This is a genomic window from Micromonospora sp. PRAS1 (assembly GCF_059553435.1).
This window is the reverse complement of the sequence record NZ_JCANNB010000043.1, coordinates 1-52,963: the sequence shown is the minus strand read 5'-3', so window position 1 is coordinate 52,963 and position 52,963 is coordinate 1. Positions and strand designations below refer to the sequence as shown.

Annotated in this window: 46 protein-coding genes and 2 pseudogenes; 18 read left to right on the top strand and 30 right to left on the bottom strand. The window is 70.9% G+C overall.

Annotation, left to right across the window (positions count from 1 at the left end):
• Positions 1 to 51: 51 nt before the first annotated feature.
• The 9 genes from AC507J_RS28205 to AC507J_RS28165 form a co-directional block, all read right to left on the bottom strand.
• Positions 52 to 1,551 carry an FGGY-family carbohydrate kinase gene (locus AC507J_RS28205; RefSeq protein ID WP_496292823.1) on the bottom strand — a complete coding sequence of 500 codons (1,500 nt, stop codon included), beginning with the start codon at positions 1,549 to 1,551 and terminating at the stop codon, positions 52 to 54.
• Positions 1,552 to 3,186 (bottom strand): fucose isomerase, encoded by a 1,635-nt coding sequence (locus AC507J_RS28200; protein ID WP_496292821.1) that lies wholly within the window; start codon positions 3,184 to 3,186, stop codon positions 1,552 to 1,554.
• On the bottom strand, positions 3,179 to 3,607 hold the full coding sequence (locus AC507J_RS28195; RefSeq protein WP_496292819.1) for a dihydrodipicolinate synthase family protein: 429 nt from the start codon (positions 3,605 to 3,607) through the stop codon (positions 3,179 to 3,181). Before AC507J_RS28195 ends, AC507J_RS28200 begins: the two co-directional genes overlap by 8 nt.
• Positions 3,604 to 4,620, bottom strand: coding sequence for an exo-alpha-sialidase (locus AC507J_RS28190; protein WP_496292817.1), 1,017 nt, complete (start codon positions 4,618 to 4,620; stop codon positions 3,604 to 3,606). The genes AC507J_RS28195 and AC507J_RS28190 overlap by 4 nt, the downstream gene beginning before the upstream one ends.
• A 67-nt stretch (positions 4,621 to 4,687) precedes the next feature.
• Positions 4,688 to 5,371: a GntR family transcriptional regulator gene (locus AC507J_RS28185; RefSeq protein WP_496292815.1), complete on the bottom strand. Its 684-nt coding sequence runs from the start codon at positions 5,369 to 5,371 to the stop codon at positions 4,688 to 4,690.
• Positions 5,372 to 5,680: 309 nt separating this feature from the next.
• Positions 5,681 to 6,391 carry an ABC transporter permease gene (locus AC507J_RS28180; protein ID WP_496292813.1) on the bottom strand — a complete coding sequence of 237 codons (711 nt, stop codon included), beginning with the start codon at positions 6,389 to 6,391 and terminating at the stop codon, positions 5,681 to 5,683.
• On the bottom strand, positions 6,391 to 7,344 hold the full coding sequence (locus AC507J_RS28175) for an ABC transporter ATP-binding protein (RefSeq protein WP_496292811.1): 954 nt from the start codon (positions 7,342 to 7,344) through the stop codon (positions 6,391 to 6,393). Before AC507J_RS28175 ends, AC507J_RS28180 begins: the two co-directional genes overlap by 1 nt.
• On the bottom strand, positions 7,341 to 8,222 hold the full coding sequence (locus AC507J_RS28170) for an ABC transporter permease (RefSeq protein ID WP_496292809.1): 882 nt from the start codon (positions 8,220 to 8,222) through the stop codon (positions 7,341 to 7,343). The genes AC507J_RS28175 and AC507J_RS28170 overlap by 4 nt, the downstream gene beginning before the upstream one ends.
• Entirely contained in the window at positions 8,215 to 9,129 is a 915-nt protein-coding gene (locus AC507J_RS28165; RefSeq protein ID WP_496292807.1) for an ABC transporter ATP-binding protein, read from the bottom strand. Before AC507J_RS28165 ends, AC507J_RS28170 begins: the two co-directional genes overlap by 8 nt.
• Positions 9,130 to 9,274: 145 nt before the next feature.
• Here AC507J_RS28165 and AC507J_RS28160 point away from each other — a divergent pair, with 145 nt between their 5' ends.
• The 3 genes from AC507J_RS28160 (at position 9,275) to galT (ending at position 12,631) form a co-directional block, all read left to right on the top strand.
• Entirely contained in the window at positions 9,275 to 9,841 is a 567-nt protein-coding gene (locus tag AC507J_RS28160; protein WP_496292805.1) for a DM13 domain-containing protein, read from the top strand.
• Positions 9,842 to 9,981: 140 nt separating this feature from the next.
• Entirely contained in the window at positions 9,982 to 11,511 is a 1,530-nt protein-coding gene (cysC, locus tag AC507J_RS28155; protein ID WP_496292803.1) for an adenylyl-sulfate kinase, read from the top strand.
• Positions 11,512 to 11,554: 43 nt separating this feature from the next.
• Positions 11,555 to 12,631 carry a galactose-1-phosphate uridylyltransferase gene (gene galT, locus AC507J_RS28150; protein ID WP_496292801.1) on the top strand — a complete coding sequence of 359 codons (1,077 nt, stop codon included), beginning with the start codon at positions 11,555 to 11,557 and terminating at the stop codon, positions 12,629 to 12,631.
• A gap of 303 nt (positions 12,632 to 12,934) precedes the next feature.
• On the opposite strand, the gene AC507J_RS28145 is transcribed toward galT, so the two are convergent.
• Positions 12,935 to 14,152 carry an NADP-dependent isocitrate dehydrogenase gene (locus AC507J_RS28145; RefSeq protein WP_496292799.1) on the bottom strand — a complete coding sequence of 406 codons (1,218 nt, stop codon included), beginning with the start codon at positions 14,150 to 14,152 and terminating at the stop codon, positions 12,935 to 12,937.
• 165 nt (positions 14,153 to 14,317) lie between these two features.
• A complete protein-coding gene (locus tag AC507J_RS28140) occupies positions 14,318 to 14,716 on the bottom strand; it encodes a VOC family protein (RefSeq protein ID WP_496292797.1) in 399 nt (132 codons plus the stop codon).
• Positions 14,717 to 14,802: 86 nt separating this feature from the next.
• On the opposite strand from AC507J_RS28140, the gene AC507J_RS28135 reads away from it, so the two are divergent.
• Positions 14,803 to 15,579: a TetR/AcrR family transcriptional regulator gene (locus tag AC507J_RS28135; RefSeq protein ID WP_496292795.1), complete on the top strand. Its 777-nt coding sequence runs from the start codon at positions 14,803 to 14,805 to the stop codon at positions 15,577 to 15,579.
• Between the two features lie 74 nt (positions 15,580 to 15,653).
• Here the strand turns inward: AC507J_RS28135 and mdh are convergent, their stop codons facing one another.
• A complete protein-coding gene (mdh, locus tag AC507J_RS28130; protein ID WP_496292793.1) occupies positions 15,654 to 16,604 on the bottom strand; it encodes a malate dehydrogenase in 951 nt (316 codons plus the stop codon).
• 86 nt (positions 16,605 to 16,690) lie between these two features.
• The gene (locus tag AC507J_RS28125; RefSeq protein ID WP_496292791.1) at positions 16,691 to 17,548 is read right to left on the bottom strand and encodes a bifunctional methylenetetrahydrofolate dehydrogenase/methenyltetrahydrofolate cyclohydrolase; all 858 of its coding nucleotides are present in this window, start codon (positions 17,546 to 17,548) and stop codon (positions 16,691 to 16,693) included.
• Between the two features lie 424 nt (positions 17,549 to 17,972).
• On the opposite strand from AC507J_RS28125, the gene AC507J_RS28120 reads away from it, so the two are divergent.
• The 5 genes from AC507J_RS28120 to AC507J_RS28100 all read left to right on the top strand — a co-directional run bounded on the left by AC507J_RS28120 (position 17,973) and on the right by AC507J_RS28100 (position 23,833).
• Positions 17,973 to 19,577, top strand: a complete 1,605-nt coding sequence (locus AC507J_RS28120) for a peptide ABC transporter substrate-binding protein (protein ID WP_496292789.1) — start codon at positions 17,973 to 17,975, stop codon at positions 19,575 to 19,577.
• A gap of 81 nt (positions 19,578 to 19,658) precedes the next feature.
• The gene (locus AC507J_RS28115; RefSeq protein WP_496292787.1) at positions 19,659 to 20,597 is read left to right on the top strand and encodes an ABC transporter permease; all 939 of its coding nucleotides are present in this window, start codon (positions 19,659 to 19,661) and stop codon (positions 20,595 to 20,597) included.
• Positions 20,598 to 20,720: 123 nt separating this feature from the next.
• A complete protein-coding gene (locus tag AC507J_RS28110) occupies positions 20,721 to 21,677 on the top strand; it encodes an ABC transporter permease (RefSeq protein WP_496292785.1) in 957 nt (318 codons plus the stop codon).
• Between the two features lie 112 nt (positions 21,678 to 21,789).
• Positions 21,790 to 22,827, top strand: a complete 1,038-nt coding sequence (locus tag AC507J_RS28105) for an ABC transporter ATP-binding protein (protein ID WP_496292783.1) — start codon at positions 21,790 to 21,792, stop codon at positions 22,825 to 22,827.
• Positions 22,811 to 23,833, top strand: a complete 1,023-nt coding sequence (locus tag AC507J_RS28100) for an ABC transporter ATP-binding protein (RefSeq protein WP_496292781.1) — start codon at positions 22,811 to 22,813, stop codon at positions 23,831 to 23,833. Before AC507J_RS28105 ends, AC507J_RS28100 begins: the two co-directional genes overlap by 17 nt.
• 57 nt (positions 23,834 to 23,890) lie before the next feature.
• On the opposite strand, the gene purH is transcribed toward AC507J_RS28100, so the two are convergent.
• Positions 23,891 to 25,462: a bifunctional phosphoribosylaminoimidazolecarboxamide formyltransferase/IMP cyclohydrolase gene (gene purH, locus AC507J_RS28095; RefSeq protein WP_496292829.1), complete on the bottom strand. Its 1,572-nt coding sequence runs from the start codon at positions 25,460 to 25,462 to the stop codon at positions 23,891 to 23,893.
• A gap of 3 nt (positions 25,463 to 25,465) precedes the next feature.
• Positions 25,466 to 26,071, bottom strand: a pseudogene (gene purN, locus AC507J_RS28090) (phosphoribosylglycinamide formyltransferase); the annotation flags it as partial.
• Between the two features lie 162 nt (positions 26,072 to 26,233).
• Between purN and AC507J_RS28085 the strand changes: the two are divergent.
• Together AC507J_RS28085 and AC507J_RS28080 are read left to right on the top strand one after the other, a co-directional pair.
• Positions 26,234 to 26,530: a CD225/dispanin family protein gene (locus tag AC507J_RS28085; RefSeq protein WP_496292779.1), complete on the top strand. Its 297-nt coding sequence runs from the start codon at positions 26,234 to 26,236 to the stop codon at positions 26,528 to 26,530.
• Positions 26,531 to 26,535: 5 nt separating this feature from the next.
• On the top strand, positions 26,536 to 27,231 hold the full coding sequence (locus AC507J_RS28080) for a DUF4190 domain-containing protein (RefSeq protein ID WP_496292777.1): 696 nt from the start codon (positions 26,536 to 26,538) through the stop codon (positions 27,229 to 27,231).
• Between the two features lie 177 nt (positions 27,232 to 27,408).
• Here the strand turns inward: AC507J_RS28080 and AC507J_RS28075 are convergent, their stop codons facing one another.
• On the bottom strand, positions 27,409 to 28,101 hold the full coding sequence (locus AC507J_RS28075; RefSeq protein WP_496292775.1) for a TetR/AcrR family transcriptional regulator: 693 nt from the start codon (positions 28,099 to 28,101) through the stop codon (positions 27,409 to 27,411).
• A gap of 87 nt (positions 28,102 to 28,188) precedes the next feature.
• Entirely contained in the window at positions 28,189 to 29,472 is a 1,284-nt protein-coding gene (locus AC507J_RS28070; RefSeq protein ID WP_496292773.1) for a cell division protein PerM, read from the bottom strand.
• Between the two features lie 158 nt (positions 29,473 to 29,630).
• On the opposite strand from AC507J_RS28070, the gene AC507J_RS28065 reads away from it, so the two are divergent.
• The gene (locus tag AC507J_RS28065; protein ID WP_496292771.1) at positions 29,631 to 29,891 is read left to right on the top strand and encodes a DUF4190 domain-containing protein; all 261 of its coding nucleotides are present in this window, start codon (positions 29,631 to 29,633) and stop codon (positions 29,889 to 29,891) included.
• 43 nt (positions 29,892 to 29,934) lie between these two features.
• Here AC507J_RS28065 and sucD read toward each other — a convergent pair whose 3' ends face one another.
• The 3 genes from sucD to icmB form a co-directional block, all read right to left on the bottom strand.
• Positions 29,935 to 30,822 (bottom strand): succinate--CoA ligase subunit alpha, encoded by an 888-nt coding sequence (gene sucD, locus AC507J_RS28060; RefSeq protein ID WP_496292769.1) that lies wholly within the window; start codon positions 30,820 to 30,822, stop codon positions 29,935 to 29,937.
• A gap of 4 nt (positions 30,823 to 30,826) precedes the next feature.
• A complete protein-coding gene (gene sucC, locus AC507J_RS28055; protein ID WP_496292767.1) occupies positions 30,827 to 32,005 on the bottom strand; it encodes an ADP-forming succinate--CoA ligase subunit beta in 1,179 nt (392 codons plus the stop codon).
• Positions 32,006 to 32,516: 511 nt separating this feature from the next.
• Complete coding sequence (gene icmB, locus AC507J_RS28050) at positions 32,517 to 32,921, bottom strand: coenzyme B12-dependent isobutyryl CoA mutase small subunit (protein ID WP_111214750.1); 405 nt, start codon at positions 32,919 to 32,921, stop codon at positions 32,517 to 32,519.
• Positions 32,922 to 33,347: 426 nt separating this feature from the next.
• Between icmB and AC507J_RS28045 the strand changes: the two genes are divergently transcribed.
• Together AC507J_RS28045 and AC507J_RS28040 are read left to right on the top strand one after the other, a co-directional pair.
• Positions 33,348 to 34,061 carry a M23 family metallopeptidase gene (locus AC507J_RS28045; RefSeq protein WP_496292764.1) on the top strand — a complete coding sequence of 238 codons (714 nt, stop codon included), beginning with the start codon at positions 33,348 to 33,350 and terminating at the stop codon, positions 34,059 to 34,061.
• A gap of 274 nt (positions 34,062 to 34,335) precedes the next feature.
• Positions 34,336 to 35,124, top strand: coding sequence for a M23 family metallopeptidase (locus tag AC507J_RS28040; RefSeq protein WP_496292762.1), 789 nt, complete (start codon positions 34,336 to 34,338; stop codon positions 35,122 to 35,124).
• Positions 35,125 to 35,136: 12 nt separating this feature from the next.
• Here AC507J_RS28040 and pcrA read toward each other — a convergent pair whose 3' ends face one another.
• Positions 35,137 to 37,524 (bottom strand): DNA helicase PcrA, encoded by a 2,388-nt coding sequence (gene pcrA, locus AC507J_RS28035; protein ID WP_496292760.1) that lies wholly within the window; start codon positions 37,522 to 37,524, stop codon positions 35,137 to 35,139.
• 317 nt (positions 37,525 to 37,841) lie between these two features.
• Between pcrA and AC507J_RS28030 the strand changes: the two genes are divergently transcribed.
• On the top strand, positions 37,842 to 38,210 hold the full coding sequence (locus tag AC507J_RS28030) for a chorismate mutase (protein WP_496292758.1): 369 nt from the start codon (positions 37,842 to 37,844) through the stop codon (positions 38,208 to 38,210).
• Positions 38,211 to 38,512: 302 nt separating this feature from the next.
• Here AC507J_RS28030 and AC507J_RS28025 read toward each other — a convergent pair whose 3' ends face one another.
• The 7 genes from AC507J_RS28025 to AC507J_RS27995 form a co-directional block, all read right to left on the bottom strand.
• Positions 38,513 to 39,523 carry an ABC transporter ATP-binding protein gene (locus AC507J_RS28025; protein WP_496292756.1) on the bottom strand — a complete coding sequence of 337 codons (1,011 nt, stop codon included), beginning with the start codon at positions 39,521 to 39,523 and terminating at the stop codon, positions 38,513 to 38,515.
• Positions 39,516 to 40,553 (bottom strand): ABC transporter ATP-binding protein, encoded by a 1,038-nt coding sequence (locus tag AC507J_RS28020; protein WP_496292754.1) that lies wholly within the window; start codon positions 40,551 to 40,553, stop codon positions 39,516 to 39,518. The genes AC507J_RS28025 and AC507J_RS28020 overlap by 8 nt, the downstream gene beginning before the upstream one ends.
• Before the next feature lie 20 nt (positions 40,554 to 40,573).
• Positions 40,574 to 41,515 (bottom strand): ABC transporter permease, encoded by a 942-nt coding sequence (locus AC507J_RS28015; RefSeq protein WP_496292752.1) that lies wholly within the window; start codon positions 41,513 to 41,515, stop codon positions 40,574 to 40,576.
• Positions 41,516 to 41,655: 140 nt separating this feature from the next.
• Positions 41,656 to 42,666, bottom strand: coding sequence for an ABC transporter permease (locus AC507J_RS28010; protein ID WP_496292751.1), 1,011 nt, complete (start codon positions 42,664 to 42,666; stop codon positions 41,656 to 41,658).
• 100 nt (positions 42,667 to 42,766) lie between these two features.
• Entirely contained in the window at positions 42,767 to 44,401 is a 1,635-nt protein-coding gene (locus tag AC507J_RS28005; protein ID WP_496292749.1) for a peptide ABC transporter substrate-binding protein, read from the bottom strand.
• Between the two features lie 359 nt (positions 44,402 to 44,760).
• The gene (locus tag AC507J_RS28000; protein WP_496292747.1) at positions 44,761 to 45,447 is read right to left on the bottom strand and encodes a response regulator; all 687 of its coding nucleotides are present in this window, start codon (positions 45,445 to 45,447) and stop codon (positions 44,761 to 44,763) included.
• The gene (locus AC507J_RS27995; RefSeq protein ID WP_496292827.1) at positions 45,447 to 46,712 is read right to left on the bottom strand and encodes a PspC domain-containing protein; all 1,266 of its coding nucleotides are present in this window, start codon (positions 46,710 to 46,712) and stop codon (positions 45,447 to 45,449) included. The genes AC507J_RS28000 and AC507J_RS27995 overlap by 1 nt, the downstream gene beginning before the upstream one ends.
• Before the next feature lie 161 nt (positions 46,713 to 46,873).
• On the opposite strand from AC507J_RS27995, the gene AC507J_RS27990 reads away from it, so the two are divergent.
• The 3 genes and pseudogenes from AC507J_RS27990 to AC507J_RS27980 all read left to right on the top strand — a co-directional run bounded on the left by AC507J_RS27990 (position 46,874) and on the right by AC507J_RS27980 (position 50,539).
• The gene (locus AC507J_RS27990) at positions 46,874 to 48,574 is read left to right on the top strand and encodes a PspC domain-containing protein (protein WP_496292745.1); all 1,701 of its coding nucleotides are present in this window, start codon (positions 46,874 to 46,876) and stop codon (positions 48,572 to 48,574) included.
• A pseudogene (locus AC507J_RS27985) lies at positions 48,571 to 48,804 on the top strand (hypothetical protein); the annotation flags it as partial. The gene AC507J_RS27990 and the pseudogene AC507J_RS27985, both read left to right, overlap by 4 nt.
• Positions 48,805 to 49,291: 487 nt before the next feature.
• A complete protein-coding gene (locus tag AC507J_RS27980) occupies positions 49,292 to 50,539 on the top strand; it encodes a phosphatidylserine decarboxylase (protein ID WP_496292743.1) in 1,248 nt (415 codons plus the stop codon).
• 111 nt (positions 50,540 to 50,650) lie between these two features.
• On the opposite strand, the gene AC507J_RS27975 is transcribed toward AC507J_RS27980, so the two are convergent.
• Both AC507J_RS27975 and AC507J_RS27970 read right to left on the bottom strand, forming a co-directional pair.
• Positions 50,651 to 51,598 carry a CDP-alcohol phosphatidyltransferase family protein gene (locus tag AC507J_RS27975; RefSeq protein WP_496292825.1) on the bottom strand — a complete coding sequence of 316 codons (948 nt, stop codon included), beginning with the start codon at positions 51,596 to 51,598 and terminating at the stop codon, positions 50,651 to 50,653.
• Positions 51,599 to 51,961: 363 nt separating this feature from the next.
• Entirely contained in the window at positions 51,962 to 52,870 is a 909-nt protein-coding gene (locus tag AC507J_RS27970; RefSeq protein ID WP_496292741.1) for an NUDIX domain-containing protein, read from the bottom strand.
• Positions 52,871 to 52,963: the final 93 nt, after the last annotated feature.

Sequence of the window (52,963 nt, the reverse complement as noted above, 5' to 3'; positions counted from 1 at the left end):
GTGAAAGGAAGGGCACCTTATTAACGCCTGGTGTAGAGGAGGGGCCCCCTATTAACCACCCGAGCCCTCTTGCAGCCTGGCGAGGGTGTGCAGCTGGGGGCGGGTGTTGCGGTAGAGGTCGGCGTAGCCGGTGTAGAGGGTGTCGTAGGTGGCCGCCACCGAGGGGTCGGGGCGGACGATCCGGCCGGGACGGGTCCAGTCGGTCTCCGGGGCGGTCAGGCCGGCGCCGATCGCGGCCAGCAGGGCGTCGCCGTAGCTCGCCCCGATGGTCACCTCCGGCACCTCCTGTTCCCGGCCGGTGACGTCGCTGACGATCCGCGTCCAGAGTCCGCCCTGGGTGCCGCCGCCCACCGCGACCAGCCGGCGTACCGGGTTCTCCGGGGTGTCCAGCAGTTCCAGGATCTGCCGGATGCCGTAGGCGATCCCCTCGTAGCCGGCCCGGAACAGGTGCCCCCGACCATGCCGCAGGGTCAGTCCGGCGATCACCCCCCGGGCGTGCGGATCGAAGATCGGGGTACGTTCCCCGGCGAAGTACGGCAGCAGCAGCAGTCCGTCCGAGCCGGCAGGTACGCCGGCCGCCTCCTCGACCAGGGTCTCGAAGGGCACGTCACCCACGAGTTCCCGCAGCCAACTGGTGAGGCTGCCGGAGGTGGCCATCCCGGCGGCGAGACAGTACGTGTCGGGCGCCACCCCGACGGTGTTCCACAGCTGCGGGTGCCGGGCGACGGTCTGGAGCTGCTGGACGAAGAACATGGTGGAGCCGTACATGAGCATCAGGTCACCTGGGCGGCGGACGCCGACGCTCACCGCCTCGGCCCAGGCGTCCACGGTGCCGGCGCAGACCGGGGTGCCGGCGGGCAGACCGGTGGCCTCGGCCGCCGCCGGGGTCACCGTGCCGACGATCTCCGCCGACCAGGCCAGCCGGGGCGCGGGCAGCTCGCCCATGAGCTCGTCATACCAGGGCTGGTGCCACCGCTGGGCCGCGATGTCGTAGAGCGGCACCGACTGGCTGGCGGTGTGGTGGTCGAGGACGTACTCCCCGGTCAGCTTCCGCACCACGTACGAGCTGGAGTTGTACCAGTGGGTGGCGCGGGCCCAGACCTGCGGCTCGTGCCGGCGTACCCAGAGCGCCTTGGGACCGACCGCCTGGGTGGTGATCGGGCTCGCCGCCCGCGCCAGCACCGCGTCCGCGCCGTACCGGTCGGTCAGCTCGGCGATCTCGGCGGTGGCCCGCATGTCGATGCCGTAGAGGATCGCCGGCCGGACCGGGTTGTCCTGCTCGTCGCAGAGCACCAGACAGGGGCCGACGCCGCTGACGCAGACCGCCGCGACTGCCGCGCCCTGTGCGGCGGCGGTCAGCTCAGCGGCGATGGAGACGACGTCGCCCCACCAGACGGCCTCGGCGTCGACCTCCGCCCAGCCGGGCCGGGGCAGCGACATCGACCGGGGACGGGGACGTACGGCGGTGGCCAGCACCCGCCCACCGGCGTCGGTGAGCACGCCCTTGCTGCTCCCCGTTCCCAGGTCGATGCCGATCAGCAGCGGCGCCATCTACAGGTTCACCTCTCCGCAGAGGTGCACCGCCAGGCCCAGCTCGGCGAACATGGCCGCCTTGGCGGCGAGCGCCTTGTCGGCGGTGGCGGCGTCCGGGGCGTACACCACGTTCAGGTGGTTGGCCTTGTGCCGGGCCATCAGCTGATCACGGTCGACGCCGTGCAGGACCGCGTGCATGATCGGCCACTGCGGGGTGGTGGCGTCGAGCCGGCGCTGGGTCTCCTCGGCGGGCAGCTCGACGGCGGTGCCCCGGCCCAGGTCGACGTGGAGGATCCCGTCGGCGATGAAGACCCGGGACCAGACGATCTCGCCCGGCTTGGAGACCCCGCTGAGGGTGCCGCCGCCGAGCGGGAAGTACATCGGCGGCTGCCGCATGCTCCAGCTCTTGTCGTACCCGCCGTTGTGCGAGGCGGGGACCGAGCCGGAGATCTCCATGACCCAGACGAACTGTCCGTCGTACGCCTCACCCCAGCGGATGTCGTGCAGGGTGGTCGCCGGGTCCAGCCCCATCGCGGTCCAGATCCGGTTGGTGACCAGGGAGTCCACGGCCACCCCCTCGTCGACCTCGTTGAAGTGCGGCAGCGGCGCACCGGCGTAGAGTTCCCGGGTGCCGTCGCGGCTGGTCACCGGTGGGCGGGAGACGTTGTTGAGCAGCCCCTCGACCAGGTCGCTGGCGGGTACGACGTCCTTGAGGCCCTGCTGGTACTGGATGCCCACCGCGTCCAGGCCGAAGTCGTCGGCGATGCGCAGCGCGGCGACGTACATCTTGAACTGGCTGTGCAGCTGGGCGTCGGTCAGCTCGGTCGCCTCGTCGGTGCCGGTGTGGAAGGTCAGCCCGGCCGCGTCCAGCCACTCCCGGACGGCCTGCGCCTCGGCGTCGGTGACCTTCGCCATCTCGGCGACCAGGGCGCTCTGCGACAGCCGCTCCTTGTAGATGCCGAGCGGGTTGAGCAGTTCGTCGTCGATTATGGCGTTGTACATGCCCATGCAGCCCTCGTCGAAGACGCCGATGATGGCCTTGTCCCGCTTGAGCTGTGCGGCCAGCGCCTGACCGAGGCGTACCTCGGCGCTGTCCGGCAGCGCCGGCAGGTCCCGTACGTGGCTCTGGTCGTGCTCCAGCTTGCCGGTCTCCAGCCAGGTCCGCAGCCGGGACACCGCCCACTCGTCGGTGAACTTCTCGCTCCACAGGATGGAGTGCGCCACCCCCGCCTTGGTCAGGCTGGCGGTCAGCCCGAGCAGGCCGACCAGGCCGGGGAACTCGCCACTCCAGTTCGCCACCACCAGGATCGGCCCCCGGTGGGTACGCAGCCCGGCCAGCACGTGGTGGCTGTACTGCCAGACCGCCTCGGCCACGATCAGCGGCGCATCCGGCGGGATCGACTTGAACACCTCGATGCCCTGTCGCTGGCTGGCGATGAAGCCGTGCCCGGCGGCCTCGTCGACCGGGTGGGCCCGGTGGACCCGGTGGCCCAGGGCGGCGACCGCCCGCTCCAGATCGGCCTCGAACTGCCGCTGCACCGGCCAGCAGGTGACGTTGGCGCTGGGCCGCAGGTCGCCGCTGGCGACGGTCCAGACCACCCCGGGCTCGGCCTGGGGCTGCTGGGTCAACTCGGGAAAGGCGTAGTTACTCACACTGGGCTCCTTCAGGACAGCAGGTCGGCGACGGCGGTTTCGAGGGTGTGGCGCTCCTCGGTCGAGATCGGGTCGAGTGCCAGGCCGGTCGCGGCGAGTCGAGCCAGCAGTCCCGGCGGGACGGGGGCCGCGCCCCGGTCGACGGCGGCGCGGGTGAGGCGTACCGCCTGATGGGTGCTGGCGTGTGCCAGTAGGTGCGGTCGGGGCCGAAGGCCTCGGCGGCGGCGGTGCTGACGGCCAGCCGCTCGTCGTCGGTGAGGGTGGTGAACTCGCCGGTCGTGCCGGTCACGAACACTCCGTCGAAGGAGTACCGGGCGAGCTGGTCGTACGCCGTCCGGGTGGCCGCCAGGTCGACCGCGCCGTCGGGGGCGAACAGGGTCGGTACGGCGCTGATCAGGTTGGCGGCGGGATGGGCCGTCATGACATGTGCTCCGAGGGGTCGAGCAGAGCGAGCACGATGCCGCGCCGCTGCCAGGTGTAGGTGACCGCGAGCCGCTCTCCGACGGGGACCAGGCACGGGTAGGAGAACTCGTTGGCCCCGGTGGTCCGCACCCCGGAGTCGGCGGGCCGGTAACCCTCGTCCACCGGATCGCCGAGGGACTCCGCCAGAATCCGCCAGTGCACGAAGCTCTCCCCCTCGTCGGTGGAGGTGGAGACGACCAGGGGTGCCCGGCTCGCCCAGTCCCCGGCAGTGGGGTTGTGGGCCAGGTAGACGGTGTCGCCGAGACGGGCGACGGCGATTCCTGAGTTGTTGTTCGGCACGGTCGACAACGAACCGGGCGTCCAGGTCTCGCCGTCGTCCGCGCTGGTCGCGGCGACCAGCCGGCCGGCGGTGCTGCGGGCCAGCAGCCGTACCTCGCCGTCCGGGGTCTGCCAGAGTGCGGGCTGGATCGCGCCGGCTCCGCGGAACGTGTCGTGGTCGAGGGCGAGGTCCGGGGTACGCCGCCAGGTGTGCCCGTCGTCGTCGCTGAGGTCGACGAAGCAGTCCCACCGGGGCTGCTCTCCCCAGGTCTCGGTGGAGGCGCCGGCGAGCAGCCGGCCGGAGCGCAACCGCAGCGGCGGGAGGCGTACCGGTCCGCGTCCGCCCGGCTCCCCCACCCGGCTCGGGGTCGACCAGGTGCAGCCACCGTCGACCGAGGTCACCTGGTGGGTCACCCAGGCCGAGATGGTCGCGCCGACCTTGAACCAGCAGACCAGCTGCCCGTTGGTACGCCGATGCAGCACCGGGTTCCAGCAGGGGGCGAGGTCAGCACTGACCGCCACCGGCGTCGTCCACCTGTCGTCGGCCCCGATGCTCAGCCAGATCCGGGAGTTGGCCGCCCCCTCGTGGTCACCGGCGAACCAGGCGACCACGAAGGAGTCGTCGACCGGGCAGACAGTGCTGCCGTGGCACTGGCCGGGGACGTCGCGGACGACGAAGTGTCTCGCCGTCACCGGCTCGCTCCGGCGGGTACCGGTGGGCCGGTCGGGCTGTCGCCTCGTCGGAGGACCGTCGACCCGCTCAATCGTCGGTCTCTCTCTGGGTGGGGGTCGGGGGAACCGCGGCACGCAGCCGCGAACAGGTCGTCTGGAGGTGTCGGTGCAGCTCGGCCTTGACCTCTGCGACCCGGCCGGCGGTGATCAGCTCGGCGAGGTCGTGGTGTTCCCGCGCCGAGGGCGCTAGATCGGCCAACTGCTTGCCGGAGGCGTGCAGCAGACCCTCGATGGTGGGACGGAACTGGTTCCACAGGACGCTGAGTCGGGTCATCCCGGCGCTCTCGAAGAACGCGCTGTGGAATTGGATGTCCGCCGTGGTGAAGGCGGACGGATCGCGGTCGGTCACGGCCGCGTCCATGTCGATCAGGGCCGTACGCAACTGGCGGGCGAGGACCTCCCGCCGGACGCCGATGGCCCGCTCGACCGCCAGCAGCTCGAACGACTCCCGGAGCGCCATCAGCTCCTCGATGTCGGCATCGCTTAGCGAGCGGGTGGCCGCGTTCCGGCCGGCGCCGGTGACCAGTCCCTCCGCCCGCAGGATGCGGATGGCGTCGCGTACCGGACCCCGGCTGACCTTGAAGGAATCAGCCAGCTCCTCCTCGACGAGCCGGGTCCCCGAGGGTACGTCGCCCACGATGATGCGGCGGCGCAGCTCGTTGGCCAGCTTCTCGCCGAGGGACTCCACCCTGATCGGCCTGACGTCCAACACGTTGCCCTCCCGATAACTGTTAACAGTTAACACTTGACTCGTCCGCTGGTCAACGGGGATGACGAACGAGTTTCTCGCTATTTCGTACCGGCGTTTTGCCTGGTCGATCCCGTAGCCGCGCGGAGGCATGCCTCAGCCAACCACGGATACATCGGGGTCGACGAAACGAGACCGGCGCACCGGGTCAACGAAGCGAGACCGGCAGATGTCTGCCGGTCTCGCTTCGACCGCCGAGCCGACTCGGCGTGGAGTGTTAAGCGGGGGCCCTTCCTATACGCGAGGCGTTAACAGGGGGCCCTTCCTTGCACCTCAGCTGGTTTCGCCGGTGACGGAGAAGGAGCGGAGCCGGTTGATCGCGAGCCCGGTGAAGCCGATGCTGACCAGCACGGTCATCACCACCGCAAGCGGTACGGAGACCGTCGTGCTGAGCAGGTCCGTCGCGGCGAGCCGGTCGGCCAGGGCGATCACGTAGTGCTGGATGGAGAGCACCCGGGTGCCGGTGACCACGCTGCTGAGCAGCCCCTCCCAGATCAGCACGTAGACCAGGCCGAGCAGCACCGGTCGCCGGGTGAGCAGGCTGACCGCCACGAAGAGCGTCGAGTACGCCAGCGCACCGACCGACGCGGCGACGGCCAGCGCCATTCCGAGGCGGACCGACTCGGCCAGCAGGCCGGCGACGAAGAGCGGCACCGCGACGGTGGCCGCGGTGACCCCTACCGCCACCGCCAGCTTCGGCAGCACGATCTGCCAGCGCGGCAGCGGGGTGGTGAGCACGTGCACCACCGTGCCGTCGTCGATCTCGGCACCGAGCACGCCGGTGCCGACGATAAGCGCGACCACCGGCAGCACCACGGCCAGCCCGAGGCCGACCAGCACCGGCGGGCCCCACTCGCTGGCCGCCACACCCAACCCCTGGGCGAGCACGGCCAGCGCGACCACCAGCGCGGGCAGCGGCAGCAGCAACAGGAACCGGCGACGACCGAGCAGCCCGCGTGCGGTGATCCAGGCGACAGTGGACATCAGGCCTCCACCAGGTAGGAGAAGACGCTCTCCAGGGATTCGTCCTCGGGAATCAACTGCCGCACCCGTACGCCACGGGCCAGGGCGACCTTCGGCAGTATCCGGGTGAAGGCGCCGTAGTCGCCGGCCCGTACGGTCAGGCCCTCGCGGCCCAGTTCGACGCCGGTCACCGAGGGCTCGGCCATCAGGGCGACGGCCAGCGCCCGATCGTCGGTGGAGCGGATGGCGAAGACGTGCGGCCGGTTGGTCATCAACCGGCGGATGGTCCGGAAGTCGCCGGAGGCGGCGAGCCGACCGGCGACCATCACCTGCACGGTGCCCGAGACCTGCTCGACCTCTTCCAGGATGTGCGAGCTGAACAGGATGGTGCGACCGGCGTCGCCGAGCGAGTGCAGCAGCTCCATCATGTGCAGGCGCTGGCGCGGGTCCATGCCGTTGAACGGCTCGTCCAGCAGCAGCACCTGCGGATCGTGCACCAGCGCCGCCGCCACCCGGGCCCGCTGCCGCATGCCCTTGGAGTAGGTGCCGATCCGGCGATCCTGCGCGCCCTCCATCTCGACCAGGGCAATCGCCCGGCGGGCCGCCTCGGCCGGGTCCGGCAGCTTGTGCAGTTTCGCGGTGGCCACCACGAACTCGTACGCGGTGAGGAAGCTGTGCACCGCTTCCCGCTCGCTGACCAGCCCGAGCTGGCGGTAGACCACGGGGTTGCGCCAGGTGGGCACAGCGTCCAGGGTGACCGTGCCCCGCGACGGGGCGAGGAACCCGGCCATCATGTGCAGCAGGGTGGTCTTGCCCGCACCGTTCGGGCCGAGCAGCCCGGTGACCCCGGGGCCGAGGCTCATGCTCACGTCGTTGACCGCGACCACGTTGCCGTACCAGCGGGAGACCCCGACCAGGTCGAGGGTGCTGGTGCTGGCGGTGGTCGGCGGGGCGGGATTGCTGATCGTGGTCATCGTGCGGCCACCTTCTCGTAGCGGGCCAGCAGCAGGGCGACACAGCCGGTCACCAGCGCGACGGCGGCCAGCGCGTACACCGGGCCGAAGGAGCCGAGGTCGGTGCCGAGGTCGTTCGGGTCGGTGATCAGCTGGTCGCGCATGGCCCAGACGCCGATCCCCTGCACCAGGGTGGAGGGCGAGGCGAGACCGGCCAGCTGGTTCGCGGTCTGCGACGGCAGGATCATCAGCGTGCCGACGATCGGTGTGGTCATCAGGAAGACCGCGACGATCCCGCCGGCGGCGAAGGCCCGCTTGCCGGTCAGCGCGGCGACCAGCAGGCCGACCGAGGCGAAGACCACCGCCCAGAGCCCGGCGTAGAGCAGCCCGGGCAGCAGGTCGAGCAGCTCGTCCCAGACCGCGCGCATCCCGTCGGAGGTGAACGCGGCGCCGATGAACATCACCAGCTGCGGCGCGCCGAGCAGCAGCCAGAGCCCGGTGACCAGGGCGAGCAGTTTGGCCAGCGGGTAGTCGGCGCGCGGCAGCGGCCGGGAGAAGTACAGCGGAAGCACCCCGCTGCGCAGGTCGCGGGAGACCAGTTCGGGCGCGGCCACCGCGACGAAGAAGATGACCAGCCAGCTCATCGCGTCCGCGAACTGGACGTACGTCATCACCTGTTCGCCGATCTGGCTGCTGATCGCGGCCAACGCGGCGGCCACCACCAGCACAATGCCGGCCACCAGCCAGGGGAAGATCTTCGCCTTGGCGCTGCGGCCCAGCCCGAAGACGGTCCGTACGCCGTGCAGGTAGAGCGCGCCGAAGACCTGCCGGCGGCCGAGCCGCGGACCGGTGTAGCGCTGGTAACCGATGTCGTGGATGACGCCCGTCGGCTCAGGCATGGCTGCTCTCCCTGCGGGCGAAGAGTTCGGCGACCCGGTGCCGGCGCTGGTCGAGCCGGTGCAACGGCAGGTCCAGCTCGGCCACCGCGCCGAGGATCAGGTCGTACGTGCCCTGGTCGGCCAGCGGGACGAGGAGCTGGCGCCCCTCCCGGCTCACCGGCAGGTCGAGCGCGGCCAACCGGGCGGCCAGCGTCTCGGTGCCCTCGCTGACCTCGACGGCGAGCACGTCGGTGGCGGAGGTCATCGCGGCGATGTGGTCGGCGCGCAGCAGCCGTCCACCTTCGATCGCGACCAGGGTGTCGCAGATCCGCTCGACCTCGCCGAGCAGGTGCGAGCAGACCAGCACGGAGATGCCGAACTCGGTGCCGATCCGGTGCACCAGGGCGAGCATGGCGTCCCGGCCGGCCGGGTCGAGACCGTTCGTGGGCTCGTCGAGCAGCAGCAGGTCGGGGTCGTGCACCAGCGCCTGGGCGAGCTTGACCCGCTGCTTCATGCCGGTGGAGTAGCCACCGACCGGGCGGTGGCGCTCCTCGTGCAGGCCCACGTGGCGCAGCGCCTCGGAGGCCCGTTCCCGGGCGACCGTACGCGGCAGGCCACTCATTCGGCCGAGGTGGGTGACCAGCTCGGCGGCGGACAGGTCGGGCGGCAGGCAGTCGTGCTCGGGCATGTAACCGACCCGGGCGCGGACCTCCGCCGCGTCGGTTGTCGGGTCGAGGCCCAGCACCTGCATCCGGCCGGCGGTCGGGGTCAGCAGGCCCAGCAGCAGCTTGATCAGCGTCGACTTGCCGGCACCGTTGGCGCCGACCAGGCCGACGACGCCCGGCTCGACCGCGACGGTCAGCTCCGACAGCGCGGTGACCCCGCCGCCGTAGACCTTCGTCAACGACTCGGTTGCGATCAGTGTCACGTCGACAGCCTAGAGAGGAGCGACAATGCCGCGGCCCTGGGAACGGCCTGGCGTTTCCCTGATTCTTCGCTGTTGGCAACCCCTAGGGATTTGGTGGCCGCTCGGGGGCTGACTGGCACGGCGCTGCCGGGAGACACTGACGGACATGATCACCCGCCTGCTCCGTACTCCGGTGACCTGGATCGCGGTGGCCGTACTGGCCGCCGGATCGGCGTTCGGCCTGTACTGGTTCCAGCCGTGGAAACTGTTCACCAACTCCGAGGTGGCTGAGCAGTTGACCGTAGTCGCGACGCCGACCGGTCCGGACGCGTCCGCCGAGCCGAGCACGTCCACCGAGCCGACGCCGGCCGCCACCGGGCCCACCCTGGTCGGCTCCGGCGACTTCATCAGCCACGAACACGAGACGTCGGGCAGCGCCCGCATCGTCCGCACCACGGACGGGCGGCACCGGCTGGAACTGGTCGGGCTGGACACCTCCAACGGTCCGGATCTGCGGGTCTGGCTCACCGACCAGCCGGTGCTGCCCGGCAAGGCCGGGTGGCATGTGTTCGACGACGGCCGCTGGGTCGAGTTGGGCCGGCTCAAGGGCAACCGCGGCGATCAGGGGTACGACATTCCCCCCGATCTCGACCTGGCCGATCTGACAAGCGTCTCCATCTGGTGCAAGCGGTTCGCGGTCTCCTTCGGTGCGGCTCCGCTGGACCGGGCCTGAGCCGGACCGACCCTGGCCGGGTCGGGCCGCAGCCTTCTCGGGCCGCAGCCGGGCGAAGCGGGCCACCAGAGTAGTGGTGCTCTCGACCGATTGGCGGAGGGCTGCGAAACTGTGTGCCGGTCGGCGGAGTTGGGGGTTCGATGAGCAACGGGTGGGTCCTGCCCGACGAGGTGCTTCGGGACGCACCGGCGTACACGCCGCGTCCGGGCGAGCTCGCGGATCTGGAGCTGTTGCTGACCGGTGCGTACGCGCCGCTGACCGGGTTCATGACCCGGGCCGACCTGGTCTCGGTCAGCCGGCGTGGCCGGTTGGTCGACGGCGCGCCCTGGCCGGTCGCGGTGACCCTCCAGGTGCCCGTCGCGCTGCTCGCACAGCTCGACCTCACCGACCCGGAACGCCGCACGATCGTGCTCACCGACGGCGAGGGCGCGCCGGTCGCCGCGCTGGAGGTGGCCGACGCCTGGCAGGTGCGCGACGGGGTGGCGGGGGTCGGCGGCGCGGTCCGCCGGCTCGGCGACGGTGGACACGGCCCGTTCCAGCGGTTACGGCGTACGCCCGAGGAGCTGCGCGCACTGCTGCCGCCGGGCCGGGTGCTCGGGGTGATCGCCGACCGGCCGTTGCACCGGCCGCAGCTGGCCCAGATCGCGCACGCCGTGCGTACCCTCAGCGCGCATCTGCTGGTGATGATTCCGGTCGGTGAGGACGGCACCGGCGGGCTGCCACCGGAGGCGCTTGTGCGCAGTGTCTTCGCCGCCCGCGACCGGATGCCACCGGCGACCCTGGTCGCCGTGCAGTTGGCCCGCCGCCCGGACGAGATCAGCGACGCGCTGCTGCGGGCCCGGGTCTCCGCCGCGTACGGCGTCACCCACCTGCTCTCCACCGGCGAGATGCTCTCCGGGGCCGGGTTGCGGGTGTTGGTGCCGCGCGAGCTGGCCTACGACAACCGGGACGGCCAGTGGCGCTGGCGCGAGGACATCCCGCCACGCAACCGGCGGCTCGCCCTGACCCAGCAGGAGATCGAGGACCACCTCGACCGGGGGTTCCCGCTGCCCGAGTGGCACACCCCACCCGCAGTGGCGAAGGAGTTGAGCCGGGCTCGGCCGCCCCGGCGGCACCGGGGTCTGGTGGTCTTCCTGACCGGCCTCTCCGGCTCGGGCAAGTCGACAATCGCCCGTGGCCTCGCCGACTCCCTGCGCGAGCAGGGCGAGCGCACGATCACCCTGCTCGACGGCGACGTGGTACGTCGCGAGCTGACCGCGGGGCTGGGATTCAGCAAGGCGGACCGGGACACCAACGTGCGGCGGATCGGCTGGGTGGCCGCCGAGATCGCCCGCCACCGGGGGATCGCGATCTGCTGTCCGATCGCGCCGTACGCCCAGGCCCGGGCGGCGGCTCGGGCGATGGCCGTCGCGGCCGGCGCGGGCTTCCTGCTTGTGCACGTCGCCACGCCGCTGGCGGTCTGCGAGCAGCGCGACCGCAAGGGCCTGTACGCGCGGGCGCGCGCCGGCCTGCTCACCGGGATGACCGGCATCGACGACCCGTACGAGGAACCCACCGACGCCGAGTTGGTGCTGGACACCACCGATCTCGGCGTGGACGAGGCGGTCCAGGTGGTGCTGCACCACCTCAACGAGACCGGGTGGGTCGAGCCGCGCCTGCCGTCCATGTGACCAGGGGTTTCGGCGAGCTGATGGTGGAGAGCGGGGAGCGGCGATGAAGCGTACCGAGATCAGGTTGGCCGACGGCCGCGAGCTGATCTACTTCGACGAGCGCGACGACGCCGTCCGGGATCAGCCGGACCGCCGCGAGCTGCCTCCTCCCCCGCCCGCCTCCCAGCTGCGCTACGACCCGCTCACCGACGAGTGGGTCGCGCTCGCCGTGCACCGGCAGACCCGGACCTTCCTACCCCCCGCCGACCAGTGCCCGCTCTGTCCCTCCACGGCGGACCGGTTCAGCGAGATCCCGGCACCGGAGTACGCCGTCGTGGTCTTCGAGAACCGGTTTCCCGCCCTGAGTGGCCGGGTGGTCGAGGAGCCGGCCGAGATCACCCCGTTCACCCCGGTCCGGCCGGGCCGGGGGCGCTGTGAGGTGGTCGCCTTCACCGACGACCACCAGGCCTCCTTCGCCGACCTGCCGCCGAGCCGGGTACGCACCGTGCTCGACGCGCTCGCCGACCGGACCATGGTGTTGAGCGAGCTGGCCGAGGTCGAGCAGGTCTTCTGCTTCGAGAACCGGGGCGTGGAGATAGGCGTGACCCTGCACCACCCGCACGGGCAGATCTACGCGTACCCGTTCCTGCCGCCGCGTACCCGGTCGCTGCTGGCCGCGGCCCGCCGGCACGCCGAGCGCACCGGCGGGCGCAACCTCTACGCCGACGTGCTCGCCGCCGAGCGGGCAGCCGGCGAGCGGGTGGTGGCGGCGAACGAGCACTGGACGGCGTACGTTCCGGCAGCCGCCCGGTGGCCGTTCGAGGTGCAGATCGCGCCGCACCGGCCGGTGCCGGACATCCCGGCGCTCAGCGACGCCGAACGGGACGCCTTCGGCCCGCTCTACCTGGATCTGCTGCGCCGCTTCGACGGACTGTTCGGCATCCCCATGCCGTACATCGCCGCCTGGCACCAGGCGCCGGTACGCGTCGACCGCGAACTGGGCCATCTGCACCTGCAACTGTTCAGCATCCGGCGGGCGGCGGACAAACTGAAGTATCTGGCCGGGTCGGAGTCCGCGATGGGCGTCTTCATCAACGACGTCGCGCCGGAGCGGGCCGCCGAACTGCTCCGCGCGGTCTGACCGCCGGCCGCTGGGCCGGGCCCGGGGCCTGGACGCAGGGCGCGGGGGGCCCGGGACAGGGCCCCCCGCAGGGAAGGGACGGCTGGCTGTGCACGACAGCCGGGAAGGCTGGCTGCTCGGCGTTGCTGCCGGGCGGCGGTCACGGTCAACCTTCCGGGACGGGACTGGCATCTCGTCCAGCCAGTACAACGAGGTGCGCGGGCCCGGGTGACGCGCCCTCGACGAATGCGGGTGACCTGGCGTACCGGAAGCGTCGAGCCCGCCGGCACGCGGTGCCGACGGGCTCGAAGGGGTGCTGGTGGCTCAGGCGGCCAGGCGGCGCGCCAGGTTCTCGTCGAGCGTGTTCATGAACTCGTCGGTGGTCTGCCACGGCGCGTCCCGCGAGATCAGCAGCGCCAGGTCCTTGGTCATCTGGCCGCTCTCGACGGTGTCGACGATGACCTGCTCCAGCGTGGTGGCGAACTCGGTGACCGCCGGGGTGCCGTCCAGCTTGCCCCGGTGGGCCAGGCCCCGGGTCCAGGCGTAGATCGAGGCGATCGGGTTGGTCGAGGTCTTCTCGCCCTTCTGCCACTGCCGGTAGTGCCGGGTGACGGTGCCGTGCGCGGCCTCGGCCTCGACGGTGCGCCCGTCGGGCGAGAGCAGGACCGAGGTCATCAGGCCGAGCGAGCCGAAGCCCTGGGCGACGGTGTCGGACTGCACGTCACCGTCGTAGTTCTTGCACGCCCAGACGTAGCCGCCCTCCCACTTGAGCGCGGCGGCGACCATGTCGTCGATGAGCCGGTGCTCGTAGGTGAGGCCGGCGGCGTCGAACTCCGCCTTGAACTCGTTCTCGAACACCTCGGCGAAGATGTCCTTGAACCGGCCGTCGTACGCCTTGAGGATGGTGTTCTTGGTCGACATGTAGACCGGGTAGCCACGGTCCAGGCCGTAGCGGAACGACGCCCGGGCGAAGTCCCGGATCGAGTCGTCGTAGTTGTACATGCCCATCGCGATGCCGCCGCCGGGGAACTTGGCGATCTCCATCTCGACCGGCTCGGAACCGTCGGCCGGGGTGTAGGTGATGGTCACCGTGCCCGGCCCGGGCACCACGAAGTCGGTGGCCCGGTACTGGTCGCCGTGGGCGTGCCGGCCGATGATGATCGGCTTGGTCCAGCCCGGGACGAGCCGCGGCACGTTCGACATGATGATCGGCTCACGGAAGACGACGCCGCCGAGGATGTTGCGGATGGTGCCGTTCGGCGACCGCCACATCTTCTTGAGGCCGAACTCCTCCACCCGGGCCTCGTCCGGGGTGATGGTGGCGCACTTGACGCCGACGCCGTGCTCGGAGATGGCGTTGGCGGCGTCAACGGTGACCTGGTCGTCGGTGGCGTCGCGGTGCTGGATCGAGAGGTCGTAGTAGTGCAGGTCGACGTCGAGGTAGGGCAGGATCAACTGCTCCCGGATCTGCTTCCAGATGATCCGGGTCATCTCGTCGCCGTCGAGCTCCACGACCGGGTTGTTTACCTTGATCTTCGCCATCGGCCGGCGCTCCTCTCGGGGGACACGTGCTCAAGCAGTACGAGCGTACTGGATCGGCCCCGACCGGGAACGCCTCGGCCACCGGTTCGCCGACGAGCGGGCGCCGGACGCACCGGCCGGGCCCGGCGGGACTTACCCCGCCAGGCCCGGCGCATGCGCGGGAAATCAGCTGGCCTGCTCCGGGTCGTGCACCCACTGCACCAGCTGGAGGATCACCCCGTTGGGGTCGGTGACCTGGAAGAACCGCTCTCCCCAGGGCTCGGTCTGGATCGGCGTGGTGATCGGCACGCCGGCCGCCTGGATGGTGGCGTACTCGGCGTCGATGTCGTCCACCACGAAGGCCACCAGCACCCCCTCGGCCCGCTGGTTCTTCAGGCTCTCCGGCTGGAGGCTGGCCAGCCCGGTGCGCAGGAAGACCAGGCTGAAACCGACCCCGTCCCGGGTCAGCGAGACGAACCCGTCGGCCGACATCTCCTCCCGGAAGCCGAAGTGCTGCTTGACGAACTCGGCCGAGGCCGAGACGTCCTGGACGTTTAGCGAGATGGCGGATCCGGTGATCTGCACGAGCCCTCCCCCGGAGAGTGGAAAAATTTACTTCGTACATTGTACATTGTACTGCGTACGATGATTTGGCCTGCGAAGATCGGGTGGTGTCCAACCACCGCACCGGAGGCGGAGATCCCGCCCACACCCTGCGCCTGCTCTGGCGGCAGCCGGACGAGGGCCCGCGCCGCGGCCCACGTCAGGGCCGCTCCCTGGACGACATCGTGACCGCCGCCATCGCGCTGGCGGACGCCGAGGGGTTGGACGCGGTGACCATGCGGGCGCTCGCCCAGGCCGTCGGCGTGGCACCGATGACCCTCTACACGTACGTGCCGGGCAAGGCCGAACTGCTCGACCTGATGCTGGACGCGGTCTACGCCGCGATGCCCAGGCCGGACCGTTCCGGCGATCCGTGGCGGGTACGGGTGGCGGCGCTCGCCCGGGACAATCGGGACCTCTTCGCCGCCCACCCCTGGGCGGCCGAGGTCGGCACCGGTCGGCCACCGCTGGGGCCGGGCCTGATGGCCAAGTACGAGCACGAACTGCGCGCCTTCGACGGCACCGGCCTGGACGACGTGACCCGGGACGCCGCGCTCACCTACGTCCTCGACTTCGTCCGCGCCGCGGCCCGGTCGGCGGCGGATGCGCGCGCCGCGCAGGGCGACAGCGCCTGGACCGACGAGCAGTGGTGGGCGGCGAACGAGCCCCTGCTGGCCCAGGTCCTCGATGAGCGGCGGTATCCGACCGCCGTCCGGGTCGGTGCCGCGGCGGGAGCGGCCCAGAACGCCGCCTACCACCCCGATCGGGCGTACGAGTTCGGCCTGGCCCGCGTCCTGGACGGCCTGGCCGCCCTGATCGACGCCGCCGGCCAGCCCTCCCCCTAGATGATCAAGAGGGTTGCGTCCCGGATCGGCTTCACCGGGACGCAACCCTCTTGGTCAACTCAGTGCGTTGCGGCTCACATGCTGGTGATGTCGGCCTGCTTGGCGCGGACGGCCTCGGCGGCCTCCTTCAGGGCGGCCAGCTCGTCGGCGTCCAGGTCGGTCTCGACGACCCGGCGGACGCCCTCGCGGCCGATCTCGGCCTCGACGCCCAGGTAGACGCCGGAGATGCCGTACTCGCCGTCGACCCAGGCGCAGACCGGCATGACCTCGCCGGAGTCCTCCACCACGGCCTTGGCCATCCGGGCGGCGGCGGCCGACGGGGCGTAGTAGGCCGAGCCCGTCTTGAGCAGCGCCACCACCTCGGCACCGCCGTTACGGGTCCGGACCACCAGCTCCTCGATCTGCTCGGCCGGCATCACGTCGCGCAGCGGCTTGCCGTCGACGGTGCTCTTCGAGGGCACCGGGACCATGGTGTCGCCGTGCGAACCCAGGGTCAGCGTCTTCACCGACTTCACCGCCACGCCAAGCGCCTCGGCCACGAAGTTGGTGAACCGGGCGGTGTCCAGCATGCCGGCCTGGCCGAGCACCCGGTTGCGCGGGAACTGGGTGGCGATCTGGGCCAGCGCGGTCATCTCGTCCAGCGGGTTGGAGACCACGATGACGACCGCGTTCGGGGCGTACTTCGCGACGTTCTCGGCAACCTGCCGGACGATCTTGGCGTTGGTCTCCAGCAGGTCCATCCGGCTCATGCCCGGCTTGCGGGGCAGGCCGGCGGTGATGACCACCACGTCCGAGCCCTCGATGGCCTCGTAGCCCTCGCCGTTCGGACCGGTGGTGACGCCGACCACCTTGGTCTCGAAGCCCTCCACCGGGCGCGACTGGTTGAGGTCGAGCGCGATGCCCGCGGGCTTGCCCTCGATGATGTCGGTGATCACGACGGTGTCGAAGACGTCGTACTCGGCCAGGCGCTGCACGGTGGTGGAGCCGTAGAAGCCGGCGCCGACGACAGTGACCTTCTTACCCATGGTCGTCCCACTCCCTGATACCAGTCGGTTTTCCGGACGGTATCAGCCATCCTGGCACCAAACAGGCCAGGGGCGGATGGCCTTGCTTACATCTCCGCGCGTTCGACGACGTTGGTGAGAAGCATGGCGCGGGTCATCGGGCCGACACCGCCGGGCATCGGCACCAGCTTGCCGGCCACCTCGGCGACCTCCGGGTCCACGTCGCCGGTGTAGCGGCCCTTGCCGTCCGGGCCGATCACCCGGGTGATGCCGACGTCGACCACCACCGCGCCCGGGTTGATCATGTCGGCGGTGAGCAGGCCGGGCACACCGGCGGCGACGATGACGATGTCGGCGGCGCGGGTGTGCGCGGCGAGGTCGAGGGTGCCGGTGTGGCACAGGGTCACCGTGGCGTTCTCGCTGCGCCGGGTGAGCAGCAGCCCGAGCGGACGCCCGACCGTGTTGCCCCGGCCGACCACCGCGACGTTGGCTCCGCGCAGCGGCACGTCATGCCGGCGCAGCAGCTCCACGATGCCGCGCGGGGTGCACGGCAGCGGCCCGTCGTAGCCCAGCACCAGCCGGCCCAGGTTGACCGGGTGCAGGCCGTCGGCGTCCTTGTCCGGGTCGATCAGCTCCAGCACCCGCTGCGTGTCCAGGTGGGCCGGCAGGGGCAGCTGGACGATGTAGCCGTGGCACGCCGGATCGGCGTTCAGCTCGGCGATGGTCTCGTCGACCTGCTCCTGCGTAGCGTCGGCCGGCAGCTCCCGGCGGATCGAGGCGATGCCCACCTCGGCGCAGTCGCGGTGCTTGCCGTTTACGTACGCCTGCGAGCCGGGATCCGACCCGACCAGCACCGTACCCAGCCCCGGCACGGTGCCCCGTTCCGCCAGCGCCTTGACCCGCGTCCGCAGCTCGTCCTTGATCTCCGCCGCGGTCGCCTTGCCGTCCAGAAGCGTCGCCGTCACGCCTCAGATCGTCTCACGGCCGGCTCCGCCGACCACGCCGGCCGGCAACCTCGACCAGGACACTACTTTCCGTGACGTGTCCTTCTTCACTTTGAGTAACACTATGCGGAGTTCCGCCTCGACGGGTCCGGACGCCCGGACACGAACACCCGCAATCCGACGACCGTGGCGCTTCGGCGCGAAGTGCCACACGCCACCCGGACAGGCCTCCGACCCGACCAAGTCTTCGCACGCCAGACCGTTGTTCTCAAGCGCGGCATAGCACGGTGGCGGATGACCGACAACTACGGGGTGCCCGTTCTGTTACCCGTTCGCAACCGCTACGTTGCCGACTCGCGGTGCACGACCTACCGTTGCCCGTCGTTGCACAGAGTCACCCCAATGCCGGGCCTGACTGCGCAGCGTGATGAGATGAGGAGGCTCAATGCGTGTTCGTAGGCTCGCCGCCTGGACCGCCCTCCCGCTCGCGGTGACCCTGGGCCTGGTGGCCTGCGGCTCGGGCGGCGGCGGCGGATCCGGCGAGAGCGACCCCAACGCGGCCGTGCGGATCGAGATCGCCGAGCCGCAGCACCTGGTGCCGACCAACACCAACGAGACGAGCGGCTCGCAGGTGCTCGCCGCCCTGTTCAGCCCGCTTGTCGACTACGACGAGGCGCACAAGCCGTACGAGGTGGCGGCCGAGTCGATCACGTCCGAGGAGAACGTCACCTGGACGATCAAGCTCAAGGACGGCTACACCTTCCACAACGGCGAGGCCGTCACCGCCGACAACTACATCGACGCCTGGAACTACGGCGCGTACGCCCCCAACGGCCAGAACTCCAGCTACTTCTTCGAGAAGATCGCCGGGTACGACGACCTCCAGGGCGACAACCCGTCGACCCGGACGCTCAGCGGCCTGGCGAAGGTCGACGACCTGACCTTCACCGTCACGCTCTCCCAGCCGTACAGCGAGTTCAAGTCGATGCTCGGCTACACCGCCTTCTACCCGCTGCCGGAGGCCGCGTTCTCCGCACCCGGCGAGCTGGTCGAAGGGTACGAGCAGGCGCCGATCGGTCAGGGCCCGTTCAAGATGAAGGGCACCTGGCAGCACGATGCCAAGGTCGAGGTCGAGCGCTACGACGCCTTCCCCGGCGAGCAGCCGAAGGTGGCCGGCGTCGAGTTCCGGATCTACCAGCAGCTGACCGCCGCGTACGCGGACGTGCTGTCGGACAACCTCGACGTGATCAAGACCATTCCGACCGAGAACCTCTCCACGGCCCCGGTCGACCTGGGTGACCGGTTCCAGCAGAGCCCCGCCTCGTCGCTGCACTTCCTCTCCTTCCCGACCTTCCAGGAGGAGTTCAGCAACCCGGACGTACGCAAGGCCATCTCGATGGCGATCGACCGGGAGGAGATCACCAGGTCGATCTTCAAGGACTCGCAGCAGCCGGCTCGTTCGTTCGTCTCGCCGGTGGTCGCCGGGTACCGGGGCAACACCATCGGCGCCGCGGGCGAATTCGACCCGGCCAAGGCCAAGGCGCTCTACCAGGCCGCGGGCGGCCCGTCGAAGATCACCCTGTCGTACAACGGCGACGGCGGCCACAAGGACTGGATCGACGCGACCTGTAACCAGCTCAAGGCCAACCTGGGCGTGGACTGCGTCGGCAACGCCGAGCCGAAGTTCGCCGACCTGCTGACCAAGGTCAAGGCCAAGCAGCCGGTGGGCCTGTTCCGGATGGGCTGGATCATGGACTACCCGTCCATGGAGAACTACCTGGGACCGATCTTCAGCAGCAACGGCTCGTCGAACTACTACGGCTACCGCAACGCCGAGTTCGACCGGCTGCTCGCCGAGGGCGCCAGCGCCCCCAACGAGGAGGCGGCGATCCAGAAGTACCAGGCGGCCGAGGACCTGCTGGCGGAGGAGCTGCCGGTGATCCCGCTGCGGTACGGCCAGAACAACTTCGGGCACTCGACAAAGGTGAAGAACGTCGAGATGGATCTCTTCGACCGGATCAACCTGCTTGAGATCGAGGCCGTGAAGTAGCTCCACGTACGCCGGGTCGGGTCATCGCGAGGTGGCCCGACCCGCCACGTGGTTCGCCCCTTTTCAGAGAGACTGTCAAGTATGTTCCGCTTCATCGTGCGGCGCCTGCTCCAGATGATCCTGGCCTTCTTCGGCACCACCCTGATCGTCTACGCGCTGATGTTCGCCGGCCAGGGCGACCCGATCCAGGCGCTCGCCGGTGAGCGGCCGGTGACCGAGGCGCAGCGGGCATACCTCACCGAGAAGTACCACCTGGACGCGACAGGCGTCGGCGGCTTCTTCTACAGGTACTTCGACTACCTCGGCAACCTGGTCCGGGGCGACCTGGGCGAGTCGCTCACCGGGCGGTCGATCGCCGAGATCCTCGCCGCCGCCTGGCCGGTCACGATCAAGCTGGCGCTGATCGCCATCGCGGTCGCCGTCATCTTCGGCGTCACCGCAGGCGTGCTCGCCGGCATCCGACGGGCCAGCGTCTTCGACAACGCCACCCTGCTGCTGACGCTGCTGGTGCTCGGCGTACCGACAATCGTGCTCGCCCCGCTCGCGCAGTACTTCCTGGGCGTCAAGTGGCAGCTCTTCCCGGCCACCGCCGGTGCCGATCCGGACTTCTACGCGCTGCTGCTGCCCGGCATCGTGCTCGGCTCGCTCTCGCTGGCCACCGCGCTGCGGCTGACGCGTACCTCGGTGGCCGAGAACCTGCGCGCCGACTACGTGCGTACCGCGCGGTCGAAGGGTCTGCCCGGGCGACGGGTGGTGAGCGTGCACGTGCTGCGCAACTCGCTGATCCCGGTGATCACCTTCCTCGGCGTCGAGCTGGGGAACCTGATGAGCGGCGCGATCATCACCGAGGGCGTCTTCAACATCCCGGGCGTCGGCTTCAACCTCTTCCGCGGCATCCGCACCGAGGACGGTCCGCTGGTGGTCGGCATCGTCAGCGTCCTGGTCGTGGTCTACCTGGTCGCCAACCTCGCGGTCGACATCCTCTACGCCGTCCTAGACCCAAGGATCCGCTATGAGTAAACCCGCCCCCACCTCCCCACCTCCCGAGCTGGTCGATCATGAAGTTATTGCCACGACACGCCGCCTACGCGGGCAACAACTTCATGGTCAACGAGGTCTGGGGTGGGGTGGGGAGGTGTTGTTTTGAGTGACTTCGAGACGGTGGCGGCCAGCGAGAACCAGGCGGCCCGGCGCGGGGTGTCCGGTGAGCCGGGGACGGCGGGGCGGGTGGGCCGGTCCCGCAAGCCGCGCAGCCTGGCGGGGGACGCCTGGCGGGAGTTGCGGCGCAAGCCGATCTTCTGGATCAGCCTCGTCCTGGTGCTGCTGGTGACCGCGATGGCCGCCGCGCCGGGGCTGTTCACAAGCAACGACCCGGCCGACTGCGTGCTCTCCCGGCAGCATGCCGGGCCGTCCGGCGGAGCCATCTTCGGGTACGACTTCCAGGGCTGCGACACGTACGCCCGGGCGGTCTACGGTGCCCGCGCCTCGCTGCTGGTCGGCGCCCTCTCCGCGCTCTTCACCGGGGTGATCGCCCTGGTCGTCGGGATGCTGGCCGGGTACTTCGGCGGCTGGGTCGACGCGGTCCTCTCCCGCGTGATCGACGTCGTGCTCGGCATCCCCCTGCTGCTGGCCGCCATCGTGCTGCTCAAGCGGGTCGCCGCCGACAGCGCGACGGTCCGCCTCGCGTCGGTCATCTTCGTGCTCGCGGTGCTCGGCTGGACCACCGCCGCCCGGGTGGTCCGTTCCTCGGTGATCACCGCCCGGCAGCAGGACTACGTGGCGGCGGCCCGGATGCTGGGCGCCGGCAACGGCCGGATCATGTGGCGGCACATCCTGCCGAACGCGTTGGCCCCGGCGATCGTGGTGCTGACCATCGCGCTCGGCTCGTTCATCGCCGCCGAGGCGACCCTCTCCTTCCTCGGCATCGGCCTCAGGGAGCCGACCATCTCCTGGGGCATCGACATCAACAGCGGGCGGGTGCACATGCGGGAGTCGGCCACCCCGCTGGTGGTCCCGTCGACCTTCCTCGCGCTGACCGTGCTGGCGTTCATCATGCTCGGCGACGCCATCCGGGACGCCTTCGACCCGAAGCTCCGGTGAGCAGAGACAAACGCGAGGAGTGCGCGCAGACGAACGCGAGGACGGAGCAGAGACAAACGCGAGGAGTGCGCACAGCGAGCCCCGTAGTCCCGAGCGAAAGGCGAGATCAGCCATGAACCAAGCGGCCGTACGGCCGACGCCGGCCTCTCCGACTCCGCCCGGTGGTCACCTGCTCGATCTGCGCGACCTGCACATCGAGTTCCGCACCAACGAGGGCGTGGCCAAGGTGATCAACGGGGTCAGCTACCACCTCGACCCAGGTGAGACGCTCGCGGTGCTGGGCGAGTCCGGCTCCGGCAAGTCGGTCACCGCCCAGGCGATCATGGGCATCCTGGACAGCCCGCCGGCGCAGATCACCTCCGGCCAGATCTGCTACCAGGGCCGGGACCTGCTGAGCCTGCCCGAGGAACAGCGCCGGCAGGTGCGGGGCAAGGAGATCGCGATGATCTTCCAGGACGCCCTCTCCGCGCTGAATCCGGTCTTCCCGGTCGGCTGGCAGATCGGTGAGACGCTACGCCAGCGGCTCGGCATGTCCCGGGCCGACGCCCGCCGCCGCGCCGTGGAACTGATGGACCTGGTGCAGATCCCGGCGGCGGCCACGCGCCTCGGCAACTACCCGCACCAGTTCTCCGGCGGCATGCGCCAGCGGGTGATGATCGCCATGGCGCTGGCCATGGAGCCCAGGGTGCTCATCGCCGACGAGCCGACCACCGCGCTCGACGTCACAGTGCAGGCCCAGATCATGGACCTCCTCGCCGAACTGCGGCGCGACCTGGACATGGCGATGATCCTGATCACTCACGACCTCGGCGTGGTCGCCGACGTCGCGGACCGGATCGCGGTCATGTACGCGGGCCGGATCGTCGAGCACGCCGACGTCCGCTCGCTGTACCGGGCACCCGCCCACCCGTACACCAAGGGGCTGCTCTCCTCGATCCCGCGGCTGGACCAGCGCGGCGGGCAGCTCTCCACCATCCGCGGCCTGCCGCCCAACCTGATGAGCATCCCGAGCGGCTGCCCCTTCCACCCCCGGTGCCCCTACGCGCAGCAGGTCTGCGTGGACGTGGTGCCGCACGACCTGGTCCTCGGCGACGGCCGGACCAGCGCGTGCCACTTCGCACAGGAGGTACGCGATGACCGCGCCCGCTAGCCCCACCAAGGTGCGGGGCGAAACGATTCTCGACGTCAACCACGTGGTCAAGCACTTCCCGATCACCCAGGGGGTGCTGTTCAGGAAGAAGGTCGGTGCGGTCAAGGCGGTCGACGGGGTGAGCTTCGAACTGCGCCGGGGCGAGACGCTGGGCATCGTCGGCGAGTCGGGCTGCGGCAAGTCCACCCTGGCCCGACTGTTGATGCGGCTGGAGCGCCCGACCGCCGGGCGGGCCACCCTGGCCGGGCAGGACCTCTTCGCCGCCTCCGGCGCCGAGCTGCGCCGGATCCGCCGCAACATGCAGATGGTCATGCAGGACCCGTACACCTCGCTGAACCCCCGGATGACAGTCGGCGACATCATCGGCGAGCCGTTCGAGATTCACCCGGAGGCGGCGCCGAAGGGCAGCCGTGAGCGCCGGGTCCAGGAACTGCTCGACGTGGTCGGGCTGAACCCGGAGCACGTCAACCGCTATCCGCACCAGTTCTCCGGCGGCCAGCGGCAGCGCATCGGCATCGCCCGGGCCCTCGCGCTGCGCCCCGAGGTGATCGTCTGCGACGAGCCGGTCTCCGCGCTGGACGTCTCCATCCAGGCCCAGGTGATCAACCTGCTGGAACAGCTCCAGGACGAGTTCGGGCTCTCGTACATCTTCATCGCCCACGACCTGTCGGTGGTCCGGCACATCTCTGACCGGATCGCGGTGATGTACCTCGGCCGGATCGTGGAAATCGGCACCGAGGAGGAGATCTACGAGCGGGCCACCCACCCGTACACGCAGGCGCTGCTCTCCGCCGCGCCGGTACCCGACCCGGACGCCCGGGAACACCGCAGCGTCATCCGGCTGCGCGGCGACGTGCCGTCACCGGCCGACCCGCCGTCCGGCTGTCACTTCCGGACCCGTTGCTGGAAGGCGCAGGAGATCTGCGCGCTCCAGGACCCGCAGGCGGTGCCGCGGGCGGCGGACCCGCACCCCTCCGCCTGCCACTTCGCCGAACTCAGGGGGTAAGGAAGGGCCCCTTGTTAACGCCTCAGGTAGTAAAGGGGCCCCCTGTTAACACGTAGCTCAGTGGAAGAAGTGCCGAGTACCGGTGAGGTACATGGTGACGCCGGCCTGCTTGCAGGCGGCGATCACCTCCTCGTCGCGGATCGAGCCGCCGGGCTGCACGATCGCCCGGACACCGGCGTCGAGCAGGATTTGCGGGCCGTCGGCGAACGGGAAGAACGCGTCCGAGGCCGCGACCGCACCGCGCGCCCGCTCGGCACCGGCCCGGCTGACCGCCAGGCGGGCGGAGTCGACCCGGTTGACCTGGCCCATTCCGACGCCGACCGTTGCGCCGTCGCGGGCCAGCAGGATCGCGTTGCTCTTTACCGCGCGTACCGCCCGCCAGGCGAAGGCCAGGTCGGCCAGGGTCGTCTCGTCGGCCGCGTCACCGGTGGCCAACCGCCAGGTCGCCGGGTCGTCGCCCGCAGCGTCGATCGCGTCGCGCACCTGCACCAGTACGCCGCCGGTCACCTGCCGCCACTCCGCCGGCAGCGGCCGGAACTCCGGGGCCCGCAGCAACCGGATGTTCTTCTTGGCCTGGAGCAGCTCGGTCGCGCCCGGCTCGTAGCCCGGTGCCACGACGACCTCGGTGAAGATCTCGGCGATCTGCCCGGCCAGCTCGACCGAGACCGGTCGATTGACCGCGATGACGCCACCGAACGCGGAGACCGGGTCGCAGGCGTGCGCCTTGCGGTGCGCCTCGGCCACGTCCGCACCGACCGCGATGCCGCACGGGTTGGCGTGCTTGATGATCGCCACCGCCGGCTGGTCGGCGAAGTCGTTCGCCGCCCGCCACGCGGCGTCCGCGTCGACGTAGTTGTTGTACGACATCTCCTTGCCGTGCAACTGCTCGGCCTGGGCGAGCCCGGACGGGCTGGCCGGGTCGGTGTAGAGCGCGGCGGCCTGGTGCGGGTTCTCGCCGTAGCGCAGCACCGCCTGCCGGCGCAGTGCCTGCCCGGCGAACTCCGGCCAGCCGTCGGCGGCCGGCGCGAGGGTGCTGGCGAACCAGTCGGCGACCGCCACGTCGTACTCGGCGATGTCGGCGAAGGCCCGCGCGGCCAGCGCCCGGCGCTGCTCCAGGGTGAAGCCGCCGGCGTCGAGCGCGGCCAGCAGCATCGGGTACGCGGCCGGATCGGTCACCACCGCCACCGAGGCGTGGTTCTTGGCGGCGGCGCGCACCATCGCGGGGCCACCGATGTCGATCTGCTCGACGCACTCGTCCTGGCTCGCGCCCGAGGCGACGGTCTCCTGGAACGGGTACAGGTTGGACACCAGCAGGTCGATCCCGGCGATGCCATGCTCGTCGAGCTGGGCGGCGTGGGCCTCCTTGCGCAGGTCGGCGAGGAGGCCGCCGTGGATGTTCGGGTGCAGCGTCTTCACCCGGCCGTCGAGGATCTCCGGGAAGCCGGTCACCTGCTCGACGGCGGTCACCGGCACGCCGGCAGCGGCGATCGTCGACGCGGTGCTGCCGGTGGAGACGATCTCGACGCCGGCGGCGTGCAGTGCCCGGGCCAGCTCGGCCAGGCCCGTCTTGTCGTAGACGCTTACCAGTGCCCGCCGGACCGGACGGCGCCCGTCCTGGTTGGAACCCACTCCGACCGTGACCTTTCTTCCGGTGATCGTCCAGCCCTCGCGGACCAGCCGGCCCACCTGCTCGACGAGTTGCTGCCGTTCGGCTTCCTTGATGCGCTCGGTGAGCGTGTCGACGTCGTCGTCGTCGCGGACCGGCACCGCCACCTGCGCGACGATCGGGCCGGTGTCCATCCCGGCGTCGACGAAGAAGAGGGTGGCCCCGGTGATCTTCACCCCGTAGGCGAGCGCGTCCCGCGGGCCGTGGATGCCGGGGAACGCCGGCAGCAGGGTGTTGTGCGTGTTGAGGTAGCGGTCCCCGAAGGCGGCGAGGAACCGGGGCCCGACCAGCTTCAGGAAACCGGCGGAGATGACCAGGTCGGGCCGGTGCTCGGCGACCCGCGCGGTGAGCGCGGCGTCCCACTGCTCGCGGTCCGGATGGTCCTTGACCCGCTCCACGAAGGCCGGCACGCCCGCCGCGCCGGCCCGGTCCAGCCCGGCGATCCCGTCGCGGTCCGCGCCCACCGCGACCACCCGTGCCCCGTACGCCGGATCGGCGGTCGCGTCCAGCAGGGCCTGGAGGTTGCTTCCGGAGCCGGAGACGAGGACGACGATGCGGGCGGGCTCGGTCACCGGCACACCCTATCCGGCGGCCCACCAGCGCCCGGACGCTGGGCAGCGCACCCTTCGCCGATCACCGGGGTCGCACCGACCGGGTACGCTGCCGGTCGCTCGGGCCGGCAGCGTACCTGCGGCCCGCGCCCCTTCCGCGAACATATGTGAGGAGCACCTGCAATGCAGCCCGGATACCCCTCTCAGCCGCCCCAGCAGATCGACAACAACATGACAATGTCGATCGTCGCGATCTTCCTGTTCTGGCCGCTGGCCATCCCGGCGATCATCAACGCGTCTAAGGTCAACCCGCTGCTCCAGCAGGGCGACTACGCCGGTGCCCAGGCGGCGGCGGCCGAGTCGAAGAAGTGGTCCAAGTGGGCCCTGATCGTCGGCATCGTCTGGATCGCGCTGATCATCGTCTGCTGCGTGGGCAGCAGCCTGCTCGGTGCGGCCAGCAACAGCGCCCTGGGCTACTGAGCCGGATGCACTCCGGTAACCCCGGTCAGGACCCGTACGGCCAGCAGCCGCCGTACGGGGACCCGACCGCGCCACCTGCCGACAACCCGTACGCCCCGCCCTCGGCCAATCCGTACGCCCCGCCGCCGGCGAATCCGTACGCGTCGCCGGCCGAGCCGGGCACGCCGCCGGTCGACCCGTACGCCCCGGTGGCCGAGCCGGGCACGCCGCCGGTCGACCCGTACGGCCAGCAGCCGCCCGCCTCGGGACAGCCGTACGGGCCACCGGCCTCCCCCGCGCCGTACGCCCCGTACGCGCCGCCGGCCGCCGGGCAGCCTCCGGCGTACGGGCCACCGCCGGCCTACGGGCCGCAGTACGGGCAGCCCTACCCGCCCCCGTACGCCCCGCAGCCGTACGGTGGCGCGCCGATGTATCCGAACGCCGGCTTCGCCGGGCCGGGCGGCCAGCAGAACACCCTCGGCCTGGTGGCGATGATCCTCGGCATCGCGTCGATCCCGTTGAACTGCTGCTACCTCGGCATTCCGCTGGGGTTGGCCGCGGTCATCACCGGCTGGCTGGGCAAGCAGAAGGCCGACCAGGGTCTGGCCGGCAACTCGGGGCAGGCCCTCGCCGGCCTGATCTGCGGCGCGATCGGCCTCCTGCTGGGCGTGTTGTACATCGTGCTGCTGACGGTGAACTTCCCCGTGCCGAATCAACCCTGAGCGAGCTGGCTTCGAGGGGTGTCCTGGTGCTCCGGGCCGCCCCTCGACCATGTCCGGCCTGCCCAGGCCACGCCTCCTCCGGCTTGATCCCGCCGTGTCCGCCGGCCCGATCAGGTCCGCTCGGCGACCGCCCGACTCGCCGCCGCCCGCTCAGGGCAGGCCGATCAGGTCGCCCGCTCAGGGCAGGCCGATCAGGTCGCACATCCGGCGCATCTGGTGGTCGAAGTACTCCTCGCGCGCCTGGATCAAGCCATCGAGCTGGCCGAAGAGTTCGAAGCTGACCGCGCCGAAGCAGTGGATCCAGCCGACGGTGCCCCGGCCGAGCAGCGCCTCGGGGAGGCCGGGCCAGAAGCTGTCGCGGACGGCGGTGAAGTCGGCGTGCACCGGTCCGGGCAGCTCACCCGGCTCCGGATCGGCCAGGGTGCCGGCGGTGTGGCCGTCGACGAGGATCCCGATCAGGGTGGTCGGGGTCCGGGCGGCCGCCGCGACGGTTTCCGGTGGGGCGGCGTAGCCGGGGACCGGGCTGCCGAAGAGCAGGGCGTACTCGGCCGGGTGGGCCAGCGCCCAGCGGCGTACCGCGTGGCAGCCGGCGAGCCACCGGCCGCGCAGGTCGGCGCGGTCGGTGACCTCGGCGTCGCCGGCCTGGACGGCATCGCCGAGAGCGTGGTAGGCGTCGACGATCAGCGCGGTGAGCAACTCGTCCCGGCTCGGGAAGTAGCGGTAGATCGCCGAGGAGACCATTCCCATGTCCCGGGCGACCGCGCGCAGCGACAGGTTCGCCCCCTCCGCGGCGAGGTGGCGGCGGGCGATCTCCTTGATCTCGTTGATCATCTCGGCCCGGGCCCGGGCCCGGATGCTGGCGGCAGGCATGTCAGCGAGTGTCACACACATTCGAGAGCGGTGCTCTTGACGCGCCGCTCGGCCGCCGTGCCGAACGGGACCGGGACGCCCTGACCGTCAGGTCGCCAATTGGGTGAGCCAGCGGGTGGCGGCGGCACCGAGCACCGCGCCCGCGCCGATGACCAGGGTTGCGGCGAGCGCCACCTGCCAACCGACCGGGCCGACCTCGGCCAGCCGGCCCGCGCCGAGCGACCCGCCCGAAGCCTCCGCGACCAGGCCCATCAGCAGGCCGGTCACCGGCCCGGCGAGCGCGGCCGGGAAGAGCAGCGCCCCCCAGCTCAGCGGGGCTCGCCCAGCCGCGAGCGCCCGGCGCAACCGGCGGGCGAGCAACCCGCCGACGGCCATCCCCACCAGGGCCGGCAGGGCCAGGATCGCGGCCGACCAGAAACCGTCGACCGGTCCGCTGGGCAGCCCGGCGACGAGCGGCAGGGCCGGCAGCGCGCCTACCGAGACCTCGCTGGTGCGCACCGCCGTGTCGGTGCCCACGGCAAAACCCGGACCGAGCAGGTAACTGGCCGACCAGACGGTGGCGTTGGGCACGTAGGCCAGGCTCACCAGTGTGATGCCGGCCTGCCCGGCCACGCCGGTGCGGTAGGCGCCGATCAGGTCGGCCGCATCGCCCCCGCCGGTCGCCACGGCCAGCCCCGCCACGGCCGCGCCCGCACCGAGCAACACCAGCCCGGCCACCAGCCCGGCCCGGAGCCCCTCCCGCAACGGCAACGGCGCCCGGGTGGCGAGCGCTTCGGCCGCTCCGCTGGTGCGGGCCGCGCCGATGCCGGCGGCGAGCGTGCCGACGACGGCGAGCGTCAGCCCGGCCCGCAGCGGCGAGACGCCGGACCCGGCCAGCACCGCGGCAAGCACACCCAGCAGGGCGTACGCGACGCCGACCGCCAGCGCGGCGACGAGCGTACGGCTCGGTGACCGGCTGCCGCGGGCCCCGATCGCCCGGGTGACGTGCACCCCGGCGCGGGTCAGCCGCCACACCGCCAGGGCGGTCACCGCGAGCGGCGCCAGGCCCAGCGAGCCGGCGGCGGTGGCCAGCGGCACCCCGTGACCGAGCAACCAGCCGGCCGCCCCGGCGCGCCCCGCGCCGAGCAGGCTGGCCGCACCTTCGCTGAGCTGGAAGAGCCAGAGCACGAGCGCCACCGGCAGCCAGGAGGTGAGGGCGGCGCCACCGGCGGCCACCAGCGCGGCGACCACAAGCGGCGCGTGGCTGCGACCGGCGGGCTCGTCGCGTGGCACCGGCGTTCGACGCGGCGGGCCGGCGCGGCCGGGCGGCCGGGCGCCGGGGCCACGACCGTCGGTCGCCCGGCGGGGCTGGTCAGGGGTGACAAAGGACATCGGCTCTACTCTGGCATGCCGCGTCCGCGTCGGCTGTCCGACACCGGGCCACCAGGGCGTTTATTCGGGCTGATCGCATGTGACGCCGCCCGCGTCGGTCTAGCCTCGGCAACAGGGCCGTTACCCGCATCGCGGCAGCTGATGTCCGGAGGAAAGTCGTGAACGCTCCGTATCCACCGCCCCCACCGCCGCCGGCGGGCCGGGACCGCACCACCCTCTGGGGCGTGCTGGGCATCGTGACCGGGCTGCTCTGCTGCGGCATCCTCGGCATCGTCTTCGGCTGGTTGTCGATCCGCGACGCGCGACGGTACCGGCAGTCGCCCGTGTTGGGTTACCTGGCGATCGCCTTCGGGGTGCTGAACATCGTCGTCAGCCTGATCCTGCGGGCGACCGGAAACTACCCGTACTGGAACCGCTGAGAGGCCGACCTGGCGGTCGGCCTCTCAGCGACGGTCCGGTCCGTCAGCGGGCGGACATGATCTCGCGCATCAGCTTCGCGGTCTCGGTCGGCGTCTTGCCGACCTTCACGCCGACCGCTTCCAGCGCCGACTTCTTGGCGTCGGCCGTACCCGCCGAGCCGGAGATGATGGCACCGGCGTGCCCCATGGTCTTGCCCGGCGGGGCGGTGAAGCCGGCGATGTAGCCGACCACCGGCTTGGTGACGTTGGCCTTGATGAACTCGGCGGCCCGTTCCTCGGCGTCGCCGCCGATCTCACCGATCATCACGATGGCGTCGGTCTCCGGGTCGGCCTCGAACGCCGCCAGCGCGTCGATGTGCGTGGTCCCGATGATCGGGTCACCGCCGATGCCTACGCAGGTCGAGAAGCCGATGTCCCGCAGCTCGTACATCATCTGGTAGGTCAGCGTGCCGCTCTTGCTGACCAGGCCGATCCGGCCGGCACCGGTGATGTCGGCCGGGATGATGCCGGCGTTGGCGGCACCCGGGGAGGCGATGCCGGGGCAGTTCGGACCGATGATCCGGGTCTGCTCCCCCTTGGCCACGTTGTACGCCCAGAAGGCGGCGGTGTCGTGCACCGGCACGCCCTCGGTGATCACCACGGCCAGCGGGATCTCGGCGTCGATGGCCTCGACGACCGCGCCCTTGGTGAACTGCGGCGGTACGAAGATGACTGTGACGTCGGCACCGGTGTCCTTCATCGCGTCCGCGACGCTGGCGAAGACCGGCAGCTCGGTGCCGTCGAAATCGACGGTGCTGCCCGCCTTACGCGGGTTGACGCCACCGACGACGTTGGTGCCGGCGGCGAGCATCCGCCGGGTGTGCTTGGAACCCTCGGAGCCGGTCATCCCCTGGACGATGACCTTCGAGTCCTTGGTCAGCCAGATAGCCATGTCGTCAGACCCCCGCAGCCGCCAGCTCGGCGGCCCGCTCGGCCGCGCCGTCCATGGTGTCGACCCGCTCGATCAGCGGGTTGTTCGCGCCGTCGAGGATCGCCCGACCTTCCTCCGCGTTGTTGCCGTCGAGACGCACGACGAGCGGCTTGGTGACCTGCTCGCCGCGCTCCTTGAGCAGGTCCAGCGCCTGGACGATGCCATTGGCGACCGCGTCGCAGGCGGTGATGCCGCCGAAGACGTTCACGAAGACGCTCTTGACCGACGGGTCGGAGAGCACGATCTCCAGACCGTTGGCCATCACGGCGGCGCTCGCGCCACCGCCGATGTCGAGGAAGTTGGCCGGCTTGACGTTGCCGTGCCGCTCACCGGCGTAGGCGACCACGTCGAGCGTGGACATGACCAGGCCGGCGCCGTTGCCGATGATGCCGACCTCGCCGTCCAGCTTTACGTAGTTGAGGTCCTTCTCCTTGGCGGCCTGCTCAAGCGGGTCGACGGTGGCCTGGTCGACCAGGGCCTCGTGATCCGGGTGCCGGAAGCCGGCGTTCTCGTCCAGCGAGATCTTGGCGTCCAGCAGCAGCAGCTTGCCGTCCCTGGTCTTGGCCAGCGGGTTCACCTCGACCAGCGTGGCGTCCTCGGCGACGAACGCCTGCCACAGGCCGACCGCGATCTCGACGAGCTGGTCGGTGAGATCGGCCGGGAAGCCGGCGGCCTCGACAATTTCCCGCGCCTTCGCCTCGTCCACGCCCTTGACGGCGTCGATCGGGGCCTTGACGACCTTCTCCGGGGTCTCGGCGGCGACCTGCTCGATGTCCATGCCGCCGGCGACGCTGGCGATGCAGAGGAAGGTGCGGTTCGCCCGGTCGAGCAGGTACGAGAAGTAGTACTCCTCGGCCACGTCCGCAGTCACCGTGATCATGACCTTGTGGACCGTGTGGCCCTTGATGTCCATGCCGAGGATGTCGGTGGCGCGGGCCACCGTCTCCTCCGCGCCCTCGGCCAGCTTGACACCGCCGGCCTTGCCTCGCCCGCCTACCTTCACCTGCGCCTTGACGACCACCCGGCCGCCGAGGCGTTCGGCGATCGCGCGGGCCTCCTCCGGGGTCGTGGCGACGCCGCCGGCGAGCACGGGCAGTCCGTGCCGCTCGAACAGGTCCCGCCCCTGGTACTCGTACAGGTCCACGATTGCGCGTCCCGTCCCGTCTCCGCGGCGCACCGTCGCGCCGCCACCAGCGTATGGAAAGAAAACAGTGCAATGCCTGACATCAGTTGAAGTTGAGGCAGGCCATTGGGCGCAGCCTAGCGATGCCAGCACGGCCGGCAACCGAGCGGGTGCGCGGTGTGCGGTAATCCACAGCCGCACTCAACACTGTGTCACCGAGCCGCAGCGGAGCCCGCCGGTATCACCCGTTCGGGCGATCTTGCCCGACCCGGATCGCAGGTTCGGTGCGATGCGTAACCCCTCGCGAAAGCCGTCGTTGAGTCAGGTGTCGGCGCGCTGAGCAGCGCGAAGACACGAAAGCGGCCGATGCCCTGTCGGTCGAGGGGTGGCGGCGGGGCATCGTGCATAGAGGGGCCGGGCGTGTGAGGGGTGCGTCCGGCCCCTCCCCTTTCGTGTCCGCCGCCGGTTCACGTTCCGCGTCCACCGTCGGTCCACGGACGGACGCCGGGTCACCCGGGTGGCGGCGGCTCGCTCAGCCCACCGGCTGAGCGACGTTCTCCCGGACCCACTCCACGATGGACTGGGTCGTCGCACCCGGCGTGAAGATCTTGGCCACGCCGAGCTGCTCCAGTTCCGGCAGGTCGGCGTCGGGGATGATGCCCCCGCCGAAGACCACGATGTCCCGGGCGTCCCGCTCGTCGAGCAGCTCCAGCACCCGCCGGAACAGCGTCATGTGCGCGCCGGAGAGCACGGAGAGGCCGACCGCGTCGGCATCCTCCTGGATCGCGGTCTCCACGATCTGCTCCGGCGTCTGGTGCAGGCCGGTGTAGATGACCTCCATGCCGGCGTCCCGGAGGGCACGGGCCACCACCTTGGCGCCACGGTCGTGGCCGTCCAGGCCCGGCTTGGCGACGACGACCCGAACACGAGAGCTCATCTGCGCATCCCTTTCACCGGCTCTGCGGCATTCACCTGAACGAACGGTAACCCGCCCGGCCGGAACCGGGGAACGGGGGCGGGCCGATACCTGCGAGAACCCGGCGCCACCATTACCTCACACAGAGATACGGGTAGCGCGAGCAGAGTCAAGCGGGACGACTCCGCCGATCGGTCACGGTGCGCGACGAACGGCTGATAACCGGGGCACCCCTCCAGCACCCCGAGCCATGACAATCTCGGACGGATTCGGACAGAACGGAGCGGCGAATTCGGCGCTCCGGCTTGTGACTCGACTGCCGGTTGGCTAACGTGTGCACGGTTGTCATCAGGCCTACGGACGGGTGACGACGCGATTAACCGCCGTTCGGCCCCTGATCCGGACGGCCGGTCGACCGCATCGGAACCCCGACAACGGAGGGTATGCGTGCGCCAGCGCCTGTCGTCTGAGCCCGACCGATATCGCGGCCGCCGCCGCGTACCCACCCCCCCGAGAAGCCGCTACGCAGCGGTCGTCACCACCGCCTTCGTCGGCGCCGGTGTGGTGGCCCTGGGCGCCGGCGCACTGCCGGACGCCAAGAGCGTCAGCCCGTCGGTCCTCGACGAGCTGCGGCAGGCCTCGATCAGCAGCCAGGGCCTGGCGGACCGGGCCGACTCCGCCGAGCGGGCCTCCCGCGACAGCCGGGGCGGCTCGGAGATCGTCGAAGACTCCGGCGTCTGGCTGCTGCCCCTCCAGGGCTACGACTTCAAGTCCCCGTACGGCATCCGCTGGGGCAAGCTGCACACCGGCGTCGACCTGGTCGCCCCCGAGGGGACGCCGTACGTCGCGATCCACGAGGGCACGGTCACCAAGGCCGGCTGGTTCGGCGGCTACGGCTACGCCGTCATCGTCCAGCACGCCGACGGCAGCGAGGCCATCTACGGCCACTCCTCCGAGCTGAGCGTCCGCGAGGGTCAGCAGGTCAAGGCTGGCGACCAGCTCGGCCTGGTCGGCAACACCGGCCACTCGTACGGCTCCCACCTGCACCTGGAGATCCATGTCAAGGGCGAGCCGCTCGACCCGGTGCCGTGGCTGGTGGAGCGCGGAGTGGACATCAAGCTGCAAACCGAGGCAGTTTACAGCGAGGTAATCGAGGACTGACGCCTCGTAACGCCCGTTGGCCGCCCGGATCGATCGATCCGGGCGGTTTTGCGTTGCCCTGGAAGCACGAAAGTGTCCCACCTCACAGCTGCAACTGTGGCGGACGCCACCGGGCATCGAGGCCGCCGGATCGGTCATCGGGCACAACCGCGCACAGAGCCGGACAGCCGCAGCGACCCGCCACCGGCACCGGCCCCACCCCGATACCCCGGGCCGAGGGGACCGACACCAGGATTTCGAGGTCACGTACCACTCGATCCAGTGAGGTCCCGTCGTGCAGGACGACAGCTCCACCCCGAACCGGAACATCCCCGACGCCCCGGCCCGGCACCGGCGCCGCATCGGCTCGCGCGGCCGTTATCTCGTCGTCGGTGCGGTCGCCCTGGTCGGGCTCGGCCTTGGCGGTGTCGCCGTGGCCGGCCGCGGCGACCGTCCCGCCCCCAGCCCGGTCGCCCTCGACGCGCAGGCCCGGGCCGAGGCCGCCGACCGCGCCGACCGGTCGGCCCGCGAACCGGTCACCTCCGCCACGCCGGCGGCCAGCCCGACGCCATCGGCGAGCCCGACCACGAGCGCCAGCCCGACCGCGAAACCGAGCCCGAAGGCCAGCAAGACCACGAAGGCCGCGCCGAAGCCGAAGGCGACCAAGAGCGCGGCTCCGAAGTCCTCCTGGGTGATCCCGATGGCCGGTGCCACAATCACCTCGTGCTACGGCCCCCGCTGGGGCACCCTGCACGCCGGCATCGACTTCGCGCTGCCCGCCGGCACCCCGGTCCGGGCCGCCTTCGGGGGCACCGTGACCAAGGCCGGCGACGTCGGCGACGGGTACGGCATCTCGGTCGTCATCGACCACGGCAACGGCTACCTCACCCACTACGCCCACCTGAGCACCGCCAAGGTGAGCGTGGGCGGGAAGGTCACCACCGGGCAGACCATCGGCCTGGAGGGCTCCACGGGCGACTCCACCGGCCCGCACCTGCACTTCGAGGTGCATCAGGGGCAGATGTGGAACCAGATCGACCCGGCGCCCTTCCTCCGCGCCCGGGGCATCGACGTGGCCTGCTGAGCCGCTGGCCGCTCAGATCTTCTCGACGGGGGCGTGCCGGAGCACCAGCCAGAGGGTCTGGTCGCCGAAGTCGATCTGGGCCCGGGCGCCGGGGCCGTGCCCCTCCACGGCCAGCACCCGGCCCAGCCCGTACCGCTGGTGGTTCACCCGGTCCCCGGCGGCGACCTTCGGGCCCTGCGGCAGTTCGCTCGCGGTGGAGAGCCGACTGCCGTCGACGCCGAGCTTGCGCGCCAGCTGGACGGCTCTCGGCGTACCCCCGGTGAAGCCGCCGCCGGCCCGCTCGCCGCGACCGCCCACGCCGCCACCAGTACCGCTCCAAGAGGTGTACGACCCCTCGGTCCGCTCCCAGCGGACCAGCTCGGGCGGCAGCTCCTCGACGAACCGGGACGGCGGGTTGTAGGCCGGTTGGCCCCAGGCCGAGCGGGTCACCGCCCGGGAGAGGTAGAGCCGCTGCCGCGCCCGGGTGATGCCGACGTACGCCAGCCGCCGCTCCTCCTCCAGCTCCCGGGTGTCGCCAAGCGACCGCAGATGCGGGAAGACGCCGTCCTCCAAGCCGGTCAGGAAGACCACCGGGAACTCCAGCCCCTTCGCGGTGTGCAGCGTCATCAGGGTGACCACGCCCTGGTGGTCGGGGTCGTCCGAGGGCACCTGGTCGGCGTCGGCGACCAGCGCGACCTGCTCCAGGAAACCCGCCACGGTGGCGCGCTGGCCCTCCGCCGCGGTCGCCTCGACCCGTTCGGTGTACTCGCGGGCGACGCTTACCAGCTCCTGAAGGTTGTCGAGCCGCCCGGCGTCCTGCGGATCGAGGCTCTCCTCCAGCTCGGCCAGGTAGCCCGAGCGGGCCAGCACCGCCTCCAGGACCTCCTCCGGAGTGCCGTCGACGGCCAACTCCCGAGCGGAGTCGAGCAGCGCCACGAACTCGGCGATGCCGTTGGCCGCCCGGGTGGAGATGCCCGGCGCGTCCTTGGCCCGCCGCAGCGCCGCACCGAAGGAGATCCGGTCGCGACCGGCCAGCGCCTCCACGCACGCCTCGGCGCGCTCGCCGATGCCCCGCCGCGGCGTGTTGAGGATCCGCCGGAGGCTGACCGTGTCGTCGTCGTTGACCACCGCGCGCAGGTAGGCCAGCGCGTCGCGGACCTCCTTGCGCTCGTAGAAGCGCACTCCACCGACGACCTTGTACGGCAGACCGAGCCGGATGAACACCTCCTCGAAGACCCGGGACTGCGCGTTTGTGCGGTAGAAGACCGCCACGTCACCCGGGCGGGCCTGGTCCGCGTCGACCAGCCGGTCGATCTCCCGGGTGACCCAGTCCGCCTCGGCGTGCTCGGTGTCGGCCACGTACGCGACGATCGGTTCACCGGCCCCGGCGTCGCTCCACAGTCGCTTCGGCTTGCGGGAGGTGTTGCGGTCGATCACCGCGTTCGCCGCGTTCAGGATGGTCTGGGTGGAGCGGTAGTTCTGCTCCAGCAGGATGGTGCGGGCATCGGTGAAGTCGCGTTCGAACTCGAGGATGTTGCGGATCGTCGCGCCCCGGAAGGCGTAGATCGACTGATCGGCGTCGCCGACCACGCACAGCTCCGCCGGCTCGAGCCCCTCGGTGCCGGAGACCAACTCCTTGATCAGGACGTACTGCGCGTGGTTGGTGTCCTGGTACTCGTCGACCAGCACGTGCCGGAACCGGCGCCGGTAGGTCTCGGCGACGTGCGGATGCGACTGGAGCAGGTGCACCGTCGTCATGATCAGGTCGTCGAAGTCGAGCGCGTGCGCCTCGCGCAGCCGCCGCTGGTAGAGCGCGTACGCCTCGGCCAGCGCCCGCTCGTTGGGCCCGGTGGCCCGGGCGGCGAAGGTCTCCGGGTCGACCAGCTCATTCTTCAGGTTGGAAACCTGGGCGGCCAGACCGCGCGCCGGGTAGCGCTTCGGGTCCAGGTCGAGTTCGCGGGCGACCAGCTGCATCAGCCGGCGCGAGTCGTCGGCGTCGTAGATCGAGAAGGTCGACTTGAGGCCGGCGTGCTCGTGCTCGGCCCGCAGGATCCGGACGCAGGCGGAGTGGAAGGTGGAGACCCACATCAGCCGGGCCCGCGGACCGACCAGGGCGGCCACCCGCTCCTTCATCTCACCGGCGGCCTTGTTGGTGAAGGTGATCGCGATGATCTCGCCGGGGTGCACGTCCCGGGCGGCGAGCAGGTACGCGATCCGGTGGGTCAGCACCCTGGTCTTGCCGGAGCCGGCACCGGCGACGATCAACAGCGGCGAACCCGCGTGGGTGACCGCGTCCCGCTGGGGACCGTTGAGGCCCTCGACCAGTTGCAGCGGATCGAGGCGACCAGGCGCGGGCCGGTGCGCCGGCAGCGCCCGCGCGGACTCGGACGGGGACGCGGGAATGTCGAAGAGAGGATGCATCGCACGCCGAGTCTATGCCGCGCCCCGGACATCCCCCGCCCGGCTCGGCCACCGTGCAAGGAAGGGCCCCCTGTTAACGCCTCCGGTAGAGGAAGGGCCCCTTCTTAACGGTTCTCCTTGCGAGCCCCGGGCTCGGGCGGCATACTCAACGGCGTGTTCGACCAGCGCTGCTACTTTTTCTACGGCTCCGGGAGTCCGGCAGCCGTGGGTCGCGCCTGATCGACAAGACCTACGAAAGCCCCGGGCTCCTCGGAGTCCGGGGCTTCTTCGTCCCGGGATCCGGGCACCGGGCACCAGACCGTGAGAGGTACCCGAAGATGACAGACGTGATGGAGCAGAGCGGAGCCCAGGCCGGTTCCGGCCCGACCTCGACTGGCAGCGGCCCGGCCGACAGCCCCGGCACCGAGCCGGGCAACCCGGGCACCGGCACCACGGAACCGATCGCCGCCGCCCGGATCGCCGAGATCCGGGTACGGATCGACGAGATCGACCGTACCCTCATCGAGCTGTGGCAGGAGCGGGCCGCGCTGTCCCGCGAGGTCGGTGCGACCCGGATGGCCTCCGGCGGGACCCGGCTCGTGCTCTCCCGGGAGCAGGAGATCCTGGAGCGTTTCCGCTCCGAACTCGGCGCCGACGGCACCCAGCTCGCCCTGCTGCTCCTGCGCGCCGGTCGCGGTCCACTCTGACCGCCACACCACTCTCCGGTACGTCCGCACCCGCCGAGCCTGCGCCCAGGCCGCCCGTAGACCAGGGCCGCAAGCCGGGCGCGGAGCGCGCCTGGCACCAGGGCGCAGCATGGCACCGGGCCGCGACCCGCGACATGGGACGGGGGCGCGACATGGGACCGGGGCGCGACATGGGACGGGGGGCGCGACATGGGACCGGGGCGCCGGCCGTTGATGACGGCCGACGCCCCGGATCACTGAGGAGGCACTACCTTCACCGCCGTTCCCGGTATGGATGGTCGGGTCCGACGGTGTCTTTGGGGCTACTCCGTCGCGTGCACCACGTCGCGTACCTCCGCGAAGTGGCAGGCGCTCGGGTGGCCGGACTTGTCCCGGATCTGAAGGAGCGGCTCCTGCTCGGCGCAGATGTCCTGGGCCTTCCAGCAGCGGGTGCGGAATCGGCAGCCCGACGGCGGGTCGGCCGGCGACGGCACATCGCCGGTCAGCACGATCTGGTCCCGGTGCCCGCGCAGCTTCGGGTCCGGCACCGGCACCGCGGAGAGCAGTGCCTGGGTGTACGGGTGGGTGGGGCTCTCGTAGATCTCGTCCTCGGTGCCGATCTCGACGATCTTGCCGAGGTACATGACCGCGACCCGGTCGGCGATGTGCCGGACCACCGACAGGTCGTGGGCGATGAAGATGTACGACAGGCCCAGCTCGTCCTGGAGCTTCTCCAGCAGGTTGATCACCTGCGCCTGGATGGAGACGTCCAGGGCCGACACCGGCTCGTCACAGAGGATGATCTCCGGGTTGAGCGCCAGGGCCCGGGCGATGCCGATCCGCTGCCGCTGACCGCCGGAGAACTGGTGCGGATACCGGTTGATGTGGTCGGGGTTGAGACCGACCAGCTCCAGCAGCTCCTGCACCTTGCCCCGCCGCTCGCCCTTCGGCACCACGTCCGGGTGCACCTGGAACGGCTCACCGATGATGTCGCCGACGGTCATCCGGGGGTTGAGCGAGGTGTACGGGTCCTGCATCACCAGCTGGATGTTGCGCCGGCCACGCCGACGCTCCTCGCCACCGACCTTTGACATGTTCTTGCCCTGCACGAACAGGTCACCGGAGGTCGGCGTCTCCAGCCCGACCAGCATCCGGGCCAGCGTGGACTTGCCGCAGCCGGACTCGCCCACGATGCCGAGCGTCTCACCCCGGCGCAGTTCGAGGTTGACCCCGTCCACCGCGCGTACCGCGCCGTACTGCTTCTTGAAGACGATTCCCCGGGTCAGTGGGAAGTGCTTGACCAGGTTTCTGGTCTCCAGCACCAGATCACTCATCGCCCTTGACCTCCTTCCAGAAGTGGCAGGCGGCCGTCCGGCTCGGCGACACCTGGTACAACGGCGGCGCGGGATCCTTCCGGCAGACCTCCTGGGCGTACCGGCACCTGGGGTTGAACGCGCAACCCGGCGGGATGTTGGTAAGTACCGGCGGCAGGCCCTTGATGGCGCTGAGTTCCTGACCCTTGAGGTCCAGGCGCGGGATCGACTCCAGCAGACCCTTGGTGTACGGGTGAGCCGGGCTGGCGTAGATGTCGTCCACGCCGGCTTCCTCGATGACCCGGCCGGCGTACATGACCGAGATCCGGTCGGCCACGTCGGCCACCACACCCATGTCGTGGGTGATCAGCACCAGGCCCATGTTCCGTTCCCGCTGCAACTCCGCCAGCAGCGCCATGATCTGGGCCTGCACCGTCACGTCCAGCGCGGTGGTCGGCTCGTCGGCGATCAACACCTCGGGGTCGAGGGCCAACGCCATCGCGATCATGACCCGCTGCCGCATGCCGCCGGAGAACTGGTGCGGGTAGTCGTTCACCCGCTGCTTGGCCGCCGGAATCTTGACCAGGTCGAGCAGTTCGACGGCGCGCGCCTTGGCGTCCTGGCGGGACATCCCCCGGTGCTTGCGGAACAGCTCGGCGAGCTGGAACCCGACGGTGAAGACCGGGTTCAGCGCGGAGAGCGCGTCCTGGAAGATCATCGCGATCCGGTTCGCCCGCACCTTGCGGCGTTCGGACTCCGGCAGCTTGAGCAGGTCGACGCCGCGGTAGAGGATCTGCCCACCGGTGATGAAGCCGGGTGGCGTGTCCAGGATGCCCATGATCGCCTGGGCGGTCACGCTCTTGCCGCAACCGGACTCACCGAGGATCGCCCGGGTCTCGCCGGCTCGCAGGTCGAAGCTCACCCCGTTGACGGCGTGCGCGACACCGTTGCGGGTACGGAACTCCACGTGCAGGTCCTTGACCTGCAACGGCAACGCGTTCGGATCGACGCCCGTCAGCGCGTCCAGCTTGACGTTCACGTCAGTGCTCATGGTTCGCTCGCTCATGCGACTCACCGGAACTTCGGGTCGAGGGCGTCACGCAGGGCGTCACCCATGAGGATGAAGGACAGCACCGTGCCCACCAGCAGACCGCAGGGGAAGAGCAGCAGCCACGGGTCCTCCAGGAAGTAGACCTGGTGGGCGCTGATCATGATGCCCCAGGACTGCGCGGGCGGCTGAAGGCCGACGCCGAGGAAGGTCAGCGTCGCCTCCGCGGCAACGAACGAGCCGAGCACGATGGTGGCGTACACAAGCATCGGGGCGATCGCGTTGGGCAGGATGTGCCGGAACATCACCCGACCGTTGCGGGCCCCGACCGCCTTCGCGGCGTGCACGTAGTCCAGGTCCTTGGACGAGATCACGCTGCCTCGGATGATCCGGGCGATGGTCGGCCAGGCCAGCAGGAAGAGCACCAGGCTGATGGTCCAGATGTTCTGCCGCTTGATCACGGTGAGGAAGACGATCGCGCCGAGCAGGAACGGCAGCGAGAAGAAGATGTCCATCACCCGGGAGATGACGGTGTCCACCCAGCCGCCGTAGTAGCCGGCGAGCAGGCCGAGCAGGCCACCGACGATCACGATCGCGGAGGTCGCCATCATCGCGATCACCATCGACGGGCGGGCCCCGTAGATCGCGTGCGCGTAGTAGTCGCAGCCGAGGATGTCGGTGCCGAACAGGTGCTCGGCGCTCGGCGAGAGCCGCGACCGGTTGGTGTTGCAGTCGCGCGGATCCTGACTGGTCCAGAGCCACGGGAAGGCCGCCATGGAGCCGACCACGAGGATGTAGAGGAACGCGATCACGAAGACCGGGTCGCGCACCAGCTGCCGGCGAGCGTCCGCCCACAGGCTGGCGCTGCGCTCCTTCCCGCCGGTGGCGGGCCGATCCGGCGTCGGGCCGTCGCCGCCGACCGGCGCGCCACCGACCGCGGTACCTGCGCTCGTCAGATCACTCATGCCGGCACCCCGCTCCGCTCCGTGCCGCCATGAGGCAGCGCCGCACTGGGCCGGACGATTCGCTCGCTCATGTCCACACCTCGTTTCGCTCTGCCCTGCCCTGGGCGGGGATCTCCCGCCGGTCACTCGCCATGGCGCCGTCACTCATAGCGGATCCTCGGGTCGAGCACCGCGTACAGGAGGTCCACCAGCAGGTTGGCGAGCAGGACGACAAGCACCAGCATGGTCACCACGCCGATCACCACCGACGACTCGCCGGTCCGGGCGGACATGGTCACCAGCCGGCCGATGCCGGGCACGTTGAAGATCGTCTCGGTGACCACGGCACCGGCCATCGCCGCACCGATGTCGACACCCAGGAAGGTGATCACCGGGATCAACGAGTTGCGCAGCGTGTGCACGCCGATCACCCGCTTGTTGGTCAGCCCCTTGGCCTTGGCCGTCCGGACGTAGTCGGCCCGGATGTTCTCCATGATGCTGGTCCGGGTGAGCCGGGCGGTAGTGGCCAGCGAGACCGCGCCGAGCACCATGCCCGGGATGATCAGGCTGGCGAACGGGTAGTCGGGCTTGAAACCAGGGGTGAAGACGCCGACGGAGATCACGTCGGGGATCCAGTCCTGCCCCCGCAACACGTTCCCGAACTTGACCCCGACGAACTCCCGAACCACCACACCGAGCACGAAGATCGGCACCGAGATGATGAAGACCGTGCTGATCTTCACCAGGTTGTCCGCGAAGCTGCCGCCGCGCAGGCCGGCCCAGACGCCGGCGGCGATGCCGACGACCGCCTCGAAGATGATCGCGATCAGCAGCAGCTTGAGGGTGAACGGGATGGCGTCGGCCACCAGTTCGGTGACCTCCCGCTGGCGCAGGTTGATGCCGAAGTCGAAGTGGAAGAAGATGCCCTGCAACCGGTCCAGGAAGAGCCCGAAGCAGGGGTTCCCCCGCTCGTCCAGGCAGGGGTCGCCGTAGCCGAGACGCTCGGTTACCGCTTGCAGCAGGGCGGGCGGTGGGGTCCGGTCACCGAAGAGCGCCCGGACGGGGTTCCCGCTGAACTGGATCGCCAGCGAGGTGATGTAGTGAAGCAGGAACATGGTGCCCAGCACGGTCGGGATGAACTGGAGCAACCGTCGAATGACGTAGCGCCCCATCGCGGGGTCTCCTCTCGGCGCTGACGTGGCGGCAACGATCACCCTGGTGGGGTGACCGTTGCCGCCACGTCGTGTTACGGCTGGTTCAGGAGGCTGGGGCTCAGTTCTGCTTCAGCGAGGTCGCGCCGTAGTCAGCGTCCGCGACGGCGTTCCACACGAACTGGTCCACGTTCTCGCTGTAGATGGCCGCTTCCTTACGCCACCACATCGGGATGACCGGCAGGTCCTCGGCGAGGAGATCCTCGGCCTGCTGGTAGAACGGGATGGCGGCCTGCATCGAGTCGGCCGAGTCGCCCTGCGTCATCAGCGCGTCGAACTGCTCGTTCTTGTAGCCCGAGTTGTTGCTGCCCGCGGAGGAGCCGTACAGCGGGTACAGGAAGGTCTCCAGGAACGGGTAGTCCGGGCCCCAGCCGAGGCGGTACGGACCGGTGAACTTCTTCTGGTCCGCGGTCTCGAGGTACTCGGCGAACTGCAGGTTGACCTTCAGCTCGTAGTCGATGCCCAGGGCGGCCTTGATCTGGTCGCCGACCGCCTGGAGCCAGGCGTCGTGGCCGGCACCGGCGTTGGCCCACAGGATCAGCTTCTTGCCGGCCGGCCAGCCGCCGGCCTCGTCGAGCAGCTGCTTGGCCTTGGCCGCGTCCGGGGTGCAGTACTGGCAGATGTTCTCCCGGCCGCCCTCGAAGCTCGGGGCGACGAAGCCACTGGCCGGGGCGAACCGGCCGTCGAAGACGGCGTCGATGATCGACTGGCGGTCGATCGACAGGGAGATGGCCTGGCGGATCCGCTTGTCCTTGAAGTCATCGTTGTAGAGCGGGAAGCCGACGTAGGTGAAGCTGTCACCGGCCAGTTCGAACATCCGGTCGCCGTACTGCTGCTTGGCCTCCTTGTAACGGGCCGGCGGCAGGGTGTACATCACGTCCAGCTCGCCGGCCTGGAAGGCGGCGTAGCCGGCGTCGACGTCGGCGAAGATGCGGTACTCGATGCGGTCCGGCTTGCCGGCCTCGCCCTGCCAGCTGTCGCTGCGGTTCAGGTTGATGGCGACGTTGTGCTGCCAGCTACCGTCGATCTTGTACGGGCCGTTGCCGATCGGGGTCTCGTTGCACTTGGCGATGTCGTCGACGCACGCCTGGGCCATCGGGAAGAAGCCCGGGTAGCCGATCGTGGTCGGGAAGCCGGAGAAGGGCGCGTCCAGCTCGACGGTGAAGGTGAGGTCGTCGACCTTCTTCAGGCCGGCGAGCTCCTTGGCCTTCGGCTCCGGGGCCTTCTGCGGGCCGTCGCCGTCCGGGTCCTCGGACTGGACGTCCTTGACGCCGGCGATCCGCTTCATGAAGTAGCCGTTGTTCTGGGCGTTCGGCCCGTACGCGGCGAAGTTCCACGAGCGGATGAAGGCGTCGGCGTTGACCGGCTCGCCGTTGTCGAAGGTGTAGCCGCTCTTGATCTTGATCGTCCAGAGCTTCTGGTCGTCCGACTCGACCGACTCGGCGATGTCCATCTCGACCGCGGAGGTCTCGGCGTTGTACTTGACCAGACCACGGTACAGCTGACGGATCACGTACAGCGACGGCTCGTCATCACCGCCGGAGGGCGTCAGGAACGCCGGCTCCGCGTTGTAGACACGCAGCGTGCCGCCGGCCGCGCCGGCGTCATCGTCGTTGTCGCCTCCGCCGCCACAGGCGGTGGCCAACATGGCGGTGGCGGTCGCCGCGACCGCCACCTTCAGGAATTTCCCGCGCATGGGAGTGCCTCCTCAGGGCGCTCGGCTCACGAGGGGGTGTGAGGTGCCTGCCACTGTGACACCCGATGCGCCCAAGCCGGAAGGCGTGTTATCAAGCCGATACCCGCCCGGGACGGGGTCGACATCCACCTGGAGTCGCTTTCAGCGCCCGCCGGACGCATGGTATGAGCTGGCCGTCAACGCATTTTTGCGCCTGAACGGCCGATTGGCAGGGCGGTCCCGACGGGCCACGGCAACGCCCGGATTCCCGACGTGAGTAGCACCACTCCCAACGGGATGTTACCCGAACGGACGAGGCCATCTCCAGCCGGGCGGCCGAGCTGGTCGCCCGGCTGATCAGCCCGCCGACCGGGCCGGAGTCACACCAGCCGTCGATCCGCCGCCCACCGGGACAGCTCGTACCGGTTGGACATCTGGAGCTTGCGGAGCACGTTGGAGACGTGCGTCTCGACGGTCTTGATCGAGATGTACAGCTCCCGGGCGATCTCCTTGTACGCGTACCCCCGGGCGAGCAGCCGCAGCACCTCGCGTTCCCGGTTGGTCAGCTGGTCCAGCTCCGGATCGGCCACCGGGGCGTCCGGCCGGGCCGCGAAGGCGTCCAGCACGAACCCGGCCAGCCGCGGGCTGAACACGGCATCACCGTCGGCCACCCGGCGGATCGCCGCGGCCAGTTCGTCCGGCGAGATGGTCTTGGTGACGTACCCCCGGGCACCGGCCCGGATCAGCCCGATCACGTCCTCGGCGGCGTCGGAGACGCTGAGCGCCAGGAAGCGCACCTGCGGGTGACTGCGGCGCATCGCCTCCAGCACCGCCCGGCCGCCGCCGTCGGGCATGTGCACGTCGAGCAGGACGACGTCCGGCACGGTGGCCGCGATCCGGCTGACCGCCTCGGCCACCGTGCTCGCCTCACCCACCACCTCGACGTGGGCGCCCAGCTCGGCGCGTACGCCCGCGCGGAACATGGCGTGGTCGTCGACCAGGAACACCCGCAGCCGCTGCGGCTCGGTGCCCGCCGGGTCGACCGGTTGCGTCGACTGCTCAGCCATCATCTGTCCCTTTCCGCTGTGGCCGACTCCCGGGTGATCGGCAGGATCAACCGGACCTCGGTCCCCTCCCCCGGCTCGGAGCGGATCTCCGCCCGGCCGCCGTGCCGCTTCATCCGCCCGACGATCGAGCCCCGCACACCGTGCCGGTGATGCTCCACCGTATCGGGATCGAAGCCCACCCCCCGGTCCCGTACGAAGGCGCTGACCTGCTCGGGTTCCACCTCGGCGTACAGGGAAATGGTCTGCACCCCGGCGTGGCGTGCGGCGTTGACCAACGCCTCGCGGGCCGCGGCGACCAGCGCACCGATCCGCTCGTCGGTCTCCCGGTCACCGACCACCACGGTCTCCACGGTGATCGCGAAGGTGTCCTCGACCTCGGCGGCGGCCTGCTCCAGAGCAGCCGCGAAACGTTCGGTGGGCGACGCGGTGGGTTTGTAGAGCCAGTTGCGCAACGACCGCTCCTGACCACGGGCGAGTCGCTGCACCGTCTTGACGTCGCTGGCGTTGCGCTGGATCAGGGCGAGGGTGTGCAGCACCTGGTCGTGCACCATGGCCGCCAGTTCAGCCCGCTCCTGTTCGCGGATGCGTCCCTCCCGCTCCGAACGGAGCTGGTTCCAGGTCCGCCAGAGCACCGGCGCGGCCACCACTCCGACGCCGGCCAGCCCGACCAGCGCGAAGATCACACCATTGACCACGGCATCCAGGTTCTGCGCCGGGGAGTAGACGGCCGCGACCCCGATGATGCCGACCGCGACCAGCACCCCGCCGCCGACGAAGCGGAGCACGAAGGCCCGCCGGTCGCTCTCCTCGATCACCGCGCCGAGCCAGGGCACCGGCATCGACTCGCCCCACTGCCGCCGCCGCTCCGGCGCGGACTGGTGCCAGATCACCCCGGCGCCGACCGCGATGATGGCGACCAGCCAGCCCGCCGTGCCGGCCGCGCCGATCGAGTCGAAGACCAGAACCTGGATCAGCAGTACGCCGAGGCCGATCGCGACGAAGGGCAGCAGTTGCCCGATGTCGCGGCGGGGCGGTACGGCGGTGTCACCGGGGCGTACCGGGACCACGGCCCAAAAGGCCGCGTAGAGCAGCAGGCCGAGCCCGCTCAACCCGAGCAGCACCATGAACGCGACCCGGACCCGGATCACCGGTACACCGAGATGCTCGGCGATGCCGGCGGCCACCCCGGCCGCCATCCGGTGCTCCGGAGCGCGGTAGAGGCGGGGTGGCTGGCTGACTGCGCTGATCGTGGGCTCCCTGGTCAGGACGGGGCGGGCGACTCGATGTGACCCGCTCCGATCGTCACACGTGGCGTGGTCGGCCGACCACGGGGACGCCCCCGACATTCCGGGACGCCGGATCTCAGGGTGGGGTCAGGGTCGCCTCCGGAGGTCGCTCGGGCACCCGGCCCAGCAGGATCGGAGGCATGACCGACGATGCTGCCCAGCGGCCGGGGCCGACGGAGCCGGAATCGACGCCGGCCACGCCCGCCGAGCCGGCCGCGCCCGAATCGCCCGGCGCCCCGGAGGAGACCGCGGCATCGGGTGCGACCGAAGCGACCGCCACCGCGCCGCCGGCCGGTGGTGCCACGACCGGAGCACCGCCGCCGCGAGCGGACGACCCGACGGGCACACCACCGCCGGGGTCCGGGGCGGGGGCGGCCTTCGGGAGCGCCGGTTTCACCTCGCGGTACGGGCTGGTCCGTCCCCGCGACGGCCGCTACCTGGCCGGCGTGTGCGCCGCCGTCGGTCGGGCCACCAACACGGATCCGGTGCTCTGGCGGGTGCTGCTCGCGGTGCTGGGCTTCTTCGGCGGCGTCGGCATCCTGGTCTACGTCGCCGCCTGGCTGATCATCCCGAACGAGGGCGACACCGCCTCGCCTGTCGAATCCATGCTGGGCCGGGGCCGTTCCAGCATGTCCCCGATCACGGTGATCGTGCTCAGCATCCTGGTGGCGGTGAGCTTCGGCTACATCGTCACCGACGCGTTCCGCGCGGTGCTGCTCGGCGCGGCCATCCTGGTCGGCGGCGCGCTGCTGCTCAACCGCCAGCAGCGGGAACCACGCCCGGGCGGGCCGCCGAACGCAGCATGGGCCGCGCCGAACGCGCCATGGCCCGCGCCGACCGGCCCGGTGCCGCCCGCCACGCCAACCGCCCCGGTGGCGTCGGGCACACCGGCCGGGCCGGTGCCGCCGATCAGCTATCCCGCCCCGGCGGCGTACGAGTCGCCGCCCGTCGGCGGCGTCCCGGCCACGACCACGGTGCCGGCCACCCTCCCGCCGTACCTCCCGACCACGACCCTCCCGCTGTCGGGAGCCCCGGCTGCCGGCCAACCCGAGGAGCCCACCCTGAACCTGCCTCCGGCACCGGCGTGGCCGTCGACCGGCGCCCCGGCCGCGCCGCCCGCCGCACCGGTCTACCGTCCCCCGTTCGCCCCGCACGGCCCGTACGCCGGGCAGACCGCGCAGGCGCCACCACCGGTCCCTCCCAGACCGCCCAAGCCACCCAAGAAACCCCGCGAGCGCTCCGCCCTCGGCGCGGTCACCTTCTCGTTGATCTTCGTTGCGCTGGGTGTGGTCGGGATCCTCGACCTGCTCGACGTGTTCCGGGTCGGCGCCTCCGGCTACTTCGCCGCGGCACTCGCCGTGATCGGTCTGGGCCTGCTCGTGGGTACCTGGTTCGGCCGGGCCCGCTGGCTGATCGCGCTCGGCCTGGTGACCGCCGCCGCGTTGGGCGTGGCCACCATCGCCGAGTCGTACGACCGGGTCCGCGGGGTGGACGGCGCGGTCACCTGGGCACCGAACGACCACCGCGAACTCGCCGTCCGGTACGAGCAGAGCTTCGCCAGCGCGCTGCTCGACCTGCGGGCGGTCGACTTCGACCAGCAGGACACCGAGATCACCGTGGTCATCAACTTCGGCGAGGCCAGAGTGGTGGTGCCGCCGAACGTGGACGTCACCGCCGTGACGCAGATAAGCGCCGGGGAGGCCAAGGTCTTCGGCCAACGCACCGCCGGGCTGGACAATCCGCTCGCGGAGATCGTCGACCTGGGCGCGGACGGGGCCGGCGGCGGAAAGCTGCGCCTCAACCTGCACATCAACGCCGGACATATGGAGGTGACCCGGTGAGGGTCCACCGCACCGACCTGGTGTCCTTCGCCTTCGGGCTGCTCTTCGTCGCGCTCGCCGCCTGGTGGCTGCTCGCCCAGCTGCTCGGTCTCGTGCTGCCGCCGGTCGGTTGGTTCCTGGCCGGCGGGCTGATCCTGATCGGCGGGCTCGGCCTGATCGGCGCCCTGAGTTCCAATCGCTACGCCGCCAAGCCGCAACCGCCCGCCCCGGCCGAGCCGGACCCGGCCAGCCGGCAACCGTCCGCCCCGGTCGAGCCGGACCCCACCGGTCCGGAGACGGTGGGTCCCGTCGAGCCGGAGCCGTGGGCAACCAGCGGCCCGGAGACGCCGGAACCGGGCAGTTCCTCCTGGTCGGTCGCCACCGAGCCGGAGCCGACCGACGTCGAGCCGCGCGCCACGTCCCAGCCGGGTGCCGAGCGTACGCTCGACCTCTCCACCGGGGACGAAGCGCCGCCGGGGCAGCGCGGGTCGGCATCCTGACCACGCCGCAGCCGGTCGCCTGTGGCGGCGCAGCGGTCGGTCGGCCCGACGGCTGACCATGCGGCTGCGGTCGCTGGCCGCCTATGCTGGCCGTTGTGCCTCCGCCGTCCCCGGCCAGCTCGCGCCGCGGGGCATCCCTCGCGGGTCGCCGCCTCGTGCGAGCCGGCCGGCGGGGGCCGAACCCGCCGGGCGGCGATCTCGCGTCAGTCGCCTCTACCTCGTCAGGAGCCCGTTCGACATGAGCCAGTCCCCCGCCGTGCGCGCCCCCGGTGGTTCCGGTTCGGCCCGCCTCGGCGAGCGCGCCGCCCGTACCCTCGTCTCCGAACTCGCCCGGATCAACGCCCCGAAGGCCGCTCTGCTGGTCGGCGCGGCACCGGAGTCCGCCGTACTGGCCGCCGCGTTCGAAGCGCTGCTGCCCGGCGACACCCTCACCGTGGTCCCGGTCGACCGGGTCAGCGCCACGGCGCTACGGGAACACGTCACCGCGCAGGGCCGCTGGATCGCCGACCGGGTACGCGTGGTGGAGAGCCTCGCCGAGGCCGAGCCGGCCGCGGTGGTGGTCGCCGGCGAGGCGTACGTCGGGTCGGCCGACGAGACGCGTGCCGCCATCGAGACGCTCACCAAGTACCTGACCGACGGTGGCGTGCTAAGCGTGGCCACCGCCGTCGCCCGGACCGCCGGTGCCGCCGCCGAGTTGGACCGCCAGGGTGCGCTGCACGGCGTCGGCAGCGATCTGGTGCTGCGCAACTCCCCGCCGGTACGGGTGTACCGGCTCCGCTTCACCCCGGCGGAGGCCAGCACGGCGGAGCACCTCGCCCCGGCCTATCGCCCGTCGAGCGTCCCGGTCACCCGGGACATGCACATCGACTCCAACGGGGTGGCCGCCGCCGGCATCGCCCTCGGGCTGGCCGCGCTGACCCGGCTGGCCCGGCCGAAGTCGAAGCTCTGGCTGCTGCCCGCGCTGGCCGCCGCACCGGTGGCAGCCTTCTTCCGGGACCCGGAGCGGGACGTACCGGAGGACCCGTCGGCCGTGGTAGCCGCTGCGGACGGTCAGGTGCTGTCGGTCCAACGCCTGCACGACGAGCGGTTCGGCGACGGCGAGTTCCTGCGGGTCGCGGTCTTCCTGTCCGTGCTCGACGTGCACGTCAACCGTTCGCCGGTGGCCGGCAAGGTGGTGGACTACTTCGTCGCGGACGGCGGGTTCGTCAACGCGATGAAGCCGGACGCCGAGCACAACGTGGCCGCCTACACGGTGCTGGACACCACGCACGGCACGGTCGTGGTGGCGCAGCGGACGGGTCTGATCGCCCGCCGGATCGTGCAGCGGGCCCCGATCGGATCACTGCTGGCTCGGGGTGAGCGGCTCGGGCTGATCCGGTTCGGTTCGCGTACCGACGTCTACCTGCCGGCCGAGGCGGCAGAGCCGCTGGTCGGTCCGGGTGACAAGGTGATCGGCGGGTCGACCGTCATCGCCCGCTGGCGCTGATCGGGACAGCGAAAAGGGGCGCCGCGTCGACCGCGGCGCCCCTTTTCGGTTACTGGGAGATCAGATGTTCTCCGGTTACTGGGAGATCAGATGGTGCGACTTACTGGGAGATCAGATGGTGCGACGCTGGCGCAGCCAGAGCACCGGCCCACTGACCAGGTAACCCACCACGATCAGGCCGAAGGTGAGCCGGATGTCGATCAGCGCGCCGACCACCGGAACGAACCAGACCCACGGCGGCAGTTTGACCAGCCGGGCGAGCTTCGCGTACGGGAAGCTGCTGACCATGGTGAAGGCGAGCAGCGCCACACCGGCGATCTGCACCGCTCCCGGCACCGGGAGGCCGATGACCACCATCAGGGCCAGCACGGCCGCCGCCATCGTGGTCGGCACCCCGGAGAAGAAGCGACCGTCGTTGGGCGAGACGTTGAACCGGGCCAGTCGGATCGCGGCGCAGGCCGCCACGAGCGCCGCCGCCACCGCGGCGGCAGCCGTCGGCACCTCACCGGCGAGCGAGGCGTAGACCACCACGGGTGCGGCGAGGCCGAAGGAGCACATGTCGGCCAGCGAGTCCATCTGGGCGCCGAACGGGCTGGACACCCCGAGCTTGCGGGCCAGCGCGCCGTCCAGACCGTCGAAGGCGACGCAGGCGATGAGGAGGAAGGCGGCGAGCCGGACGTTGCCGTGCATGGCCACGAAGATCGCGTTGATGCCGAGCAGCAGGCTGGCCAGGGTGCAGGCGTTGACAAGCGCGAACTTCATCCGCCGGGCCGGTGTCCGGGCACCGGGGAGCAGCGGGACGCTTGTCGCAGCCGGTTCGTCCGCCACGGGGGTCGGCGCGCTGGCGTGGGGTACCGGCGGCAGCGGCGCGACGGCGGGACTGACCGGTGCGATTGTCTCGATCCCCGCGCGGTGGAACCGCTGCAGGCCGTACCGGCGACGCGGGCGGTCCGCGTAGCGGGGCTCGGGCAGCATGTCGGTCCCGCCGTGCAGTTCCGCACCTCGGCGGCCGACGCGGACCAGCAGGACCTGACGAGCGAGGGTGCCGCTGCGACGCAGCGGGCCCGTCCAGCTTCGCCCTGCGGGACGCGGGCTGTCAGTCGTACGACGCCGGCGCCATGGGGCTCTCGGCACGTTTCCTCCATCACCGGATCGGGTGGCCGCCGCGCGGGCGGGTGTCCGGCTGTCTCGTGCCGGACCTTTCGGGCCCGGCAGCCATTTTGCGGAGTACACCATCGCACAGGGGGGTGGGGATTGGCGATAGCTGCCGGCGGTACTTATATCTCCCGTAACCGTGCGAACCGCCGCGTTATTCCCATCCCGGGCGTGATCGCCCGTTTTCCCCATCGACCCTTACCCGACTGTACCGGAGCTGGTCACCACCGGCCCGGCGAGCGGCGGCCGACAGCGCCGCGACGCCTGTCACCCGGGCACCCCCAGCACCTCGGCAGCAATCTCCGTCAGCGGCAGTTCTCGCAGCTCAGAGCGGGTGAACCAGCTGGCGCGGGCGGTCGAGCCGCCGGCCAGCTCGGTCACCGCCGGCTCGGTCGGAACATCGACCGCGACCCGGTAGACGACCCGGATGCCATGCCAGTCGATGGGGTACCCCTCCGGGCCGAGTGCTGCTGGATTGTGAAGATTGTCCACCCCGATCAGCTCGATCACCCGACCCAGCTGACCCGACTCCTCGACCATTTCCCGTAGCAGCGCGGTGACAGGCTGTTCGCCATGATCCGTACCGCCGCCCGGCAGGTGCCACCGGCCGGCACCCGGATACCCCTCCGCGATAAGACACAACAGCACCCGGTCGGCGGGATCGGTGACCAGACCGTACGCCCCGAAGCGCCGCCGCCGCCCGGCCTCCGGTGCGGCGAACGGCTCCCGGCGGCGCAGCGCACCCGCCGGCAGCGGGACCACCGGGAGGCCCAGGGCCTCGGCGGTGAAGGCCAGCAACGGCAGCGCCGCCGCCTCCGCCAGGCTCAGCCAACGGGCCAGGTCGGTGCTGCCCTCCGCCTCGGCCCGCAGCGCCCCGCCCACCGGGGTCAGATCGAAGATCATCCGGTCGGTGTGCAGGGCCACCCCCTGGTCTGGGTACGGCACCACGTCCGCGACCACGGCCCGCAGCCCGGTCACCTCGACGGAGAGCCCGGTCTCCTCGGCGACCTCGCGGACCACCGCACGCGCGGGATGCTCGGCGTGCTCCAGGCCGCCGCCGGGCAACGACCACACCCCGGGAAAGTCGGCCCATCGGGAACCCCGCACCAGCAGCACCCGCGCCTGCTCGGCGTCCCACACCACCCCGTACGCCCCGACCCGCCGCACCTGCTCCACGCCCCGCCCTCCCACCGTCGACGGCCGTCGATCATGAAGTTATCGCCCCCCGCCCCGGCGTGCCATGACAATAACTTCATGATCAACGGGGAG

Bases quoted from the DNA above. Each gene is read 5' to 3' on its own strand.
- AC507J_RS28020 (WP_496292754.1), bottom strand. From the start codon at position 40,553: ATGAGCACTGACGTGAACGTCAAGCTGGACGCGCTGACGGGCGTCGAT.
- AC507J_RS28115 (WP_496292787.1), top strand. From the start codon at position 19,659: ATGTTCCGCTTCATCGTGCGGCGCCTGCTCCAGATGATCCTGGCCTTC.
- AC507J_RS27990 (WP_496292745.1), top strand. From the start codon at position 46,874: ATGACCGACGATGCTGCCCAGCGGCCGGGGCCGACGGAGCCGGAATCG.
- AC507J_RS28120 (WP_496292789.1), top strand. From the start codon at position 17,973: ATGCGTGTTCGTAGGCTCGCCGCCTGGACCGCCCTCCCGCTCGCGGTG.
- AC507J_RS28195 (WP_496292819.1), bottom strand. From the start codon at position 3,607: ATGACGGCCCATCCCGCCGCCAACCTGATCAGCGCCGTACCGACCCTG.
- AC507J_RS28175 (WP_496292811.1), bottom strand. From the start codon at position 7,344: ATGACCACGATCAGCAATCCCGCCCCGCCGACCACCGCCAGCACCAGC.
- AC507J_RS28000 (WP_496292747.1), bottom strand. From the start codon at position 45,447: ATGGCTGAGCAGTCGACGCAACCGGTCGACCCGGCGGGCACCGAGCCG.
- AC507J_RS28010 (WP_496292751.1), bottom strand. From the start codon at position 42,666: ATGGGGCGCTACGTCATTCGACGGTTGCTCCAGTTCATCCCGACCGTG.
- AC507J_RS28100 (WP_496292781.1), top strand. From the start codon at position 22,811: ATGACCGCGCCCGCTAGCCCCACCAAGGTGCGGGGCGAAACGATTCTC.
- galT (WP_496292801.1), top strand. From the start codon at position 11,555: ATGAAGCGTACCGAGATCAGGTTGGCCGACGGCCGCGAGCTGATCTAC.
- AC507J_RS28170 (WP_496292809.1), bottom strand. From the start codon at position 8,222: ATGCCTGAGCCGACGGGCGTCATCCACGACATCGGTTACCAGCGCTAC.
- AC507J_RS28205 (WP_496292823.1), bottom strand. From the start codon at position 1,551: ATGGCGCCGCTGCTGATCGGCATCGACCTGGGAACGGGGAGCAGCAAG.
- icmB (WP_111214750.1), bottom strand. From the start codon at position 32,921: ATGAGCTCTCGTGTTCGGGTCGTCGTCGCCAAGCCGGGCCTGGACGGC.
- AC507J_RS28030 (WP_496292758.1), top strand. From the start codon at position 37,842: ATGACAGACGTGATGGAGCAGAGCGGAGCCCAGGCCGGTTCCGGCCCG.
- AC507J_RS28075 (WP_496292775.1), bottom strand. From the start codon at position 28,101: ATGCCTGCCGCCAGCATCCGGGCCCGGGCCCGGGCCGAGATGATCAAC.
- sucD (WP_496292769.1), bottom strand. From the start codon at position 30,822: ATGGCTATCTGGCTGACCAAGGACTCGAAGGTCATCGTCCAGGGGATG.
- AC507J_RS28080 (WP_496292777.1), top strand. From the start codon at position 26,536: ATGCACTCCGGTAACCCCGGTCAGGACCCGTACGGCCAGCAGCCGCCG.
- cysC (WP_496292803.1), top strand. From the start codon at position 9,982: ATGAGCAACGGGTGGGTCCTGCCCGACGAGGTGCTTCGGGACGCACCG.
- pcrA (WP_496292760.1), bottom strand. From the start codon at position 37,524: ATGCATCCTCTCTTCGACATTCCCGCGTCCCCGTCCGAGTCCGCGCGG.
- AC507J_RS28005 (WP_496292749.1), bottom strand. From the start codon at position 44,401: ATGCGCGGGAAATTCCTGAAGGTGGCGGTCGCGGCGACCGCCACCGCC.
- AC507J_RS28085 (WP_496292779.1), top strand. From the start codon at position 26,234: ATGCAGCCCGGATACCCCTCTCAGCCGCCCCAGCAGATCGACAACAAC.
- AC507J_RS28145 (WP_496292799.1), bottom strand. From the start codon at position 14,152: ATGGCGAAGATCAAGGTAAACAACCCGGTCGTGGAGCTCGACGGCGAC.
- AC507J_RS27980 (WP_496292743.1), top strand. From the start codon at position 49,292: ATGAGCCAGTCCCCCGCCGTGCGCGCCCCCGGTGGTTCCGGTTCGGCC.
- mdh (WP_496292793.1), bottom strand. From the start codon at position 16,604: ATGGGTAAGAAGGTCACTGTCGTCGGCGCCGGCTTCTACGGCTCCACC.
- AC507J_RS28070 (WP_496292773.1), bottom strand. From the start codon at position 29,472: ATGTCCTTTGTCACCCCTGACCAGCCCCGCCGGGCGACCGACGGTCGT.
- AC507J_RS28025 (WP_496292756.1), bottom strand. From the start codon at position 39,523: ATGAGTGATCTGGTGCTGGAGACCAGAAACCTGGTCAAGCACTTCCCA.
- AC507J_RS28160 (WP_496292805.1), top strand. From the start codon at position 9,275: ATGATCACCCGCCTGCTCCGTACTCCGGTGACCTGGATCGCGGTGGCC.
- AC507J_RS28180 (WP_496292813.1), bottom strand. From the start codon at position 6,391: ATGTCCACTGTCGCCTGGATCACCGCACGCGGGCTGCTCGGTCGTCGC.
- AC507J_RS28015 (WP_496292752.1), bottom strand. From the start codon at position 41,515: ATGAGTGATCTGACGAGCGCAGGTACCGCGGTCGGTGGCGCGCCGGTC.
- AC507J_RS28105 (WP_496292783.1), top strand. From the start codon at position 21,790: ATGAACCAAGCGGCCGTACGGCCGACGCCGGCCTCTCCGACTCCGCCC.